The organism is Paenibacillus sp. NPDC093718, assembly GCF_050279985.1.
Classification (GTDB): Bacteria; Bacillota; Bacilli; order Paenibacillales; family Paenibacillaceae; genus Paenibacillus_AQ.
In genome coordinates, this window is record NZ_JBNNUS010000001.1 from 288,358 (window position 1) to 346,028 (window position 57,671).

The following is a 57,671-nucleotide window of genomic DNA, read 5'->3' on the forward strand; positions in this document are numbered from 1 at the left end:
CAATCCATAAAAAAGAAATCGCTCCCTGACTCATCATGGTAAACAGCTTACCACTCGAGCCCTAAGAACGATCTCTGATCTTTTGCTATCGATTACTTGTTCTTCCGCTATAGCTGGAATACCGCCGGTTTTACACATACCGGTTTGGATTGCGAGACTGTATATCCCGTAAAGGCAAGCTTGCCGTCTTCCGGATTCACATCAAACAATACAAGATTATTCCCGTCTCTATTGGCAACAACCATGAACTTGCCCCCAGGCATCAGCGTAAAATGACGCGGGTGCCCGCCTTCCGTCGAAATATATTGAACCGGACTTAAACGACCGGTATCTTCATGCACGGAGAATACAACAATGCTGTCATGTCCGCGGTTGGACCCGTATACCGTTTTGCCATCCGCAGACACGGCAATCTCGGCGCAGTAACTCTCCCCGTCAAAATCCGCAGGCAGTGTCGATATCGTTTCCAGTATTTCTAAACGGCCCTCGTTCAGGATGTAGCGAAGCACCGTGACACTGGAATTCAACTCGTTGATGACATAAGTGTATGCACCGCTTGGGTGGAACGCTAAATGACGGGGGCCTACGCCTGCTTCCAGATGGGTTTCGCCATGAAAGCTTAATTCCTGGGTATTCTCATTTACCGTGTAAGCGAGAATTTTGTCCAGTCCCAAGTCCTGTACGAACACATATTGACCATCCGGACTGTAGAACGCCGAATGCGCTCTGGATTGCTGATCATCCCGCACAGTTACGAGATCGGCATGTTTCTTCTCATCCAGCAGTTCACCGGCTTGTCCATCCTTACCGATCGGATGAAGACCTACCAAGCCTCCATGATAACTCGAAACAATCAGATACTTACTCGCTTCATCTCGCTGGATATGGCAAGTAGAGCTGCTCACACTGCGAACACGGTTCCGTTCGGTCAGCTTGCCGGCAATAGGGTCCACCTCAAAGCTGATAACCTCGCCAGCCTTACCGCCTTCCTCTGTAATTTCGCCAATAGCATATAAACGTCTTGCTTCCGGGTCTACGTTCAGAAAGGTTGGATTCTTAATGCCGGATACCTCATCAAGCAGCTTCATTTCGCCGCTATCCCCGTTAAATTCATATACGCATACTCCGCTTTGGTTGTTTTCCGCATACGCCCCTGTAAACAGCAGCGTACGTTGTGATGGATTCGCCATTATGCCTATCTCTCCTCTCGTTTATCTATAATGATCATGATTTATGTAATGGACTATCAGTTACCATGTTAACTTCAACCCCAATGAAAATCAAATGACTTGACATCGTATGCCTGTTTGTCTTTTGTCATACCGGGTATGTATGTATTATATCGACTGAAGGAGGTATTCCCATGAAACAACCGAACAGCGAGGAAGTACGCAATCAGCAGGATACGGAGAATGACTCTCAGGAACAAAGGGACAAGGTGAAGAAACATCAGGATGTGGAGCCTCAGGCTGAGAATTGGAACCCTCGGGATCTCCCCGATCCGAACGATAACCATAAATCAAAATCATAATCGCTTATATAAGAAGGCCGCATGGCAATGTCCATGCGGCCTTCTTATTATGAATATGTCGCAAAGCTTGGAAGATTAACCTTCCAAAAGCAGCGACTCTGGATCTTCAAGGAGCTCTTTAACCGTTACCAGGAAGCGAACCGCTTCGGAACCATCAACGATCCGATGATCATAAGACAATGCGATGTACATCATAGGACGATTCTCCATACGCTCAGCATCAATCGCTACCGGGCGAAGCTGGATTTTGTGCATGCCGAGGATACCCACCTGAGGCGTATTCAAGATCGGCGTAGACAACAGCGAGCCGAAGACGCCGCCATTCGTAATCGTAAATGTACCGCCTTGCAGCTCAGACAAGGACAGGGCATTATTACGAGCTTTCGCAGCCAGATTTCCGATTTCCTTCTCAATCTCTGCAAAGCCTAGACGATCTGCATCGCGCACGACCGGAACAACAAGTCCTTCTTTCGCGGACACCGCGATACCGATATCATAGAATTTCTTCACAACTATATCATCGCCATCGATCTCGGCATTCAGATGCGGGAACCTCTTCAACGCACCTACAACCGCTTTGGTGAAGAAGGACATGAAACCGAGGCCTACGTCATGCTTCTCTTGGAAAGCTTGCTTACGACGCTTGCGCACATCCAGGATCGCTGTCATATCCACTTCATTGAAGGTAGTCAGCATGGCAGCCGTATGCTGCGCTTCGACCAAACGATTCGCAATCGTTTGACGACGACGGGACATGCGAGTGCGTTCTACCGGCTTGCCATACTCAGCGGCCGGAGCTTGTGCTGCCGGTGCAGCTGTGGAAGCCGCGGGCTTGCTTGGTGCAGCAGGCTGCTTGGCTTCATTATGATTCTTCACATCATCATGGTAAATCCGACCGATTGGGTCGCGGCCCTGTACCTGGTCCAGATCAATCCCGCGTTCACGAGCCAGTTTGCGTGCGGATGGCGATGCAGTCAGACCCGCTCCTTCCTCGTTCTGAGCCGGTACCGGAGCTTGCGGCTTCGGTGCTTCTGCTGTTGGTGCCGGAGCAGCCTCCGTTTGCGCGGATGCAGGAGCTTCAGCCGCCTTCGCTGCCGGCGCGCTTGCAACGCCTTCCTGTGGAGAAATTTGACCGATGACTTCACCGATCGTTACATTCTCCCCTTCTTGACGAAGGATTTTTTCCACAACGCCTTCAGACTCTGCGCTAATCTCAAGATTAACCTTATCCGTTTCTAACTCGAGCAGGACATCACCGATGTTAACGCTATCCCCTTCTTTAACGTGCCATTTGAATATCGTTCCTTCGGTGATGGATTCGCCCATAGCTGGTACAGTAATTTCGCTCACAGCCGCTACCTCCCCAATGAGATCTCTTGATTTATAGTTTTACGATTAAGGGCAAAAGAAATGATGGTCTGTTGCTCATAAGCATGAACATCCTGATAGCCGCTAGCAGGGCTCGAACGCTCAGGACGTCCGCTGTAACGGACCTCTGTGCCTTTAGGTGCAATTTCACGAATTCTTGGTTCCATGAAGCTCCAGCTGCCCATGTTCTGAGGTTCTTCCTGAACCCACAGAATCTCTTTCAGGTTCGGATACTTCTGCAACACACGGGAAATTTCTTCTTTAGGGAATGGATACAGCTGTTCCACACGAAGAATATGAATCCAGGACTGATCCTGATCCTTCTGCTTATCCAGCGCGTCCTCCAAATCGATTGCAACTTTCCCCGAGCACAGAACAAGGCGCTCCACCTTCTTCGGTGATTGGCCAAGACCCGGCTGTTCCATCACTTTCTGGAAACCGCCCTCACTGAACGCGTTCACAGGCGATGCCACGCGCGGATTACGAATCAAGCTCTTCGGAGCCATAATCACCAGCGGTCTGGCATCTTCCGTTTCGGTCAAGGAAGCCTGTTTGCGCAGCAGATGGAAATACTGAGCAGCGGAAGTCAGATTCGCAACCGTCCAGTTGTCTTCTCCACTCAGCTGGAGGAAGCGTTCCAATCTTGCACTGGAGTGCTCAGGACCATTCCCTTCATACCCGTGAGGAAGCAGCATCACCAAGCTGGACTTCTGTCTCCACTTCGAGCGGCCGGCTGTGATGAACTGGTCAATGATTACCTGGGCACAGTTAACGAAATCGCCATACTGCGCTTCCCAGATAACCAAGGTCTCAGGAGAATACACATTGTAGCCATATTCAAATCCAACAACGGCTGCTTCGGTCAACGGGCTGTTATGGATCGCGAACGAAGCCTTAGCTTGCGGCAACCGGTGCAGCGGGCAGAAGGTCTCTCCATTAACCGCATCGTGAAGCACGAGGTTACGATGGGCAAACGTTGCACGTTCGGCATCCTGTCCCGTAATCCGGATCGGCTTGCCGTCTGCAAGAATCGTAGCGAAAGCCAGCGTTTCGGCATGGCCCCAGTCCACCTTCTCGCCCTCGTCGAGCGAGTTGCTGCGGCGCTCGAGAATACGTTGAAGCTTCGGATATACCGTAAAGCCTTCCGGCCACTGCAGGAGCTCGCGATTAATCCCGCGCAGCACTTCTGCAGATACATTCGTAGCTGCTTCCGTCTTGGATTTACCGTCCGTAGCGTTCAGTCCAAGCAGGATCTGATCAACAGGATCCTTCGACTTCACGCTCTCGTAAGAATTCTTCAGGACCTCCAGAACGCTATTCTTAATACCGTCCACTTGTTCTTGGGTCAGAATGTTTCCATCCACCAGTTTCTTCATATAAATCGTGCTGACGGTTGGATGGTTCTTTACCTTTTGATAGATCAGCGGCTGGGTTGTTTCCGGATCATCGGTTTCGTTATGGCCATATTTCCGGTAACCGACAAGATCAATCAGAATGCTCTTCTTGAACTTGTTGCGGTAATCGCTGGCTAGACGGGCAACCGCGATGCATGCTTCCGGATCATCCGCGTTCACGTGGATAATCGGAATCTCATATCCTTTCGCCAAATCACTTGCATAATGAGTGGATCTGGAATCCCTGCCTTCTGTCGTAAATCCAATACGGTTATTCACGATAATATGAATCGATCCGCCCGTACGGAATGCCGGCAGTTTATTAAAGTTCAAGGTTTCCGGCACGATCCCTTCGCCAGGGAACGCGGAATCACCATGAATCTGAATACTCAGCGCTTTGTTTACATCCTGTTTCGGATAACCCGCTTCACTGCGATCCTCCTGAGCAGCACGAGCAAAGCCCTCTACCACCGGATTGACATACTCCAGGTGACTCGGGTTGTTTGCAAGGGTAATACGAACCTGACGTGCTTCATCCTTCTTCAGATAACGGTCCGCGCCCAAATGATACTTCACGTCACCTGTCCAGCCATAGTTAATGCCCATGGAGCCTTCGGATGGAACGAGATGTTTATTCGGAGAGTGCATGAACTCCGAGAAAATCTTGCTGTAGTCCTTGCCCAGTACATGAGCGAGGACGTTCAAGCGACCGCGGTGTGCCATCCCCACGAGAATGGAATTGACATCCACTTCGGCCATTTGGCGAACAATCTCGTCAAGCAGCGGTACAAGTGCTTCGTTGCCCTCAACCGAGAAGCGTTTCGCACCTACGAACGTGCGGTGCAGGAATTCCTCGAATTGCTCGGCCTCAAGCAGCTTTTTCAAAAGCCCCTTGCGCTCTTCTACGCTCATGGCGGACAAATAACGTCCCGATTCGGCCTGCTGGTTGAGCCATTTGCGTTCTTCTTCATCGTGAACATGGCTAAATTCATAGGCAATGGAGCCTGTATATAGTTGTAACAGCCGCTGGATTGCCTCTAAGCCATTCTTGATATCGCTAGGAGCCTCCTCCCAGACGATCTCTGCAGGCAGGGCTGCCAAATCCGCTTGGCTGAGTTGGTAGCTTTCTGGTTGAAGCAGACGCGTGTCAGCTTCGTTTCCAATTCCAATCGGATCAATGTCGGCGGCTAGATGACCGTAGGTTCTAATGTTCCATACCAGTTTGCCGGCAGCTACCCCTTTTTTCAGTAATTGCGGGTCGTAGCTAACACCTTGTCCCTGCGAATCCGCTTTCTTTTCATTGTTTTCCAAAGATGGAGGCGGTCCCCAGCTGGCGAACAGCTCACGGTATCCTGGCTCCACAGATTGCGGGTCTTGCAAAAACTTCTCATACTGATCTTGAATGTACCCCAAGTTCGGACCGTGATATTTCTGCCAAGGTCCATCTGTCATTCTGTCAAGGGTCTTCATCGCTGACTCCCTCCGTCAGATTATTTTGATTGCTCAAGGACGGAATTTCTAATTTTACATTTTTACATACTGCATTTTACATTAAATAAACGTTTTCTTACGATTACATTATAATACATTTGGCCTCAATACCGAAAATACCCTTTATATATAATAATGATCTCAGAAACAGATGAATTTGCGTCAATTTATTGACGATTTGTCCATGAACCACCCAATTCTCTGTATAGTGTTCCAATTAAAGTCATTTATCTGAAAAAATATCCACTTCCAGCCAGTCCATCTGCCGCAGAGGTTCAGGTCCGGTATCCATCCCCATCAGCTGGAGAAGCTGTTTGGCATTATCGGAAGCATCGCCACCCGAATTGTTATTGAATATGATCCAGCACTGCTTCGACTTCTCAAGCAATTGCTCTATCCATGCCTTCCACTGCTCCAATTCCTCTAAGCTGTAACGGTATAAATATCGCACCTCCCGCCAGTTGGGCTGACCGCTGGAGTGCCACCCTTCGGCGTTACGTCCATGCATCCGGATCATCACAGCCTCTGTGCTCGTTGTCTCAAGCACGACCGGTACGGATCCTATGCCTGCTTGCGGCTCGTCGGCTATGCTGTGAATCCAGCCCTCGCTTCGCATAAACTCAAGCGTCTTCTCCCGAAACTCCGGCGCATACCAGCTCTGATGCCGAAATTCCAGGGCTATAGGCACATCCTTCATCCACTCCCGCGTACGCTTCAGAATGTCCACGTGTTTGCGTTCGCACCCGAACCAGGGCGGGTATTGAAAAAGAACGGTCCTTAATTTGTGCGCAGCCCGCAATTCCTCAACTGACGTGAGCAAATAATCAAACATACTTTTGACGCTAGGATATCTGTCCTTGCCCTGGTCGCGTGCATGACCTGTCATGCCTTGATATGCTTTTACAATAAAACCGAAGTGGTCTGGGACGGCAGCTGCCCACTTATTCATTTGTTCCGGTGACGGTATGGCATAGAACGAATTGTCCATCTCCACGATGGGAAAATGCCGGCTGTACATTTCCAGCCTGTCCGAAGGCCTCGCTCCTTCATCATACAACTTGTCATGATCTCCCCATCCGGACAGGCCCACCTGAATCACATGCTCATGCTTTTCTTCCTTTAACATAACAATCCTCTCATCCACATGATTTACCACATCGGGGACTTCTATTAATTAACCTCAAGCGGGATATTTCAAAAGCAGGCAACCCCTTACTGATTTTACCAATGCCTTCATATACGCTTACTTCTGATCGTAAAAAACATGGTGTGCCTCCAGCATTCCGTTCTGGATGAGCATCCTTCCATAGGAGTACCGGGGCTGCCGCCTTTTATCCGTGGCGGAACCGGGATTGAAGAGCAGCACCCCTTGCACATGTTCTTTAAACGGGATATGGGAGTGACCGAACAAGATACAATCCACCTCCGTGTCCGCAAAAGCCTTCCTTGCTCGGGAGGGCGTTGTTCCTCCTTGTCCGTGCCCATGTACAATACCGATGCGTTTGCCTTCGATTTCGACCAGCTTCTTGTAACCTAAACGTTCTATGATCCGCTCATCGTCCACATTTCCGGCTACACCTTCAACCGCGGCATATTGACTAAGCTGTTCATAGAGCTCCCAATTGGACCAGTCACCAGCATGAAGGATAAGATCCGAATGCCTTATATCTTCAAGCAGCGAGGCTGGGAGCTCTTTCGCTTTTCTTGGCATATGAGTGTCTGACAATACCGTAATCCGAAATGGATGACTCATCTTGATGGCCCCTTCTTCATGATATGAAATGCTGAGAAATCTGCTTTCTAACACTAATCTATATCCTACCAAATAATCGAATCCAAACAAAACCGCGCAGGGTGAGCTGCGCGGTTTGTTAGTCGGTTACCTGACAGAAAAAAATTCCAATCATAAGTTTTAGTTTGTCCATGTGCTGAATACAATGTATGAGCACGAAGGTACAAGCATTCTTACTTATCCATGTTCATGACGAGAGGTGGAAGTCAATGAGTATTTTTATTAGCTACATGATTCTGGGACTTTCTCTATCAGCCCCCGTAGGCCCGGTCAATGCAGCGCAGCTCGACAAGGGGATCAAGAAAGGTTTTTGGCATGCATGGTTGTTTGGAATCGGCGCGGTCCTGGCGGATATCCTTTATATGATTTTGGTCTACCTGGGCGTTGTTCACTTTCTGAGTACGCCGTTCATGCAGACCTTCCTGTGGCTGTTTGGTGCCTTTGTTCTTATTTACTCCGGGCTGGAAAGCATCCTGAATGCCCATAAAGTGACGATCAGCCAAGAGAGTAGTGAAGATTCATTATGGAGAAGCATGCTCTCCGGATTTCTCATGTCCGTATCCAATCCGATGACGATTCTATTCTGGCTCGGCATCTACGGCTCCATTCTTGTCAAAACTGCGGCGGATGAGGGATCCGGAAATCTGTTCCTCTACAGCGTGGCCGTTATCGCCGGAGTCGTGATATGGGATTTGTTCATGGCTGCGCTTGGCAGCGTATTCCGCCGATATTTGAGCAATAGAGCCCTTTCCCTGGTCTCTATTCTATCCGGAATCTCGTTGATCATCTTCGGCGTTTATTTTGGAATCCGAGCTCTTGCCCTGCTATATCCGCTCATATTCTAACGGGCCGGCTTTGGACGAAGCTTGGGCTTGTCCGCCTCTCTGGCATGGCCTTGCCCGGATTTCTTCCACACGGAGCGCATGCATAGTACCACCAGACCGATTACCAGAATAAACCCAAGACTGATCCAGAGCCCCGGCCGACTCGTGGGGTGCAGTGCGGTTCCACTGACGGCAGCCGCAATCAAGAGCATCCCGATATATCGTTTGATTTTGCCCCAAACTGTAAGGTCTATGAGCCGGCCCGCCGAAATGAGAATGAAGAACCAATTATACAGCAGCATAAGTCCTGCACCGGTAGTTAAATATTCATAAATCTTGCCTGGCATGAGCAAAGACAACACAATGGATACAATCAATCCGATAGCTGTAAGGGAAAGTGCATATATGGGCGTATCCCGCTTAAACTTTTTCCTGGAAAAAAGCTTGGGGGCGTCCTTATCTTCGGATAACGTAACGAGCATCGTGGTTACTGCATACAGCGAGGCAACCATGGTCGAGAAACCGGCTATAATCAATACAGCATTAAATATATGCGGGATAAAAGGAAGCTGGTAAGAACTCAGCGCGACAACGAAGGGACTTTTCGTCGTGGAGAATTGATTCCAGGCCACCATGACCACCGCCATGCCAATAGAAAGAACGTATACAATGGATAGCAGCAGTATCATCACTCTACCCGCTTTGGGCGCTTCCTTCGGATTCTTCAAGCGAATCGCCATGACCCCCATGACTTCAATTCCGCCAAAGGCATAAAACGCAAAAATCAGGGACGACCACATACCCATGCCGCCTGCCGGAAAAACCGCGTTCATGCTGCCAGGAACGTGCAGCTTTGATCCTCCTTTTAACCACCCCATCAAGGCGGCGGCAGCAATGACGAGAAACATGACTATCGCGGCGACCTTAATCACAGCCAATACATTCTCCAGCCGGTCGAAGCCTTTGTTCCCGATCCATATGACAAACAATCCCAATACGGCATAACCTGACGCAAATATCCACATTGGAACGCCAGGAAACCAAAAACGCGAGAAAATCGCAAGCGCCGTCATCTGGCTCCCCATGATCAACACTTCGGAGCACCAGTACATCCACCCTGTTGAGAAGCCTGCCCATCGGCCGTAGGCTTTTTTGGCATAGGTTCGGAATGAGCCCTTCTGCGGGTCCTCGGCCGTCATCCGCGACAGAACATCAAATACGAAGAAGGTGGCTGTCGCCGCCAATATAATCGATAGAAGAAACGCTGGTCCTCCCAGCCGGATACCTAATGCGGATCCGAGAAAATACCCTGTGCCGATCGTCGATGCAACCCCCAGCAGCGATAGCTGCCACCATCTCAAGTTACCTGCCTCCGTCTTCGCCCCTTTGTTCACGGTTCAATCCTCCAGATTATTGTTATGGGTTCGTTCAAAACTTTCCTTATTATGAAGGGAACGTCCGTGCTTTATGTACAGGGCGGCTGACCTAAAAATACCTTTTTTAAAAAACCGAAGGCTGATGTCCTAACCTCTTGCTGGGTTCTCTCGCATATTTTGGTTGTTCTCCGTGAACCATAAACGGAAGAAAGCTGAATTGGGGGATCACACATGTCAGGAACTCGCGGTATTCCAACAAATCAGGCGTTTATGATTATGATGCTTACGGCCGGCTTGACCAATCATGTCATGATCATCCCTGTGCTTTTGGAGAAATCCGGACGGGATGCCTGGATCACCATTATCGTGTCGGCTGTATTATTCATGCCTTGGGTTCTGCTTATTTACCGGATCATCCAAAAGATCGGCAATCGTTCCATCACGCAGGCGAAGGACGAAAGCAGCGGCAGAGGGTTCCGTATACTGGTGATGAGTATGTCAGGCTTGTATTTTTTCGCCTTTGCCTTCTATACCTTGAAGGAAGTTATCGATTGGACAAAGTCCTCCTATATGATCCAAACTCCTGTTATTGCCACGGCATTGGTGCTCATGGTGTTATGTCTGGTCAGCGTCAATCACGGCATAAAGACCATCGGCGTATCCGCCGGCATATTGCTTCCGTTTGTTGTATTGCTTGGGATCTTCGTATCCTTGTCCAACTTCAAAGTAAAAAACTATAGCTATCTGCTGCCCGTGCTAGAGGACGGCTTCCTGCCGGTGATAAGCGGGATCCCCGTTATGTTCGGAGGGCTATCCCAGTTTATATTGATATTATTCTTGCGTCCCCATCTTCAGAAAAAGCCTAGTTTTCTTACGATCCTACTCATCCATGTCGTCCTCATATTCCTGACGTTCGGACCCACCGTCGGAGGCCTTGCCGAATTTGGGCCGGAAGAAATGAAGCTTCAGCGTTATCCTGCCTATGAACAGTGGCGTCTCGTAAAGTTAGGCAAATTCGTGGAGCATGTTGATTTTTTATCCATTTTTCAGTGGCTTAGCGGTGCTTACATCTCGATATCGATTTCGATTTTTATGCTCTGCGAAACTCTGCTTCCCAAGTCCAAGCAAAGTGTCGGCGTATTAGCCATCTCTACGTTACTTATTATTTTGTGTGCCTCCCCGATCAGCAATCTCAAAATGTATTATGCAATGGCTGACTATTTTTTGCCGGCATCAGCCATCTATATCACCGTCTTAAGCCTCCTGATGTTCTTCCTGATCCGTAAGCCGCCACAACAACAGCAACAACAGATTTCCAGTTCAGCGAAAGGAGAAATTCGGCCGTGAACTTGACAGAACAACAGCTCAAAGAGCGCTATGCCGATTCCGATGACATTTATATTACGTCTTATCCCGGTCCAGAAGGTGATGCGCTGCCATGGGCGATCATGGTTTACAGCCCGATGATGTGCGATTCACAGCTGATGTCCGAAATCTTTTTGCCTGTCATCAGTAAAGAATGGAACATTTCAGTAGCCCAAAAGCACCCATTCGATCCATCCCATCTGGAATACTATCTTACCCTTGACACATCCGAGGCAAAAGTGGAATCCGTCGATGACATTGTTTATTCAGGGTATGTTGCGTTGTATTTTCCAAAGGACAAGAAACTATATTCCTATAGCGCTTGCAAAAGCATTGGACGTCCTCCGGAGGAAAGTGCCACGGAGACCTCTGTCAAAGGACCCCGTGACGGTTTTGTCGAGGATCTGGATATCAATGTATCGCTTATTCGCAAACGGCTGAAATCTCCCGGGCTTGTCTATTCCTCCTTTAAGCTGGGCGACAAGAGCAAAACCTCCGTCGGCATCATGTATTTAAAAGACAAGGTGATACCGGAGACCGTCAAGGCAGTCGTAGATAAACTAAATAATTTCTCTGGAGACCCTCCCGTGGGCATCGGCGAGCTTGCCGAGCATTTATCACCGTATCGCTTCACGGTGCTCCCGATGTTCGATTATACGGGCAGGACGGATCTAGCTTACGACTCTTTAACGCGTGGCCGATTGATCATTATTATGCAGGGAAGCCCCGTGATATTGATTGCGCCTGCCAGCTTCATGCAGCTGCTGTTTGCCGCAGAGGATCCCCAAATGCCGTTTTATTTCGTCATACCTTGGAGAATTCTGAGATTGGTTGGATTCTTGATTTCTATTTTTCTTCCAGGTTTCTATATAACGCTGTTGTCCTTTCATCAGGATCAAATCCCCTTTCCGCTGCTGGCCACGGTTGCGAATACCAGGCTCGGACTTCCTATTCCGACCGGATTTGAGATGCTGATTATCTTGTTTCTGCTCAGTTTGCTGCGGGAAGCCGGTATGCAGATGCCTTCTCCAATCTCGTCAACCGTAACGGTCGTTTCCGGTATCATCATCGGTGACGCCGCGATACGTGGCGGTTTTTTCTCCCCGACGATGACCGTGATCGGCGCACTGGCCTTTGTTGCGGGCTCAACCCACTCCAATCAGGATTTTGTTGTTACTCAGACGATTTTCCGTTTCTTTGTCCTTACCCTTTCCTCGATCTTGGGGTTATTCGGTTTTTTCATATCGGTATTCATGATCGTACAGTATGCAGCCAACCACAATCCATTCGGGCAGCCATACCTTGCCCCCTTCTCCCCCTTCTCTATATCCAAAATCTTGGGCAATCTCATGCGAGTTCCGGGGAAACGAAAAAAAGGCGGCGCGCTATGAAACGGGCATGGATTCTCGTATGTATAGTATCTTTGCTGCTCTCAGGCTGCTGGGACAACAAAGAAGTTCAGGATATCAACTATATTACGGCTATGGGCGTCGATTATAAAGACAACAAGTATATTATCTATGTGCAGATGCTGGACTTCGCAACGATTGCCAAACAAGAAAGCAGTAAGCCAACTGAGAAAGCGCCGATTTGGGTCGGCCGAGGAACCGGCACCACGTTGACGAAGCCCTGATCGACCTGTATACAACGAGTCAGCAGCGGGTCTCTTGGGGCCACGTCACGGCTTTGGTGCTTACGGAAGCGGTGCTAAAACCCAAACAATTGTCACAAGTGTTCGACCTGACCAATCGTTCCCAGGAAATCCGATATACGAAATGGATTTATGGCACCCAGGACAATATGGAGGATCTGTTTACGGTGTCGCCGTTCTTCCAGCTCTCTCCTCTCCATTCGCTGCTTCATGAACCTAGAGAAAGCTATGTTCAGTTCTCGTTTATACGCCCGATCCAATTCGTGAACTTTATTCGGCTTTACCGGGAAAAAGCCGCGACCGTTGTCCTGCCCTCCCTTCATATTTCGAATCAGAACTGGTCTGAAAATCTGAAGCAGCATCCGATTTTAGAAGTGAACGGCGGCTTTCTGATCAAGAACAAGGAATTGATGGGTTGGCTCAAACGAACTGATCTGCTGGGCATCCGCTGGTTAGCATCGCCTCAAACCCACGCTGCCATCGTTGTTCAGGCGAACGGCGAAGCCGTCGGGAGCATACGGCTGGAGAAGCCCCAATCCTCGATTGAAGTTATCCGCAAACCAAACGATGCGTCGTATCGAGTCAAGCTGAATGTAATTGGGACGGTACAAAATATGTACAAAAAGGTGGGAATTAAGGAGATGAAGCGCCTAACGGAAGATACCCTGCGAAAAGAGATGCATAATACCTTCCATAAAGCAGCATTGATCCACGCGGATCCCTACGAGCTATGTCTTCAATTGTACCGAACCGATCCGAGGCTCTGGAAGAAATTAGCGGAAGAGAAAAAGGATATCTACGATGAAACGCCTCTTGAGCTTGAAGTTGACGTCAACCTCCGATATTGGGGACAGCGCAAAAGCTTAAACCGATAAACGCGCGTCCTTGACTGGCTGCTTTTGCCCGAAATGTGATAACAACAAAAAGAAGCAGACCTTTATCGGCCTGCTTCTTTTGTTGTTACTTTATTTCTTCATTATTTCCTTGATGTCGTCCTTAATGGATTCCGCCTGCGGTCCGAATACGATCTGAACCGCACCTTGACCCAGACGCATGACACCGGATGCTCCTAACTTTTTCAACTCCGAATCCTTCACGGCCTTCTCGTCCTTAACAACCAGACGAAGGCGTGTGATACAAGCATCGACGCTGACAATGTTATCTTCTCCACCGATGTTTTGCAGAACTTTGGCCGCCTTGGACTCATTGGATGCTGAGCCGGATGGGGACGGGGCATCTGTATCAGCATCGTTAGAAATCGTATCCACGTCGTCGTCATCCTCGCGTCCAGGCGTTTTCAAGTTCAGTTTGACGATCAGGATTCTGAACAGAAGATAGTATACGACGCCGAAAGCCAAGCCTACCGGCAGGAGCAGCCAAGCGTTGGTAGACAGCTTCAGATTCACCAGATAGTCGATCAGGCCCGCCGAGAACGAGAAGCCCAAATGTACATCCAGGACATACATGATCAGTCCGGAAAGCCCTGTTAAAATCGCATGCACCACATACAATACAGGAGCAATAAACATAAACGCGAATTCAAGCGGTTCGGTGATACCGGTCAGGAACGATGCTACTGCCGAACCGATAAAGATGGAGCCGACGAGCTTGCGTTTGGACGGCTTGGCGGTATGCATAAAGGCCAGCGCCGCAGCCGGCATCGCAAACATCATGATCGGGAAGAAACCGGACATGAACATACCAGCCGTCGGGTCTCCCGCAAAGAAACGCCACAGGTCGCCGTGAACGACTTCGCCCGCGGCATTCGTGTAATCGCCGATCTGGAACCAGGCGATGGAGTTTAATACGTGATGAAGACCAAGAGGGATCAGCAAGCGGTTGGCCGTACCGAAAATGAACGATCCGATGCCTCCAAGGCCGACAACCCAGTTGCCGAAGACGGAAATGCCATCCTGGATTGGGCTCCAAATCATACCGATCAGAACCGCAAGCACCATCGTGGAGGCTGCTGTGATAATCGGAACGAAGCGTTTACCGGCAAAGAAGCCCAGCCAATCCGGCATTTTAATCTTGTGGAATTTATTATACAGGTAGGCAGACCACATACCGACAAAGAGACCGCCAAGAACACCCATATTCAGCTTCACGTCATCCGGTATAAACGGCATTTGCAGCGGTACTTGTTCCAGCACTCTTGTAAGCACCATGTACCCAATAAGAGCAGATAGAGCCGCAACGGCGTCTCCGGCGAACCCGATTGCAACGCCGATCGCAAAGATAAACGGCAGATTATCCAGAATCGCAAGGGCACCAGAGGTCATGAACGGAGTTACATATTGATTTAGAAAAGCGCCTAGGGCACCCAAAGGTATATCTTTTTGATAGTCGATCATTCCAAGCCCCTGCAAGATACCTGCCGCAGGCAAGGTGGCTACCGGCAGCATAAGGGACTTGCCCAGCTTTTGCAATTTAGCCAGCATGTCAATCATCCTTTCAACTTCAATAATTTAGCTTTTTACTGAAACCGTTTACATAATGCGTCGAATGAATAACCATTTATTCCCTTCCATTCAAGGAACAAAAAGAATCAGAAAATCCTCCTCCTTGGCAGTACATATATTCATCATTTTAAGGCGGCATGGATGTCATCATGATTACATACCAACGAAAAAAGCCAAGAAGAACGATGACTACTTAAAGTAGTCATACTATCTTCTTGGCTCATGCCCATGTTTATGGTAACACGCCTTAAAACGTATTCATTTGATGTTGTTATCTTAATTCACGGCTTCCTGTTTTGTCAATAACCAATATTTAAATCAATCGACTATAGAATTGAACTATTTCAATTCAATGGTCATGACAGGATCCTGGCCGATCACGACATTGCCGGTCTGGCCGTCAACCTTGGAAGCCACCTCATCCGCATTGGTCACGATAATCGGAGTAATCGTCGGATAACCTGCGGCTTGGATTACAGCCATGTCGAATTCGATGAGCGTCTGACCCGACTTCACCTGATCGCCTGCTTGAACATGGCTTGTGAAACCTTCGCCTTTCAAACCGACTGTATTAATCCCGATATGGAACAAATACTGCAGACCGGTCGCCGGATCCTCCAGCATCACGGCATGCTTGGATTTAATGACATGCGCAACCGTCCCGTCAAAAGGCGCAATTAATTTGCCTTCGGAAGGCTCGATGGCTATGCCTTGGCCCATATGACCAGCAGCAAATGCCTCATCCGGTACTTGCGATAAAGGCACAGCTTTACCCGACAATGGCGCTGTAAGTTGAATGGCAGTAGCTGTTTTTTTCTTTTTCCAACGATCAAACATATTAAGATTCCTCCCTGGGTTGATTCTTTTGCTGTAGCCGGCCTGTGAAGAGCCGATATAGATGCATCGCTAGAAAGCAAACCTCCGCTTCAGGTACTTTCTTGCCGAGTTCTTTCTCCATCATGCCTGCGAGACGTGTAGCGAGACCATATTCATTCGTGAACTTGGAGCGGATCTGGTCCGCGAACGGATTATCCACATGGATTTCTTGATTCAACATACGGTCTACCGAGAACCTCAAATGCATCAGAAGACGGACATAGTCCATGCCTCCCCGGTCAAAAGTGATCTGCCGCTCCTCCTCAATATACCTTACCAGGTTTCCCACCACATTCGATGCCTTCACCAGATGGCCTACGGGCACATGGCTGACGGCGGAATACACATGGTAGGTCAAGAAGCCGATTTCATCCTCCGGAACTTCGATATCGAAGGTCTGGCCGATCAATTCCGCTGCTTTGGCTGCAATATCATATTCTTTTGGGAAGCTGATCCGGGTTTCTTCAAGGAAAGGATTAATAATATCCATGCCTTTGCGGATTCTGTATATCGTAAACTGGATATGGCTTGGAAGCGCCAGGTACACCTTGTCATTTAATGTGCCCGGAAATTCTTGTCCAATGAGATTGAGTATCTGATCCGTGATCTCCATCACCAGCGGATCAAATTCTTCCAGCAGATGGTGAGCTTGACTCCACTGCTCCCGATCCTCGAGCCTGAAGAGCTTCTCAATCCGCTTATCGTCCGAAGCGATCGTTCCGCCTGCCTTGGCGCCAAAGCCAATCCCTTTGCCCAGGATGACGTATTCCGATTCTTTCTTGCCGCCTGTGACCATCACGACATTGTTACCAATAACACGTACGACTGTAAACAACTCGATCCCGCTCATAAACTTCCCCCTTTCCTTTAAGTTTAATCAGTGAAACGGCGAAGGATTCATGTTCGAAGAAATGCTGCATACCGATTCCCCAAAACATTAAAAAAGCCAAGAAAAGACCCCATGTGAAAGCTGTCTCTTCTTGGCTCATGCCCTGTTAAGGTAACACGCCGTTTTATGTTCCTGCTATGAATCCATCATAAAACAATTAGCTTGCATTCGTCAACTTACGACATCACCACATCATCCTAAGCTACCACCACAGGAAAAACAAATTCGATTGATTCCCTTAATCCCCAATCCATTGTTGAAGTGTATGGATCACTTCTTGGATATGAATGGGCTTGTGCAGATATCCATCCGCGCCGTCTGCAATAAACTGATCCGTATCCCTCATTGTGTTGGAGCTCATCACGATTATGGGGAGCTCCGCCCATTCCGGGTTCTCGCGAATCCGCTTCATCGTTTCGATTCCGTCCATTTCCGGCATGACCATATCCAGCAGCACCGCATCGATCGTTTGATGTTTGTATAACAGCTCCAAGCATTCGAATCCGTTCTGGGCAGTATGCACGGTCATTTGGAGTTTCTCCAGCACATTGGTCAAACCGTATACGTTCCGAATATCATCATCCACGATCAATACGGTTTTGTGTTCCAATCGGCTAGTTACTTCCATGTCGAATGCCTCCATTGGGAGATCACTCCAACTGGCGTTGTTCGAGGTGGCAGCCACTTCAGGCAGCATAAACAAACTTTCATTGGTGCCATATTCCGTTAGCAGCGGTAAATATAAAACAAACGTGCTCCCGATTCCTTCCTCGCTCTCCACGGTAATATACCCGCCAAGCAGCTTCGCCAAATGCAGCGATATGGATAAGCCGAGACCAGTCCCCCCGAATCTTCTGGCTGTAGTCTCTTCGCCTTGCTGGAACGCTTCGAAGATCGGTTGAAGATGCTCTGCAGCAATCCCGATGCCCGTATCCTCAACGGAAAAAGCTATGACGTCGCCACTGATCACGAATTCCGAGGTTACAATGGAATGCATCTTCCTCACCCGTAGTTTAACACTGCCGCTCTCCGTAAACTTAATTGCATTCGACAGCAGATTACGCAGAATTTGGTGAAGCCGCATTCCATCGCTGTATATCATGTCAGGCAAGTCGTCGGCCATCTTAATTTCAAATTCCAGATTTTTGGATTCCGCGCTTTTAGAGAAATAGCCTTCCATCAGTTCTGGAAGCTCCGTCAAATTTACCAAGTCCATTTCGATTTGCATCTTACCGGCCTCAACCTTGGACAGATCGAGAATATCATTGATTAAATTCAGCAATTCACTGCCTGAATTATGAATGACTGAAGCGTAATGCTGCTCTTCCTCCGTCAGGTTCCCTTGTTTGTTCTCAGCTAAAATTTGGGAAAGAATTAACATACTGTTGAGTGGTGTCCGCAGCTCATGGGACATATTGGCCAGAAATTGTGACTTGTACTTCGAGCTCTTCTCCAGCTCTTTCGCGTATTTTTCCAATTCGCTGGCCGCGATTAATGCGGCTTCCTTCTGGGCCCCTAATCGTTCGTTCAGCATATGCATCTCCACGGAATGGGTTTGCAGCTCCTCGGTCTGCGCCTGCAGTTCTTCGGTCTGACTCTGAAGCTCCTCATTCAGCGTTTGGGATTCATGATACAATTGCTGGATTTCCATCTTGCTTTGAATCGAGTTCAATGTTACCCCAAGCTGAAAATTCAATTGTTCGATCAGCTGAATTTCCAGCTCATCGAAGGGCTTAAACTTGGCCAATTCAATCACACCCAGAACTTGTCCTTCAAACATAACGGGGGCCAGCAGCAGCGTGGTAGGCTCAGCATCACCCAGCCCCGATTCAATCCGCACATAGTTAGGTGGTATATCGTCCAGAATAATCATGCGCTGCTCCAGCATGCATTGTCCCACCAAACCTTCTCCTGGCAAGAAACGATCTCTGACCTTATTCCAAGGCTCGCCGTCCGGATCGGCAAAAGCAGCTGCCTTTACCAGTTCCGATCCGCCCCGGTTTATAAAAACAGCACCGTACGGCAGCTTCATGATCAAAGCCAGCTTATGAATGAAAAACTGTACGGCCGTCTCCACGCGATCGGATGATTGGAGAAGGGTCGACATAACCGAAATATGATCCTTGGCCCAGTTCTGTCTGCCGACCTGTGCAAGAAGTTCGTTGGTTGTGTCCGCCAACTGGCGGACCTCATCATTGGATCGCACGTGAATCCGCTGGGAGAGGTTCCCGCCTTTGACAATATCGGAGATGATATGCGTTACCTGTGTGATCGGCCGTACGATGCTCTTCGATATCACCAAAGCTGCACATATGGTAATCAGCGCTGCTCCCGCCCACAGGAGATACATCGTATACAATAAATGGGTATTGCTATCCTTCATCTCTTCGATCCTGCTGGTTGTCAGTTCTCGTTCCTTGCTTCGAAACGAGAGGAACAGCTCATGAATCGAGTTCATGGCTTGCTGGCCGGGATCGTTAATAAAGAAATGAAGAGCCTCCTCATCCTGTCCGAGCTGCTTCAATTGGACAGCAGGCTGGCCGGCGTTGGTAATCCACTCCTTGATATTCTCCTTAATATTTTCAAGGTGATTGGCTTGCTCCGAATTATCGCTAACAAGCTTGTACAGCTTGTTATAGTTAATCTGCCAAGACGACAGCGCTTGATTGAAAGGCTCCAGGTAGGTATCATCCCCTGTTATGACGTACCCCCTCTGACCGGTTTCCATTTCAAGTAAATTCTTCTCGATTTCGTGCGTGAGATTATGTACTTCGATATCGTGCTTCTCTATAAAATCCGCCTCTTGCTGCAGGGAAGAGATGCGGTCTGATACAATCCAGAGAAAAGCTCCAAGACATAATAATATCATTAAATATCCGACTACGATCTTGCTGCGGATGTTGAATTTCAGGTTGTTAGACAAATGGCTAACCTCCCTTGTCATCTATCAGTCTAAGTCTGCTCCTATCCTCATAGTAATTGTTATGAAAATGGTTTACAAGCAAAACCATTTTTGAAGACATCAATGATTCTTTAGTCGTAGGCAGTCAGATTTATAAACGCTTGGGCATATATTATAGAGGGACACGCTTGTACATCTCACTAAATTCTCATTTTTAAAAAAGGAGAGTACCTCAAATGATGACCTTAAGAGCGCTTACGGGGATACTGCATTGACAAGGCATGTTTATCATTCCAGGAAACAGGCGGAGCGTTTAGCCGGCCTCGGAGCTGCGAATGTGTCGTCACTGGAGCTGCCCCTTCTGCAAGGCATGATGATGACAGAAATCCATCTTGAACGCGGCAAGGGTCTCTCTCCCCATAGCCACCCGGACACGGACGAATTGTGTTATGTCATTCACGGAGAAATCAGTTATTCCTTAATTGATCCGGACACTCATCAGAATCTTGTATATCAGGCAGTACCCGGTCAGGTGGTTCACGCCCCCATTGGTTGGTGTCACTGGGTAACTGCGCTAACCCCTGGAACGATCTTGCTGTTGATCTATAACACCGAGCGCCCGCATCAAATGGACATTGCGCCAGTCTGGGCTAATACGCTCATGGAAGCAGATTCGTTGCAATGCAATGGCATGAACATGAAACCTCATTCGAAGGCACTTATAACACCTGTCCCGTTACACAAAAAGACGGAGAGCGACGTTTCAGGCGGACCTCTGCCGGCCCCACCCTTACTCATAACCGGGCATCCAAACAACAAAACCACACGCAGCCGGTGATCGGCCAAGTGTGGTTATTGTTATAGGGACGCTTTTTTATGTAATGATTTCGCTCACAACGTATAACATCAATCAATATAAAATCTTTGTTCAGGGCGGATCTGCTTCTTAAGGGTACGCAGGTCGGCTTCCAGTTTCGCCACCGTTTCTTCAATCTCTTCCGGGTTCAGCGCCGGACGTTCTGCCTCTGGCTTAACGCCAGCCCTGAGATCGCGAATGGTGATCTGCTGCTCCTGCCATTTATCCATAAGATCGGAGATGGTGGCATAAAACCGCTCATAATCTTGAATCACTTCGTCCAGAAAGGAATCCACTTCCTCCTGATCATAACCCCTCAGTTTATTCGAAAAATTCTTTTCATGGATAGACAAAGCGTCCAGTTGAATGCCTAGTTGCCGAAATAGCTTTTTCTGTTTATCCAATCGGCGTTTCATGTGTTCATCCATAATGATTTACCTCCAAATATTGGTGCAGCCCTACTTTTTTAGCCTTCTCTCTCTATCTTTGTTTATATCATATTAAGCACCGGGATTAAAACACTCCGGGGCTTTTTTGGAGAATGTTCCAAAAACGAGAGGCTGCCGTTCCCATGGTTCATGTGATTGTTACCAATCCATTTCGGGTATTGATTGTACATAAGAAGCTATATTACGTACTCAACCCAGAGAGGAGCGACTTTTCTATGACAACGATGACGAAACAACAATACAACGAACTTAAACAGCGGTTGCTCAGTGATAAAAAACGATTGGAAGAGCAATTGGAGTCCCGCGATGAAACCAACAAGGATTACTCTCTCCGGGAATCTACTGGTGAGCTGAGTGCAGCCGATAACCATCCTGCAGATGTAGGGACTGAAGTTTTCGAACGCGAGCGTGATCTGGCCATCCAGGGAACGCTAGAGCATGAATTGGAGCAAATCCATTCTGCCTTGCAGCGAATGGACCAGGGCGAATACGGAACCTGTGCCGTGTGCGGCCTGGAAATTCCGTATGAGCGGCTGGAAGCTTTGCCTTATACGGCCTATTGTCTCGAACATACGCCGCGGAAAGAGATCAACGACAACCGGCCGGTTGAAGAGGATGTCATGACCCCGCCCCCTTCCGGAGCTGGCGTCAACCGCCAAGCGGCCGACGGCAAATTTGATGACGCAGGCGCGTGGGATGCCGTTGAAGATTATGGAACATCGACTTCGCCCGGCATGTCCATTAAACCAGGACAAGACGACTATAAGAAGAATGTATGAATTGGTCCAGCAAAATAGAAGGGAAAGCTGGTACCTGCACGTTAGGTACCAGCTTGTTTTTTCCGTGATCAAGATTCTTTACGAGTCCGAACATTGGAAGCAAAAAACTCATATTCGTCGTAACCTTCCCCGCGTTTCTTTTTAAAAGGGGTCAGCATTTTATCCAGCTCAACAAAAAACTCGCGCGCTTCATCTTCGCTCATATACAAGGTTGTATTGGTCAACATGGAGGTCGTTTCGCCCTCTTGACTCATATTTTTGAAGAACCGGTCTCTATTCTGGTCAAACAACTCGGATAATAATTTGTTCGTTTCCGATCGAATTAATTCCTTGATGACCGGCTCGTCAGAATCTGCCCCGCGTTTGATCTTTACCGTGCCGACAAAAGGTTCATAATATTTAGCAATGATACCGTTGATCTCTTTCGTGGACACGATCTTAACCAGTCCGATTCGCTCCAGCTTTTTCATATGATAATGAACTTTAGCAGGAACATCCCCGATCTTGTCCGCGACTTCTTTTACCGTTGCCGGACGATCCATCTTATTTAATACATTCAATATCTGGAGCCGATATGGATCTGAATATATTTTGATCTCTTCCAGTGTAGTCAGTTCCTTCGTTTCCACACCGTACACCTCAGCTTCATGGTTATTTTTCATTTCTTTTCATTATAGGCCGAGAATGTCGAAATTACAAAACGCGAAGGATTTAAATGGCACGAAAACTCTTCTTCCGAATGAGGAATATCACGGGCAGCATCATGATGAATCCCATGATCGAAAACAGAATGGGAGGGGAGTAATGCTCCGCTACAAATCCAGTAATCAAGCTCCCCACAGGAATGGCAGCCGTGCAAGCTACCGTCATAAGGGCACCGATTCTGCCGAGCATATGCCTGGGCGTTACTTCCATCAGATACGTCGAGATAGGGGCAGTAAGCATAGAGACGGCAAAACCGGTAATGAACATGCAGAACGCTGCAGACTCCACCCGCCATGCCGGCAGATGTCCTGGAATCCCTAGTGCAAAATAACCGATTCCAAGCAGGATAGAACCTGACATGATCAATGTGCTCTTTTTGAAGCTCTTCCCGTAGCGTCCAATCCATAGACCGCTGCAAATCATGCCGATCAGAAGGGCTGTTCCCAGTACGCTCAGACCTCCGGCTCCGGCACCCAAGGTCTCTTTAACGTAGACCGGCTGCAGTACATTCAGGGGGGCCAAACAGAAATTATTGATCATGGCGAGCACAGTTGTTATGAGGAGCAGCGTATGCTGCTTCACAAAAAGGAGTGCCTCTTTAATATCGCCGAACACCGTTTTCGTCATCTCTGTCGTAGGCCGTGCGGAGGCTTCCTTGGCTTCAGCCTGTTCGGCAGCCTCCGGATTCGGCATGAAAGCGATAATCGTGGCGGCAATGAGAAACGTTACGGCATCGATCAGGATCGTCCCTGAAATTCCGACCAAAGCGATGAGGGCTCCAGCGATGGATAAACCGATTAGTTCAGCGCTCCGACTTACGGAAGTTGAGAAAGAATTGCCTGCAAGCAGTTTATCCTTGGGGAGCAACCGAGGGACGATGGAGGTCTCGGCGGGTCTTGAGAAGCATTCCAGGGTTGAATTTAGAAACGTGAACAGGAACAAATGCCAGACTTCAAGAGAACCCACAGCATACAGAAAGGCCGTTAGCGAAACCACAATGCCGCGGCTGAGATAGGTTAAGGCAAGCACCAGTTTCTTCGGCCAGCGATCTACATAGGTCCCGGTAAACAAACTGAACAGCAATCCAGGCAGAAAGTTAAAGGCGAACAATGTACCCATTAATAGTTCAGAACCAGTGAGCATATAGACCATCCAGCTGTAAGCGATGGAATCCAGGGAATCCCCGAATCGGGTAACGACCTGGGCAGATAAATAAATCAGGTAGGGGCGGATTTTCAAAAGCTGACCAAAGCCTTGCTTTTCCAAAACAGCGGCATTTTGCATGGTTTCCTTCTCCTCTTCGTTAAATGGATAACAACATTAAACTTTTTCAATTCGTTAAAATAACATTTACGTTAAAATTATTTTATCGTTAAGTTTATTTTAATGATTTCGAAGAGGAATGCAATAGGCAAAAAAAATAAATCGCCAACATGGCGATTTATTCGATCCAACGGATATTTTGACAGCGTTGCTTCTTTATTTAATGATCACTCGCGATGAGGATCTGGCTGCCTGGAGACATGCTTCAATGGCCCTGATGTTGCTGATGGCATCTTCCGGACCATAGGGCAGCGGCGTGCCGTCCATTACGGCCGCTGCCATAGCATCCGCTTGCAGTGCAAAGTGGTTGTAAATCCCTACCTTCTCCTCACGGGAGCCCTTGGCCGTATGAACGCAGATCTGGGCCATGTCCTCCATCCTCTCCCATCCAAAAGCTGAAGGAAGCTCAATCCTACCATCGGTACCTGCAATCTCTAAAGAGCATTTGGAATAGGTCCACATCCCGCACTCAAACGTAAGCCCCAATCCATCCTCAAATTCCACCATCCCGTGGACCATCATGTCCACGCCATCATGCTCCTCAGAGAAAAAAGCATGGGCCGTTACTGCCTTGGGCTCCTGCCCATAAATCATTCGCGCCGCCGAGATGGGATAGCATCCCACGTCATAGATTGAGCCTCCGCCCATATCCTTGCTGTAACGGACATTGCTTTTATCCTCCGCATTGTTGAAGGTGAACGATCCGTGAATTCCGCGAAGCTGCCCGATTTCGCCGCTTTCGATGATTTCGCGTACACGCGCGTGTTTCGGATGATATCGGTACATAAAGGCTTCCGCAAAAAGCACGTTGTGTGCTTTAGCTGCCTCAGCCATTTCACGGACATCCGCTTCGGTCAGGGCTGCCGGTTTCTCGCATAAGATATGCTTGCCGGCCTGTGCAGCTTTGATGGTCCAAGGTTTATGAAGGTGATTCGGCAAAGGAATATATACCGCATCAATGTCGGGATCCTCCAGAAGCTCGTCATAAGAACCATAGTATTTCCCGATATGATATCGCTCGGCGAGCTCACTTGCTTTTTCTGCGTTGCGGCTAGCAACCGCCCCGACCTCACAGCGTTCCGATTTGAATATGCCTGGTATCATTGAATTTCTTGCAATCCGAGCAGTACTCATAATTCCAAAGCGCAGTTTCTTGCTCACGAGGTCATTCCTCCTTTGGCTGCATTCCATTCAGATTATTTTTTAATAATTATCGTTTACCGCTTTATGAAGGATCCCTAAACACCGATCCAAATCTGTTTTAACCTGTTTTTTGTAGAGTTTAGCTTTCTCCGCACCGTCATCGGTAAAATGGTAAAGAACGATTTCTTGAAAATCGACCCGCGGATCATTCCCTTTCAGCTGTTTGGTACGGTATAATACACCCTCCTGAACCAACTCATGCAGAGCCCGGTAAATTTCGCTTTGCGGCGGTGAATACCCATGGCTCTTGAATTCTTGCCGCAGTTCTTCCAGCATCTGATATCCATATCCGCGCTGCTGCTCCACCATGGTAATGAGATATACTTTGATAAAAGCACGCTGGGCGATCATAAATGCCATCTGGACGCCTCCTCCTTCACGAGCTGCTTGTCCCATAATATACCTAATTATAACCCACAGTTTCCCAGTTTGCACAATAGGAAGCATTCCCCTCTTTTTAAACCAAGAAGGCGTAGATTGAAACGTGGTCGGGTGTTGGTTGAATAAATGTGATGCAATAACGTCAACTTTTACGCTATTGTGAATTTTTCATATGTTGAAATTATATAGTATATGATTTTTCATCTGCTGCATTTTGGGTTGTTGGCGTGGTCTTTCGGTTGGTTTCAAAAACAAAAAACCCACCTTCAAGGGTGGGTTTAATACTTCACATTCCGGCGGATGTATCGGTGCTTGGACGCGATTTGCCGTATGGGCGAACCCCGCGGCTTTTTCTTGCTCCCGCGATTCCGACAAGCCACTTCCCGAACGGCAGCTTGGCGAGCATGCGAGTGGCACCATAAGCCACGCCCACGCTGATGATCCACGATGAGAGTATCCGAACCAGAGGGTGCATGCTGATCAGCAAAGATTCATCGACGGCATAGCTTATACGCAGTGTCAATAGATGCATCAGGTAAGCACCATACGAATAGAGCCCGATGGAGGTCAGAAGCGCATTCGCCCCCGCTCCGGCATGACGACATATCCAGCCAGCCACATCGTACATGACCAATATAGAGCTAATCAGGAAAAGAGCCATCATCGGGCGAAGCAGCGATAAGGAATAGAATGTAATCGCGCCGTTCGCAGCGGAACGGATTTCATGGACGGCTTGCACGAGCATCCAACCGAACAAAAAAGCGAAGACCAGCCATATGACCGGCCGTGCCTTTTGGAGCCATTTTTTCCAAGAGTCATGGTATAAACCGGCTGCCGCCCCCAGCGCAAAATAAAAGAAATAATAAAGTGCGTTCCGATCTGCGTAGGTTGTGAACAGCTCACTCCATACCGGGATATTCAAGCTTCCCATCCATTGGCCAATATCGTTAATCATTCCTGTTAAACCCACGTACAATAGTCCGGATAAGACCAATATCGTAAGCTGCGTCTTCCAGCCCCATCTTTCTTTGATTCCTAGTATAGCGGAGCGGAACAGCGGGTACAGCAGATAGAATTGAAACAGCATAATGATGTACCAAAAATGCGAGCTCGATTTCCCGGTTAGCCATACTTCTCCAAGATACTTCCAGTCCTCAATGACAGCAGGATTAAACCTATGATTGATCAATAAAGTAATCAAGGTCCATACTGCAAACGGAACGTAGATGTCACCAAAACGCCTCGTGATGAACCTTCCGTAATGCAGCTGACCTTTATCGTTATAAAACAGCACCATGCCTGTAATAAAAATAAAGACGGGTACAGCAAATTTCGTCGCCATCAGAAGAACTGCCATCATCAAACCATCACCTGTCGTCATTCCCGGCGCGACCGAATAATGTGCGATGGAGTGCTGTAAGACCACGGCTAGAAAAGCAATTCCCCGTAAGCGCTCGATTTCCGGTATTCTTTCTTTGGGCATACTGCTCCCCCCTTCGTCTGACTTCGTGCGCACACCTCATTGTAAGGGACACTGTCCCTGATCGGGTAATCCAATTATTTACTGATTCTGATGTTATAAGCAATATTAAGTACTAACTATTGGGCTATGTATCAAGAAAAACACCTGTGATCGTACCTTACCGAAGACAGAATGCGGTTGATCTCTATAAAAAAACCCGGTTCCCATCGGAACCGGGTTTTGTATTCCTTACAGCAGCGTAGTGCCACGCGGTGGAAGCGTGTCGTCCCGTTCCAGATCAACCGCTCCGGCACGGCCCTCGTTTCTGAAATCATAATCACGGAATATATCGTAGATGCCTGTATTTTCTTGATCAGCATCAACCAGTACCAGAATCCTTCCTTGCTCAATATAGGATTCGTATTCTTTTGCCTCATCTTCCGGGATGCCAAGGCCGATAAAACCACCGACCAGCCCCCCGGCTCCCGCACCGACTGCTGCTCCGGTGAGCGTCGCCGCTATAGGTCCTGCGGCAAGAATCGGGCCGATGCCGGGAATAGCCAAAGCCCCGAGTCCTGCCAGCAAACCTGCCGTACCACCAAGAATACCGCCTGTTGCAGCGCCCGCAGCTACCCCTTCAGGCGCCATCGTCCCCGTCTGCTCGGCAATCATATCTGCTTCGCGTTGATCCTTCGCTATAATGGAAATGGCCTCGTTCGGAATCCCATGCCGCTGAAGCTGCTCGATGGCTTGAGCTGCTTCCTGTTCCGAACGGAATACTCCAACAATTTTCTTCTCCATGATAAACCCTCCTCATCGGTGGTTGTTCATAATTAACATTACCCGACGGAGGGGGAAATTAAACGTGACGTTGCTGTGTTAAGCCTTGGGGCGAGTCCGATGGGTTGCAGTCGCCTCCATCGGATCATCAGGCCAATAATGTTTAGGATATCTTCCCTTTAAGTCTTTTTTTACCTCGAAATAGCCGCTGCGCCAGAAACTGGATAGATCCGAGGTAACCTGAACGGGCCTTTGGGCGGGTGACAGCAAATGCAAGGTCAATGCAACCCGTCCGCCAGCAATTCGCGGCGTATCCTGAAGTCCGAACATCTCCTGCAGTCGAACGGCCAGGAACGGTTGTTCAGGGTCATTGTAGTTAACTGGGATCAAGGACCCGCTCGGGACCCTGATATGAGTCGGCGCTTCCTTCTGAAGCTGCTGCTTTTGCTCCCAGCTCAGCATATGCTCCAAGAGCGTTCCCGGAGCAAGACGTCTCATATCATTTCGATTCCGCAGCCCTTCCAAGTAAGGGAGCAGCCACTCCTCCGCCTGATTCAGCAAGCCTTCATCCGAAACATCAGGCCAATTTCCCTCGGAATCATGCCGGAACATGAAGGCCAGACGTTCTCTCAGCTGCAATGCCGCCTTGCTCCACTGCAACAATCCAAGACCCTCCAGCCTGATCCCTTGCAGCATGGCTTCCGCTATTTCCTCTCCTGTCGGATTCGAGTAGGCTTGTTCCTTGATAACGAGGGCTCCAAGCATCAGCTTCTGTCTCGCCCTGATGCTGCCGGAAGCAGTATCCCATACGACCTCTTTATGCTGTTCCATCTCGCCATGGTAATACTTATCGAGGTATAATTCATCCATTTCAGAAGCAAGCTGAATATTCCCGTCCGCGCCTTGATCATCAACGGCAGCGACCACAATATACGGGGCGCGGCTCATTGGCTGAACCGACACCAATTTCACGCCTCTGCCACTGCGCATCAAAAAACCGGTTCCTCCCCTGTTCTTCGCGATCCGATCGGGATAGGCAAACGACAGCAAAAGGCCGCAGAGATTCAAGTCCCCGCTTGTCGTATATGCGATATTCAGCTGTGTATGCAGTTTCCTAATCTCTTGTTTCATCCGCTGCAGCACGGCTTCACTTGTCATGTCTTGTTCAGCCGTCAGCTGACCATGTCGTTCAAACAAGAGAAGCCGCTCCACGCGTGAGCGCAAATCCTGATCCCTAATGGCTTCACCTCTGCTCATGATGTCACGCTCTTGAAGCAGTACAGCAATTCGGATAGCCAGCGATGTTTCACCTATTTCTTGTGCTTTCAGCAGCATGTGAGCGAGCCTCGGATGAAGCCCAAGAAGCGCCATCGCTCGGCCATGCTGTGTGATACTGCCTGAATCGTCCAGAGCCGCCAGCTGCTTTAATAACGCTTGTCCTTGCGCAAGAGCTAGTCGAGGTGGGGCATCAAGCCAGGCTAGCTCCTCCGGGTCACGCGCCCCCCATACCGCCAATTCCAAGGCCAGCGGCGTTAAATCGGATTCACGGATCGCCGGAATGGTGCTTTCCGACAGATGACGATGCTCTTCCTCACTCCATAAGCGATAACATACACCAGCCGATACGCGTCCGGCCCTTCCCCTTCTCTGATCCGCGGATGCCCTGGATAACCGTCTCGTAATCAATTGCGGCAGTCCCGTTCTGGGTGAGAACACCTCCGTGCGCAGATAACCGCTGTCAACAACCGTCTTGATCCCCTCAATGGTAATACTGCTCTCGGCAATGCTTGTGGAGAGTACAATTTTACGCCTGCCGTTCGAATCGCGTCTGATCGCTTCGTCCTGCTTGTCTGCCGGAAGCGCGCTGTACAACTCCCGAATGACAACATCTTGGCTTAAACCTATTCTTAATAATTCATTAGCGGTTCTCCTGATTTCGCGGGCACCTGGCAAGAATACAAGGATATCGCCTTCCTGTTCGGAGAGAGCTCTCATAATGGCATTCGCCGCACCTTTATGCAGCTCGTCGAGAGAGAATGAGCGCAAATAGTGAGTAGACACTGGAAAAGCACGACCTTCGCTAACGATGACCGGTGCGTCGCCAAGAAGCTTCGCGACTGGCTCAGCCTCAAGGGTAGCAGACATGACGAGCAGCCTTAAATCTTCCCGCAGCACCGACTGGGATTCCATCGCAAAAGCCAGGCCGGTATCAGCCTGCAAATTTCGTTCATGAAATTCGTCGAATATAATCATACCGATGCCGGTTAATTCCGGATCATCCTGCAGCATACGCGTCATGATGCCTTCTGTCACAACTTCGATCCGAGTGTTCTGACCGATCTTGCTGTCCATTCGGACGCGATATCCAATCGTCTCACCAACGGCCTCTCCCAAAGAGGATGCCATATAACTCGCAGCTGAGCGAGTTGCAATTCTTCTAGGTTCAAGCATGATGATTCGCTTGTCTTCCAGCCACGGTTCATTCAGAAATGCCAAGGGCACCTGGGTCGTCTTGCCCGCACCCGGTTCAGCGATCAAAACCGCATGGGTTCCAGCAGATAAAGCCATTTTCAATTGTGGAAGTATTCGGTGAATCGGTAATTCAGTCATGGATACATCTCCGTTATCCTATCAAATATCAATATAATCCCTTAATTATATAAAACAGCCGATGTACGTCAAGGGGAGCTGCTTGTTCGCAACGGCTGGAAAGTCTCGATATAATTGCGATACAATATAAATATCATTCCATGTTAACATCAAGATTCATGTAGTCGGAAGGTGAATTGTATGGAGTTGCATGCCACTTTTCGCGGCCGCTTTGCCCCTACGCCGTCAGGAAAGATGCACATCGGCAATGCGTTGACCGCTTTACTTGGATGGCTGCAAATCAGGAGTATGAACGGACAATATATACTCCGTATAGAAGATATCGATGTCCAGCGTTCCCGCCAGGAGCTTGCCGTCGAGATTATGAGAGATCTGGAATGGCTCGGCTTGGATTGGGATGAAGGTCCCGGTGTTTCCGGGGCCTACGGACCCTATCATCAGGCGGCGCGCCAAGCGCTATATGAGCGGGAAATCACCAAGCTGCAGGAATCCAATAAACTGTACCCTTGCTATTGCAGTCGGGCCGATATTACGGCCGCAGCCAGCGCACCGCACGGCATTGCATCGGAAGGCCTCCGTTATCCGGGAACTTGTAGAGACTTAACTCGAGAGGAAGCGGCGCTTCGAGAGCTTCATAAGAAGCCTTCGCTGCGGATGAAGGTACCGCAAAACATCGTTTCCTTTGTCGACGGCATCGCCGGGGAGCAGTCCCATCGACTATCTGACGGAGGTGACTTTGTGGTTCGAAGGGCGGACGATATCATCTCCTATCAACTCGCGGTGGTTGTGGATGATGCGTTAATGGGCATAACCCATGTACTCCGAGGAGCCGATCTACTGGACTCCACGCCACGTCAGCTGCTCTTATACCATGCGTTAGGCTACCAGCCGCCACAGTTTGCACATACCCCGCTAATGGTCGATGCGGAAGGCAGAAGACTCGCCAAGAGGACCCGCGGGCTTAGCCTCTCATTTCTTCGCGGCCAGGGCATCATGCCCGAGCGCATCATCGGCTGGCTGGCTTGGACCGCCGGTCTCCTGGATCATCCGGAATCCGTTCGACCTGCGGATCTAATTCCTGTGTTTGACTTATCGAAAGTATCTTCTGCCCCGATCAAAATAACGGATCATGTCAAAAATCAGCTGTTTGAATCCTAGATGCGACTCATCGAAATAAGGGGTTCATAAGCGTTATTAAATTACATTTCTTCGTATCCTGAATAAACAAGCAGCGCCAGCACTTTCACCCTCGCAATTGAGAAGAAAGGCTGGCGCTGTTATGTTATTCCTCATGAGTTAATCGTTCCCTGACCTTGGACTCATACTGCGTAAACGCGCTATTGCCGCTAAGCCCGCGCTGTTCCATCAGCAATTGCAGTCTCAGACGCTTTTCATTGAGCTTCCGTTGAAGCTGCTCTTGCTCACCGTCGCTGCAGGCAGCACCGAGCAAGTCATACAGCCGAACGCATTCCTTGCGAAGCGTAACTTCTTCAGGGACATAACCCGCATTTTTCATGATGCGATAAGACATTCTCAGATCCTCCGGAATGTGCGAAAGATCGTCGATCGGAAGTTTCTTACCGGCAAATGGCAGATGATCAAGCTCCCCGTTGCGGATCGCTTCTTCGATCTTCTGCTCAGCCAATCTGGAAAAGATGCTCATGATTACACAGCCTCCTCCTTTTTTTCCTTTGTCCTCTTCATCATATAGCAGTGCGGTTTATATTCCAAGTTCTGAATGCAGGGAACCCTCAAGATGTCCCCTGATCTCATTTACAACAGTGATTCGGCTCCATCTATGAAGATTTGTGCCCCTGTAATATGTCTTGATTGATCGGAAGCGAGAAACGCCACCAAATCCGCGACCTCTTCAGGCGTACCCGGTCCATCAGACAGCGGCTGGCTCCCTTCCGGATATTCAACCGGAATCACGATCTCTTCCAGATCTCCCTGCTTCTTCGTGCTCTGATCAATGTTGGTGGATATCGCGCCGGGGCAGATTACATTAACTCTAATCTTGAATTTCGCCAGCTCCAGCGCAGCCATCTTCGCAAAAGCCACCTGTCCCGCTTTGGTTGTGCTGTATGCGCTCATCCCAAAGTTGGAGAAGGTTCGGGTACCATTGACGGAGCTGGTAATGATAATGCTGCCCTGCCCCCTTTTCTTAAGGTGCGGAATTGCATATTTGACCGTCAGAAACGTCCCGTTCAAATTTACGTTCAGCGTCTTGGTCCATTCCTCCAGCTTCATTTCATCAATTGGCGTCATCACGCCATTAATCCCTGCATTGGCGAATACAATATCAACGCCGCCAAAAATCTCCACCGTTTCGAGAACTGCCTTCTCCACCCGGTCAGGATCTGTAGTATCTACGTCAAAGGCTCTGGCGGAACCCTCGCGAATCAAGTTGATCTCCGATTCCGCTTTATTCGTTCGGTCATCCAACAGATCGAATAAAGCAACATTTGCGCCTTCCTTCGCCAGCTGAATGGCGGTTGCCTTCCCTATGCCTGATCCGGCTCCGGTAATGATCGCTGTTCTTCCATGAAAACGTCCGTGTCCTTCATTCATCATCAACACGCTCCTTGTTATCGTAATCCGTTATGCATTCATCTGTCACAAGATTACCCAAAAGGAGTTGTTTTATAATCATGATTTCTAATTTTTTGCACAAAAAAGCCGGACCCCTTGGGTCCGACCATTGTTTATCATAACCTAACATTCTTAGAAAACTACCATACAATCTCCAAAAACGAAGCGTCATCTTCCAGACCGTCTGTATGGCGAGCATTCATTAATACTTGCACTTGCTCATCAGGAATCGGCTCCTTCATCGGATCCAGATCGTTGAGCCCATCGCTGTATAACTGAAGCCGATATTCGGTCTCCGGGTCTAATTTGCACGAAAACACATGAGGACTGCCTCCGATCGGTCCACTACGGGAAGACCATCGTTCCGACGTCCGGAAACGATCTCCGAATACCGAGGTAATCTCGTCTTCCTTGCGCCACAAACGTACCCTGGAGTCACCCTGCCAGGCGAGCCACAACCTTCCTTTGCGGCGAAAACCCGAAGAAAGCTCGATGCGGCCGCAAATATACATAGCTTCGCTTCCTTTGCGCTGCTTCTCTTCCAGTACTTCGCGAAGCAGCTTGGGCGTTTCGGAACTCAGGGAATGAGTCCGCATTTCCCGATCAGCATCCTGCGTAAGCTCGTTCAGTTTGCGTTCAAGCGATGCGGTCGTGAGTTCCTCAACCGTCTCCAGCCAATTCATTAACCCCTGGCCAAGCAGACGCGAGGCCACGTCGCCCCGATAACTCAATCCGACACCATCGCACAATACAAAATGGCACACATCTTCATTCATCTTCAAAGCAATGAAATCCTGACCCATCTCGGAGAGCATGACAGATTCTGCCGCTCTGCCATACGCATAACGACATGTGAACAAATCTTTAATCTTCGTAATCGGTTCTTCCGCGGTCTGCTTGCTCTCGTAATAAAACGATGCTGCTTGAGCCTTCCGTTTACGAATTCCCAACGATTCCATGCTTCTTGCGTATGATCGCTTCATCTTTGTGACCTCTTACCTTACCGGCGTGGCAGCTGACATCTGAAACCCGATGGACACCAGCTCAGAGCAAGTGCCTGGAAGCATCATCAATGCTCCCGGGCTCAGTTGATAATCCGCCTCAACCAGCATTTCTCGATAACTTTCGGGAAGAACGGAAGACATCATTTTAAGTTTGCGCGCATGTTCATCCTCAAGCGAAGTATCAGCCAAAATCCCTTTCCAGCGGCGCGGTTCGGATATCGGCTGGTTCATCAGATGATCGGATATGAATATGTTCTCCACGAGCACGTTGCCGTCCGGAACGCTCATGTTCATGATGCGGCGGGCAATCGGTTCCGGATCCTCTCCCGTAGCCACGCCATCCGTCATATGGCACACAAGCGGGGCAGGGCAATCCTGCATATTCGGAATCTCCGACTGCAGGATTTTCTCGGCCTGCAGGAACGCTTTCGCCGAGTCGGAGAAACGCTTCGGCGTTAAATCCGGAAGCGATCCGATCGCCGCTATTTCGTCAATGCCCTTAATCCCGTTTAACAAATCATAGACATCATCGCTGTATGCAAGGATGGCAATCCGGTATCTAGGCGTCAGCCGATTGCCCTTCGTGGACCGAAATACCATTTGCCGAATGGCCAGAGACAAGGCCTCATAAACGACATCGATCCGCCTCCGGTCCTCCATCAGCATGTTCATGGACGCGCTGATATCAATCAGATATATAATGAGCGCTGGCGTGCGCTGTGATGCTTGAATGGTATAGTTCATCGTGAATAACATTCACCCCTGCATTTTCGTCATGTTTACTTCCTTACAGTTTTGGTATCCAGTGGCTGTCGTCACTTATGAATTGCTGCAGATTGCTAAGGCGGCTGCTCATTTTACCAACCGTTTTATAATAGGCCTTATCCTTGTTATACAGCTCTATGAACTCACGTGCGGCATTCTTGGCACGGTCTTTGTTGCCGGCTACCTGCGCATTATACGCCTTATTATATAGGGCAACCAGTTCTACAACGTTTTGGGAACGCTGTTTCTGAAGCGCTGCGGCTTGGGCTTGTTGGGCAGCCCTGGCTCGCGCCTGGCGCTCCGCCTCCGCCTTGGCAGCTTCCCTAGCCGCAGCCTCTTCCTGTGCCTGCCTTTTCTTCTTCTCTTCCAGCTGAGCTAAATACGCCTCATACTTGGCCTGATTATCATATTTCTCTTGCAATGCCTGCTTCTTTTTCTTCTCTTCAAGTGAAGCCAAATAAGCTTCATACTTCGCCTGCTTCTCGTACTTGGCCTGAAGCTCGGCTTTCTCCTGTTCCTTCAGTGCCTGCTCAGCTTCTTCAGCCTTCTTGGCCTCCTCAGCCTTCTTACGCTCCTCTTCCGCTTTCTTTGCCTCTGCCTCTTTCTGGGCAGCCTCTTCCTGCTGCCTTCGTGCTTCTTCCTCTTGCTTACGCGCAGCTTCTTCTTTCTCCTGCGCTTGCTGCTCGGCTAATCGCTGAGCATCCAACTGACGGCTCTCTGCCTTCTCCGCCAGAATTTGATTGACCGTAATCGCAGAACCTGCCAATATGACGATAGCCGCAGCGGTTGAGAGCATGAATTTACGGGATAATAACAGTGCTTTAATGCCTTTGTTGGATGATTCTTCAGCCGGACGCAGCTGCTCTTCGAGCCCCTGTATAGCGGCGGCAAGCTCCACTTCAAGCGGACTGTCCTTCTTTACGAAATGATACGCGGAGCGGAATATTTCCAACGCGCCGGAAAGATTACCCGCATCCTCCAGATCACGCGCTTGATGGAACAAGCGTCCAACCACATTGTCGTTGACCTCTCGGGTGCCTGGCTCAATGCCAAGCGATGCCATAATTTCAGCCGGCACCTCTTGGGCAGTTTCAGAACGGGCTTCATCCGTATTGTCGTCATGGGCAGCAGCAGCGGCTACAGGAGCTTGCGCTTCCTCGACTACTTCTTCCTCACTCAAGGAGGATAAAGCAATTAGCCACTCACCAAAGGTAGGGCAGCTGCTCAAATCCTGACTGTCCCAGGTTCTGCCGAACAGATCCGCAATCCGGGTACCCCAACGCTGACCCAGCGATTTTTTCAGTAAAAAATAACGCTCGCACGGGGTTTGCATTTCATGCTGATCAAAATAGCTTTCGCCCCATGCCCGATTCACGATAGCCGGATCGCTCCATCCCAGCATTTCCGCAATGATAACAGCACCAGCGAAACGATCGGCATATGAACTCCATAACCCGCTATGCACCGTACGATGAGCCGCATATCCAGGAGAGCCAGCAAGCAAAACATCAGGTCGATCCATTTTGGGGCTGTACATCTGCTCCACATCGACAAGCTCAACGGCGGCAGCGCCTTCCGGCAGCTTCACTTCCGAAAAAAACGGAAGCATGACATTAGGCGCAGACAGGTCACAGTGGGCTAATCCCCGCTGCTCCATGCTTGAGCCGATGGCTGCCAATGCCTTGGCAAGCATCAGACTATCAGAACGTCCCAGATTACGCTGATCGCTTATAACGTCAAACCAAGTACATCCATGAATCCATGGCATGATGACCGCGTAGAGCAAATCCGGATATTCCGCTATCAAATCTCCGTTTCTTTCGGGAGTGAGCACCTCTCGACTGCTTACCTGCAAACCCGGTATCTCGCGATAATTCCCCATATGTTCGGATTGATAAACCATAGCCGGAATTCTGAACTTAGGAAAAAATACCTTTAGTGCTTTGGCTTCATGCAGCTCCCCATCCACAGGAATCAACTGGTAGACGATACCCTGCCGCCCAGCTTGGGCATAGGCTACGCCTGGCGCTGCGGGATGCTGCCCTACTGTATAAGCCGTTCCATTTACAACAATCCCATCGCCCGGGTTTGGCTGAAATGTCATGAACGTCATCCTCTCTTAACTCCGTTACCTAACTATATAACTCTATTAACCACATTGTTATATTCTAAACATCCAAAATTGCAAGAAAACCGGGTTATCTACCACCCGGTTTATTCTGCCTATTAAACTATTATAAAGCAAAAGTCTCCGAATGGATATTAACGGGATTCGTCAGCCATACGGAATTTCTGAGCGATCGCTTTCAGCTCATTGCTGATGCTGTCAAGCGTTTGAACGAAGGAGTTCATCAAGCGGCTTGCTTCCTGGAATTCCTGGAAAAAGCGCTGCTTCGTCATACCATCCCATTGACCTTCCATGCCGTTGATCGATTGAGTCAGGCTGTTAACGATTTGCTGACTTTGATCACCGCTCTGTTTAAATTGGTTTGCTACTTGCTCAACTTGTTCTGGCGTAATTAAAATACGTCCTGCCATTTATGTAACCTCCTAGAAATTCGTTTTCTGGTGACACTTGACATCTTAGCCCATGAGCCTCAGTTTATCAAAGCGTCCTCAGACCTAATTTCCAGTTACCCTATACGTCCCAATTTGAAACATTTACCATCCCGATTTTCCCGAAAGGAATAGGGATTTAGTTGGCAATGCCAAACGAAGACGGATCGGTAAAGGTCCAGCTTTGCCCGGCTAACGCGGCTTGTTTAGCCGAATCCCCGTTGTCTCCACTGGTCATGCCCACGGCAGCGGCTACCGAACTCGGGTTCGATATAACCGTCGATGAATTTCCATATTCCGGTAATATGGATGAGCGCCCCTCCATGCCGGAAGCCGCAAACAGAGCTGTCGGTGATACTGTACTTACGATGGCATGCTCCAAAATCGTATGGTACTGATGATCCGTTTCTTGAAATTGATCGGCTTTGCTTTGAAGATGCTTGCCCAGCTGAGCAAGAAGAGCTCCAAGATGCTCTCCAAGACTCCGGGCAGACTGCCACTCATCAATAACCGCCGCTTTGAGAGACGTCTCCCAAACGAGTGATTCCATAGCTTGGTTGAGCGTTCTCGTAATCGCTAAATATTCATCGCCACTATGCTGCAGCTGACGGCTTAACGTCCGGAGAGACTCCGGCTCGACAGAAATACGCATTGGTCCTCACCTTTCATACAGGCTCTGTTACTGTTTCAGCCACATGAGTAGCATATGACGAAACTGCTCTTTGGTCGCTGGTGCTGCGGTTAACCAGTCCTGGTCTCCCTCCAGGCTCATACGCAGCAGCCAATTCATGGACTCGTTCACGATAAATGCTGCATTTTGACTTTCCCAGCTGTTTCCGTTCCAAATCGACAGCTGGAGTTCCCCCGAAGACACCTTGTTCTTCATACATTTTGCTAAAGCGATGGAACCTTCCGCATCATCCGTCAACCTGGCCAAGCGATCGCCGATATCATCGCTGTTCTGTTCGGAAACGGAGGTGTAAATATCTCCGAATTCCTTCCGGCTAAGGAGTAGTGCCGGAATATCCCCCCAGTTTTGGTCGCTTAGGGCCAGATCCTGCACCAGTTGATCGCAGGTTTGTTCGATAGTGCCAAGTTCGCTAAGCAGGTAACATCGGTTGTCTTCGTCGCTTCTGCATACTTGTATTACCCGTTCGTCAGTAACATGCAGATATCCTTCAAACGCCGAATCCTGATTTTCATATTTCAACCAGCACGCACGTTCCGCAAGTCCGGCAATAGCCACTCTTGAGAAGACCTCGGGTGGAATCGACAATTCCCCGCCTTCCTCTTGAATCAAATATTGCTTGCTTAGGAGCGATTGTTTGGTTTTCTCCCACTCAACCGCGATTTCTTCCGTTAAGTATCCTACAAAAGGATCTTCAACACCAAGTAATCGGTCCGATCCGATAATTCCAGCCAAGAAGAAAAATTCCTTGTCATTCAGCGTGATCGTTTCTTGTTTGGAAGCATGAATTGTCAACATTATGAGCCACCTCCCCTCAAACTACAACATGCCATCGGTCGCGAATTTCTGTGACCCATCGTTGGGCGTTCCATTCGTCATCAAACGGAACTGCGCCTTTTATTCTGGAAAATTTGCGTTTTACGTAGTACCCCTGTCCTGGCGGGAGTATTTTTAGTCCTCCAGGACTATTAGCAGATTCGGAAAAAGGAATTCTGAAGAACGATAAATCGTTGGAATCCAATGTTCCGAATAAAAATCCGTTTTGTGCAGCCTTGATATCGGTAAACCAATCGACGCCATACGTCGGGAAATCGGCCGGCACACCGGCAACGACAACATGTACCCGGCGGTCCCTCCCCTGTCTGACGATGGCTGACAGCTGGTCTTTTAAAGTGAAATCGGAAAGCTGCTTGCTGAGCACGTCAGCGTCATCAATCATAAGCAGGATCGTCGGGTCTTCACTGTCTTTCGACCGGGTTTGTACCCGTTCATAAAGACCTGAAATGAGCGGAGCCAGGTCTTCCTCATTCTCCGCATGTCCACGGACATGCGGAAGATGATTCATCCGACTCAGACCACTGCTTCCATAGCGCGTATCTACCGTATAGATTTCCAGCTCATCCGGCGATGTATGATATGCGAGTGATAACATCCAGCTAAGGAGGAATGACGTTTTACCGCCTTCCATCGGACTCGCCACAATAAAATGCGGCCCATCCTCCAGATTGATAGCAAAAGGAGTTAAATCATCCGTAGCCACACCGACAGGAACCCGGTATTTCACCATACCTGCTGATTCGTAAGGCTTTTGTACCTTAAGCAGTTGATGAAGCGGAATCTTGTCCGGCAGTGACTCAATCCGCGGCGCTTCCTCCCCGTGCCACGCTGCCCGGTAAGTGCGAATCATATCGCGGAGCGCTGCGGAGCGGTCCCCCTCTTCCTGACCAGAAGCCGGCAAGGCCGTCTGGAATTCAAGCGGAGGCACCTGGCCTTTGACCAGTCCTCTTCCTGGCGGAAGCTGGCTCGGGGCTCTTGTCGGACGACCCACCGCGTAATAATAGTCGGCCGGATCGGCAAGCTCGTACGATACCGCTTGCGAGATATTGCTCCGGACCTTCTCGAACATATCCGAAATCCGGTTCGCCGTGATAATAAACGTGATGCCCAGACTGCCGCCTTCACGCAGCAGGTATTCCAGCATATCATTCTCGTCCGGATAAGAATTCCTAAAGTTGAGATAACCGTCAATAACCACGACCAGCTGCGGAACCGTCTCCGTGCTGCCACGGCGGTAGGATGCAACGGTCTTCACACCCGCTTCGGCAATCATGTCCTTGCGAGCCGCCGCCGTTTTCGTCAGAAAACGGAACAGGCGCTTGATGCGATCCTCTTCCTCCGCCGTCATGACTCCTCCGATATGAGGAAGCCCTGCAAAGTCCCGTATCATTCGGCCCATATCCACGATATACCCATGCCAAAAGTCCGGGGTGTACCGACTGGCTAACGACATCAGCATCGTTTGAATAAAGGTGGTCTTTCCAAGTCCGGGCATACCGTAAACGGCCCAGTGGCCTTGCTCCAGGTTGAGCACTAGCGGCTTCTGGCATTGGTTAGGCAAATCGTCAACCATTCCGACATAGGACACGAGTGCCGAATCGCTGAACGTAACAGGCTGCTCGATGCCGGATTGTACTGTCTCCAAATCCAGGCTCTCCGGAAGCGGTGGAAGCCAAGGACCCTGCAGCCGTTCGATCCCTTGCGCCTCGGCCACTTCCGCTACATGGTCAATAAACACCTGCAGCTGTTTGGGCACTTCCAGATGCGCTCCCAGGGATGGAGTAAACGCAAGCAGCGGTTCCGTCTTCCCGTTGATCCGGACCTCGCGGATCGAGACAGCGCCAGGTGTATCCTTCTCTTCAACGTAAGGAGCGCCGCTCCAGGCAAACTGCATTTCTTCAAACACTTCATCGCTGCCCACCTGGAAGTAGCCTCGTCCGGGCTTGTTAATCCAGGCTGCATTCGGAATCTTCAGCATATCACGGCTGTCGCCCTCGCTTTGTACCCGAAGACAGATCCGAAAGCGCGAGTTACTCCAAATTTTATCGTCCACGACGCCTGCCGGTTTCTGAGTCGCAAGAATCAGATGGACCCCGAGTGTTCGTCCAATAGCGGCAATGCTGATCAATTCATCCATGAATTCCGGTTGGTCTTTTTTCAGCTGTGCAAATTCATCAATGATAATAACAAGATGCGGAAGCGGTTCGCCATGCCGATTGCGCAGCAGCTTGTAGTACTCGTCGATATGCTGCAGATTTCCCGCATCATTCAATATTTTCTGGCGGCGGACCAGCTCGGCTTTCAGCGACACCTTCGCCCGCTCGATCAGATTGTTATCCAGGTTCGTTATAGTTCCTACAACGTGCGGCAAGTTGACAAACGTGTTGGACATGCCGCCGCCCTTGTAATCAATAAGCATAAATGCCAGGTCATGAGGATGGAACTCGGATGCCAGGGAGGCAACAATGGATTGAATAACCTCACTTTTCCCGGAACCGGTCGTTCCCGCAATCAGACCGTGAGGTCCATGACCTTGACGCTCTATTTTATCATGAAGATTCAAATTAATCTTCTTTCCGCCTGCCCGGACCCCCATCGGAACGGGTAATGAATCCGGATATCGGTTCTGCTGCCAGCGTCTGTGTACATCCAAATCGTTGATTTTTTGAATATCCATCATCTCGAAGAGTGCCAAAACGCTTGGGATATCCGATGCAGAGGATCGCTTCAGCCGGATCGGCGCCATGTACCGGGCCAAGGCTTCAGTTTGCTCCCTGCTGATATGATGGGATTGGAAGGATTGCTTGGAGACCGTGCCGTCTGCCTTCTTAATCGTATACGCCGCCTGCTCCCGGTCAACCTCAACAATAAGCTGGCAGTGCATCGGCAAGCTTTCCTTGCGGTCGGACAAGATGATGGTAACCGCATCGGTCACTTCGGCATCTTCCATCAACAGAGGCAGCAGCGGTTCTTCCTCGATTAATTGGGTAGCGGATAAAATCACCACGTATGCCGGTGTCTCAATCGATTTCTTCCCATGCTCGGCGCGATTATTTTTACGCCGGTATAAGTGAGTAAATATTTCATCGGCAAGCTGATGCGCATTGCTCCGTCGATCCGCAAGATAGCGGCTGGAACGGTCATCATCCCACGTATGTGGGAGCCAGCGCAGCCATTGCCACTCGCTCGCTTCTTTCTCTTCGTAGAACGCGGCGATCTTTACTTCATCGGGTGAGTGCCGGACAGCCGTCTGGGCCATCATTACGCGCAGCATATTTAATACGCGCTCTCTTCCACCTACGATCCCTATGACCTTGGATTCGAATAACGGCAGCGCGATCGATGCTTCGTCGACGGACTGAAATTCGGTAGACAGCAATTCGGCTGCTTCGATCAACGGGTCCTTGTCATACCCATCCGCACGGGGAGGCTTTACATTAATGTAAAACGGAACCTCTCCCTTGCCCACGCAAATCTCCAGAAAGTCCTTATCTTCCGGGGAACGTTCCCACAAGCTGCTGCTCCGGTTCTTCACGACGTTATAACACACGTCCGGATCGCCATGGATTTCAAACAGAATGTGTACCTGATCCTCCTGTCGCTCCTTCAGTTCTTCCCGATGCAGATCAAGCTGTGCCCGGTACTTCTGATTACGTTCGGCCAGATTCTTCTGATAAGTCTTCTTGTTGCTTAAATACATGAAGAACGGCAGCGTGTAGGATGTCAGCATCATAAAGACGGAAAGCATCTGGAACATCATGTAATTGGGATTCCCCATTTTTCCGCTCACGTTCATATAAACATAGAAACCAACCGTCGCAGCCGTCATAATAATCGGGATAATGATGGCAATCATCGAAAACGACGGTTTGCTCGGCTCGGACGGCGGTCTCAGAATCTCCAAGTCTTCATTCGGTAAAGCCGGTCTAATACGCGGCGAACGTTGGTACAACACGTTCATATGTCACTTCCTCCTAATCCAGAGCATCTGAAATGTACAATTATGTATTTGGCTGTTTCAATCAAAACCAATGGGTTACTTACCCAATCTCAGCTTTCTTGAAACAACGATCTTCTGCCATAGACAGGAGCTTCCTCGGTGGTTGTGGAGAATGCCCGTTGCAAACGAATATAAGAGCCTTCCCTAAGTCCCGCTTCAACCAGGTTAGAATGGCCGCCTACCGTAAACCACAAGCCTTCCGGGAACTTTGCTTCTAATATATATTGAATCCCTTCACCCGAGGGTTCACGAAAAAGACGTAGCCCCAGCAGCTCATTCAACCGTTCAATGGAGCACTCATCGGGTACGTCGATATCAAACCAATCATCTTCATTTCGACCGCTGATCACGGTGAGTATCATCTGGTCAACCTGCCTTCCCAAAAATGGTAATGCTTATGTTTATTCCATATGCAAAGTCCAATCACCTATTTCAATAGTTACAAAAAATAGTTACATTATTGTAATAATATCATCCCAGGGTCAGTTCTGTCAATTTGTGTCATATTTCCTATTTCCTATTTTTCATGCGGGTTTGTTAGTCCTGAGGGACTATTTATATATTGATTATAGGGTAAATCCGGGTTTTTCGTCGGTAAAATAACGTCGTTCACAAAAATGTCACGCTCTGAAAAATGATGCTGATTAATTCTATGAATTTAAGGTTATTTTAAGATTGGCAATTTATAATGCAAATATCATGAAAAATCTTTCGTGAGGTGATTAATATGAAAACACTTATCATGTTCCAAAATAAGCCGGTTCCCGTATACTTTACAACGGATAGCAAGCAGCCGGTACAAAAAGTATTAAAACTGCTAACCAGCGCGCTTGACCATAAAATTCAAACCGGCAAAAAGGCGCTGCAAAAATGCCTCAACTCCCTGATCAGCATTGAAATCGAGGGATCCGAGGCAATTCTTCACAGCAAAAGCGAAAACGACTCTCTTGCGCTATCTCTCTTTTAAAAAGAGGGATAGCCCTTTTTTTGTTTAACTCCATTATAACCCGTAATGACGATCCTCGGCTATCTGCGCTCTCTGAATTCGGATTTGAAACAATTTCACGAGATTTCTCCGCGTTGTGATCTCCTGGCAACTGTCCAATTTTTTTAATATAAACCGATCGATGGACATACTGTTCATCCCTCCATTCTTATCTTGGAAAAACGACCCTATGTTCTGATAACTTCTATTAACCGTGCCTTTTCAAGATTAAACGAGACTTTCTTACGTTCAACAAAGCTTCTTATGATTCGACGATGTTCTGGAAACAACCCATTTTATAATCAGTACCTTGCATTAATCAGTACTTAGTGATATCTTATTGTAGACCACTACTGAATATTAATCACTACCTCATGTTTACAGCATGAACATGGACTTATGAAAGGAGGTATCTGCCGTATGAATGTCAGTATTCAATTCAAAAAAGGCGTTCTTGAACTCTGCGTGCTTGTGTTAATCCATCGCAAGGACCAGTATGGCTACGAGTTGGCTCAAGCGGTATCGAGGCATATTGAGGTAGCCGAAGGGGCGTTGTACCCCCTCCTTCGCCGACTTGTTAATGAAGGCTATTGTACGACGTACCTCCAGGAATCGACCGAGGGTCCGCCCCGTAAGTATTATAAGCTGACTCCTAGCGGAGTGATTTATATGAGAGCCTTGGTAAAGGAATGGCAAGCTTTTGTGGGCAATGTGACCAATCTGATAGAGGAAGGAAATTTGTATGACTAAAAAACAGTTTATTTCAATTTTGGAATCGCGTCTTGCCGCGCTTCCTCCCGACGAACGGCGGGAATTCATTCATGATGTGGCGTCCCATTTTGTCATTGGCATGCAGAATGGACGAACCGAAGAGGAAATCGCCCGTGAACTGGGAGATCCTTTTGAAATGGCAAAGGAAGCGTTAGGCGACCGGTATGTGGATATGGATATGCCTGCTCCGGCAGCGATCCGAAGACCGTCTTCTTTTGGAAAATATGCGGCAGGAGTCGGTTTGTTCTTCTGTGCATTGGTGGCAGTCCCCTTCCTTGCGGCATTATGGTCCGGAGGCGTCGCTATTGCTCTCGGAGCCTTGGCAACCTTGCTGAGCCCGGTGCTCGTTCTGCTTGACTATATCGTAAACGGAACGTTTTATCCGGCCAAATTATTCTTATCCATCTCTTTGATCGGAATCGGCATCTTCCTCGGATATGCCACACGCTCAGCCATGGTTGGATTGTTATCGTTAACCTTGAGGTACTCCAGATGGAATACGCGTTTGTTGAAGGGACGTGACGCACAGTGAACAGAAAATGGTTGTTCAGTTTAGCAATCGCACTTATATTGGTAGGAATCGTCGGCATGGCTGCGAACAAGTTTAAATTCGGTGAAGAGCTTGTCAGCTATCAGAATCGATGGGATCTGCAGGATGCCGTAAATTTGAAGAAATTAACTATTGCCAGCAATATTAATATCAGCTTCGCGTTTGAGGACAGCAGCGATTCGAACGGATATATCGCGTTTGACGGCAAATTAAAACCGGAGCATGTCGATATTCTTAAAAACTTTAATCCAGCAGGCCCTTATGTGAAATTAGATCTGACTACACCTTCCACTTTCCAGTTGATGAGTGTGGACTTTCGTTCACCGAAAGGAAAACTGACCATCGTGCTTCCATCAAGCACGCAACTGGACGAACTCGATTTGTCGACGCTTTCCGATAACATCCAGGTAAGCGGAGCTTCCTCCAAGGTGGTTGACATCTCCGTGAAGTCAGGCAACATCAACATGAGCGGAATACAAGCCGAGCAGTTAAGCGTTGAGAACATTTCGGGAAATATTCGCGGTTCTGACATTCGGGCATCCACCCGGCTCGTCCATCATTCGGGAAATGTCGTACTGAAAAATATGGAAGGTCCCTTGGACATCGAGGTCACCTCCGGTAACGTAAACGCAGGATTGATTGGCGTTTCATCGGTTAATATTCTGTGCAGGTCCGGAAACGTGAAAGTGCAGCCTGACCCGTCATTTCGCGGTTTCTATGACCTTAAGGCACTGTCGGGATCCGTCTCGGCGCCGGAGTCACTGAAAGAAACAACCGATATCATCCAAGTGGAAACGTACTCCGGTAATATCGATATCGTACATTAAGACGTTGTTGACAAACAATAAAAATGAAATATACTATACTTTATAAAGTAAACCTAACAACAAGGAGAGTTTTCATACATGTCTAATGTACTATTCATCAAAGCAAACAACAGAGCCATCGAACAATCGGTAAGCGTAAAAATGTACCATGCGTTTTTGGAGTCCTTCAAAGCAAGCCATCCGGAAGACCAAATCACGGAGCTTGACCTTTTTGCAGAGAATCTCCCTTATTACGATAGCACTGCCATCAACGGTATGTTTAAAGCTGCCCAAGGATTGGAAGCTACACCGGAAGAGCAGGCGGCTGCTTCGAATGTGAGCAAATATCTTGACCAGTTTCTTGCTGCAGACAAAATCGTGCTTGCTTTCCCATTGTGGAACATGACCGTACCTGCCGTTCTTCATACCTATATCGACTACCTGAACCAAGCAGGAAAAACGTTCAAATATACCCCTCAAGGCGTTGTAGGTCTCGTGACTGGCAAAAAAGTCGTCATCCTGAATGCGCGCGGCGGTAACTATTCCGAAGGACCTATGGCTGCGGCTGAGATGGCTGTTAACTTCGTGATGGGCAATCTTCGTCAATGGGGCGTACAGGATATCGAAACCCTGATCATCGAAGGCCACAACCAATTCCCTAATGAAGCAGAAATGATCGTTCAGAACGGTCTTGAGCTCGTTAAGAAGGCTGCTGCCGGTTTCTAATCGAACTTATACGTAATAATAACACTAATCTTATTTACAAAAGCCACCTTCAACTGTCTTAGGCAGTGAAAGGTGGCTTTTTGTGATAATCCCATTTAAACCTTTTCCCATTGGGTCCATAACTCTCGCGGGTTACGTATATAGATTTCATGATCACGGCTCATATATTGATGAATGATAAATTCGCGCCGAATGGTCGCATAATCGGCATGGTAACGCTTGATAAACGCATTGATATCCTTTTCCGGATATTCCTTCCCTGCTTCAAGCTGCTCTACCAGGTATTCCAATATGACGAGTTTCTTTTTGTACTGGGCCGGAATGGAACGCAGCGTTCCGTCTTTCGCTATAAAATTCCGGAGAACGGATGTTTTATAGGCTTCGCTAGCAGTCGTTTCCATCTTTTTTCTCCCTCCCTTCTAACCACAAGTTTAGTTTTACAACCATCTAATTTAATATATGTCTAATTAGATGATAATCAAATCAGTGATATTTGTCAAATCCTTTCTACGTGAAGTCCATTCAGCCAGGCTCCATACCGCCCAATCTGGATTTATCCTCTTATTTGCTGTAGGATTATAATGCTGATCTAAACGTAAGGTTAATACATAAGGAGGTTCACCATGCTCGACGTCTTAATTATCGGCGCAGGCCCATGCGGTCTCTCAGCTGCCATTGAATGCCGCAACCAGGGCCTCAGCTGCGAGATCATCGATAAACACAATGTAGTTCATTCCATTTATCTCTATCCAACACATATGCAGTTTTTCAGTACGGCTGAAATGCTTGAAATCGGAGATGTTCCGTTCGCCATATCGAATGATAAACCGTTTCGGCACGAGGCGCTGGCCTATTACCGCAGAGTTGCCAGACACTTTAATCTGATAATCTCCCCATACGAAGAAGCGCTCACCATAACCAAGCAGCCCGGCGGGAGCTTTCAGGTGAAGACCCAGCGCCGCGGTGGTGTAGAGTCTATACGAGAAGCTAAACACGTAGTCATTGCTACGGGTTATTTTGATCATCCGAATTATATTGGCATTCCTGGAGAAGACTTGGAGAAAGTAAGCCATTATTTCCGGGAAGCCCATCCATACGCAGGAATGAAAACCGCGATCATCGGCGGCAGTAATTCCGCCGTCGATGCTGCCATGGAGCTTATCCGTGTCGGAGCCGAGGTGACGATGGTATACCGGGGTGAGGAAGTTTCACAAAACATCAAACCTTGGGTACGTCCTCTGTTTGACAGCATGGTGCAAAAAGGACATATCCAGCTTCACCTGAACGCGCGAGTTGTACAAATCGCGGAGTCTTCCATTACCGTTCTTGCAAATCAAGGCCAGGAAACGATCATTGAGAATGATTTTGTACTGGCATTGACCGGATTCCGTCCTGACCGCAAGCTGCTTGCTTCCTCCGGCGTTCAACTGAATGAAGACATGGAGAAGCCGCTTTATAATCCGGATACGATGGAGACCAACGTTCCAGGACTCTATGTTGCAGGCGTCATTGCATCCGGCCGCAACGCCAATGAGGTGTTCATTGAGACAGGCAGACTACACGGTCGTCTGATTGCCGAGCATCTAGTCTCGAACGCTTAAACGATTAACGTCGTGCATTCCCAGAGGACAGACCGTTCTATGATGTTTTTCTTACGATATCAGGAAGGTATACGTTTCGAAGTCTAAACTTTCTGATATCTTAAACATAAGGAGTGATTCCCCATGGACGTAACTTCACTCATCCTGCTGGCTATGGCGGGACTTGGTATTATCAGCAGCAATTCTGCCGTGACCATCGCGATGCTGGCGTTGCTTCTCATCCGCGTTACCGGCTTTCAGCAAGCATTCCCATGGCTGGAGAAATACGGACTGACACTCGGCATTATCATTCTCACCATAGGTGTCATGTCACCGCTGGCGAGCGGAAAGATGAGTCTGCAAACGATCGGCGAGTCATTCCTGAACTGGAAATCGCTGTTGGCCATCGCCGTCGGCATGCTTGTCGCCTATCTGGGCGGCCGGGGTGCCACGCTGATGGGAACCAATCCCACCGTGGTTGCGGGTCTTCTCGTTGGCACGGTGCTTGGGGTAGCCTTGTTCCGAGGCGTACCCGTCGGGCCGCTCATTGCAGCCGGTCTGCTGTCCCTGCTGATCGGCAAATCATGAGGAACAGAAGCAGCCTTCTTTTTTACAACTAATAAGTAGAACAATAACCTCCCTGCCGGCTCGTGAACGTTTGGGGAGGTTTATTTGTTCTATATGTAAGCTTCGCAACAAACGGATCATTACCATATATAGTCTATTTTATGGTATGATAGCTATCGTGTTTTAGCGCTATTTCCCGTAATCCCTTAAGAAATATGATGTCTCAGGAGGTAACACATTTGTCTTCAACGAATACCGAATCGGTCGCTGCTCCGCTTAAACAGCTTCCCTTGCTGCTCTTCAGGCAGCTGAGGCCAAAGCAATGGACCAAAAACCTGCTCATATTTGCAGCCCCCCTCTTCTCCTTTGAAGGGGTGAATCCCGGCGTGCTCTTCGACACCCTGATCGGTTTTTTTCTGTTGTCCTTCGTTTCCGGCTGCGTCTACATTGTGAACGATTATGCCGATCGCGAAGCGGATCGCAACCATCCGGTGAAAAAGTACCGACCGATGGCCTCGGGAGCTCTTCCTCCTAAGCTGGCTATTGGATTCGGCGCACTGCTGCTGATAGCTTCGCTGGTCATATCTTATTTGCTCAATCCGCTGTTTACCGTATTATTGGTGCTCTATTTTGCCATGAACGTAGCTTATTCCTTCCGGCTGAAGCATGTTGTCATCATTGACATTATGATTATCGCGGCCGGGTTTGTGCTGCGCGCCATCGCAGGCGGACTGGTCATCCACGTCCCGTTCACGCCATGGTTTCTTCTCTGTACGATGCTGTTATCGCTCTTCCTGGCGATCGGCAAGAGACGACATGAGCTTCATCTGCTGCAGCATGACAAGGGCTCTCACCGCAAGGTGCTCGATCAATATTCGTTTGATCTGCTGGACCAGATGAGCAGCATTGTCACCACAGCAACCATCATCAGTTATTCGCTGTTTACCTTTACGTCCGGCAGAACCGTTCATCTCATGTGGACCATACCGCTCGTTATTTACGGGATGTTCCGCTATCTTTATCTGATTCACATCGAGAAAAAAGGCGGGGCTCCGGACCGGGTGCTCCTGGAGGACGCTCACATCCTGGTCACCGTGATCCTTTATGTCATCAGCGTCATCGGAATTTTGGTATACTTTGAATAATACAGAATCGGTAAATTGAGGGAAATGATATGAATCAGAAATTCGCAATCTTTGACATCGACAAAACGGTCATCCATACAGACTCCATGTTTCAATTTTTAAAGTATGGCATACAAAAAAAACCGTCCACGGCCCCCGTCATTCTGAAAGTCGTGCTTTACTCCGTGCTGTACAAGCTCCGTCTTCTGGGAGCTGAAAAAGCAAAGAGCGCTTATTTTCATGCGATGCGCCATATGGATGAAACCGACCTGAAGCATTTTTACGAAACGGAATTGAAACCTGCGATCTTCCCGGCTGCGCTGAAGGAAATGCAGCGAAAAAAAAGCGAGGGCTATCATGTGCTTCTTGTAACGGCGTCCCCCGATGCTTACATGAGATACTTTGCAGAACTTCCTTGTGTCGACACGGTGATCGCTACCAAGCTTTCCGTACGGGACGGACGCTTTACATCGATGATCGAAGGGAACAATTGTAAGGGGGAGGAAAAAGTGAACCGGATTCAGCAGTACTTGAACGAGCGGCAGCTGACCATTGACTATGCAGCTTCCTGCGCTTATTCCGACTCCTTGTCCGACCTCCCGATGTTCGGGCTCGTCAAACACAAGTATTTGATCAATCACAAATCCGCTCAGGGATGCGAGGGATTAACATGGAACAGATAAAAGCGCAGAGCGCCCCGCGCCACTTGGGCAAGCTGTTCATGGTCTTATCGGCTTTTTTGACGGCTACCGGCCAGCTGTTCTGGAAATGGGGACACGCCAACTTGCTGTACATGGGAATCGGCTTTATCTGTTACGGCCTCGGAGCCATACTCATGATCAAATCGTTTTCATTGGAGAAGCTGTCCGTTGCCTATCCCCTAATGTGCATCAGCTATATTGTGGCTCTGTTTTATGGTGATTTTTTTCTGGATGAACCGTTAACCCTGCAAAAACTGGCAGCTGTTGCCCTGCTTGGAATCGGGGTGACATTAACTTCCTATGAAAAATGACGGGTTTCTATACTTGCTCCTGCTTCTGATGACTTTGCTGGGCTCGCTGGGCAGCGTATTCTTCAAGGGGTATACCGCAAACAAACAAATCAAGCTGCTGCTGATCGGTTTTCTTAGTTACGGATTGGGAGCCTTGTTAAACATATACCTTCTGGTTGAGCTTCCCTATACGCTGGTTATGCCTGCCAATGCACTGACGTTCCTGTGGGCCTTGTTGTTTGCCAAATGGGTATTCAAGGAAACCATCGGGATCCGCAAGATCGCCGGCGTCGCTTTTATTATTTCCGGATTGCTTCTGCTGATCTGGTAAGCGAACGCAGCTTAAGCCTCTTCACAGTACATATATAATGGAAAGATTGGTGGAGCGTAAAACATGACTTTTTTCAGTTATTTATTCCGACATAAAAAAGATAATTACACGGCGATCGGCCTAAGTATCTGTCTTGTCCTATGGTATGTTTTCATGAACCTTCCGTTCGTGACCTACATCAAGGATCATGCAGCCGAGTTGATGCCGCACAGCCCGTTCTATGGTGCGCCTTTCACATTGAATCTGTTCAACTTCGATCCTTCCATGGAATATGGACCGGAGAATATCTCGATCATCCATCCATTCATTAATTTCCTGACCAGCCCGTTAACGACGATGATCGGGAGTGCGAACCTCCCTTATCTTCTGATTCAATCGGTCTTGAATGCCTTAAGCGCTGCGCTGGTCTACTATATCGTCCGAAGAAGCGGAGCCGGCTGGTTGTTGTCCTTCGTAACGGCGGCTTTCTTCGGTATCAGCTCGTATACGCTGTTCACGGCGTTCATACCGGATTCCTATGCTTATGCGCAGTTCATGATCATCTTATCAGCGGCTTACTTGCACTATTGCCGGCTTACGAATCAATATGGCGTCATGCCGAATGCCTCCCTGGCCCTGATTAATTTCGGCATCACGTCTACGAATGTGGCAACGTTCGCAGGTGCGCTCCTGATCAGTCTGTTCGATCGACGCTGGAAGGATGCCTTTAAACGCTTCATTCTCATTATGCTGGCTTTTCTGGGAATGGTGATTATCGTAACCCTGCTTCAACACTTGCTGTTCTCAGGTAAGTCCTGGATCGCCAACGTGTTTTCAAGCGTACAAAACGGTGCGCTCAGCTATGTTTCTCCTTTTTCATTCGAGCACCATTCCCGGGTCTTCTACATGCTGTTTGTAAGCCCAATCCTGTCGCCGGAGCTTGCCATGATTGATCCGGGGATCGCGGCATTCGTGACGAATTTGGCCAAGCCGTATCCGATTCATGTCCATATCGTCGGGATCGGGATGCTTATTCTTGCAATACTGTCCTTCATTGAGGGCATCCGCTCCCGCGATACCTGGACATTTGCCATCTATATCCTGTTCGCGATTCTGCTGCACATCATCGTTGGGTTCGGTTTGGCCACTTACACTTACGATCTGTACTTGTACGCAGGACATTATCTGTTTGCCGTGTTTGTGCTTGCAGCGCTGTTTATTGCCAAAACCAAGAATCTCCGGATTCAACAAGCTCTGACCGGCATCATGATCCTGTTCCTGCTCATCACCTTAGTGAACAATATTGTATTACACGGGCAGACGCTAGAATATATTCAGATGACCTATGATACGGTGTTCAAGAATATCGAGAAATAAGCCTTTACCCTAAAATAAAGACCCGTTCCCTGAAGCATGGCCCAACACCATGCCTCAGAAGGACGGGTCTTTCGTATTAACTCTCTAGATGCTGCACGTTATACAGTCTGGCATAACTTCCATCCAGATTCATCAGCTCGCCGTGCGTTCCCTGCTCTGTAATTCTGCCATTCTCCAGCACAACGATTTGATCGGCGTGCGTGATCGTTGACAGGCGATGGGCCACGATCAATGTGGTGCGGTTGTTGGACAGGGATTGCAGCGCCTGCTGTATCAGATGCTCGGACTCCAAGTCCAGCGCCGACGTCGCTTCATCCAGCACCAGAATGTCCGGATCCTTGAGGAAGACACGCGCGATCGCCAATCTCTGCTTCTGTCCGCCTGAGAGCTTGACGCCGCGTTCACCCACTTCCGTCTCATAGCCTTGCGGCAGCTGGGTGATGAAATCATGCGCATTGGCGGCTTTGGCAGCGGCGACGATACTCTCTTCATCCGCCTCCGGATTGCCGAACAGAATATTCTCACGGACCGTGCCGCTGAATAGGAAGTTGTCCTGCAGGACCATGCCCACCGATCCGCGCAGGCTGTCCAGCGTCAAATCCCTGACGTCGTGACCGTTAATCTTCACCGCGCCCTGCTGTACATCGTAGAATCTCGGAATCAGTCCGATCAGGGACGATTTGCCCCCGCCGCTCATGCCGACAAACGCAACCGTCTGCCCCTGCCGAATGGTTAAGTTTATATCTTGAAGCACCCAACCGGCAGCGTCGTTGTACTTAAAGGAGACACGATCGAATTCGATCTGTCCCGCTGTTTTAAGCGTTTTGGCATCCGGACGGTCCACAATGTCATACGGCTCGTCCATGAGCTCCTTGACCCGCTCCAGCGACGCTGAAGCCTGCGTTAGCACCGTTGACGAGTTGATCAGACGGCGAAGGGGCGCATACAGCCTGTCGAGATAGCCAAAGAAGGCAACAAACGTACCTAATGTCAGATCTCCCTGGATCACCCGGTATCCCCCATAACCGATAACCAAAATAGGCGCAATATCGGTGAGCGTGTTGATAATAGAGAAGGTGAGCGCATTCCAGCGGGTCTGTGCCATCGCTTTTTTCAGGAAATTGCCGTTGATCCCTTCGAACTTCTTCTGGTCGTAACGCTCCAGAGTAAAACTGCGGATAACCGATATCCCCTGAATCCGTTCATGCAGATACGCTTGGATGCCGGCGAGAGCCTGCGACCGGTCCTTAGTCAGACGTTTAAGCCGCTTATACAACAAATTCACCGCTAGTCCATATAGAGGAAGAATCGAGATGGCAACGAGTGTCAATACGGGATTCATGAAGAACATGACAATTAACACGAACAGCAGTGTAAACATATCCAGCCAGATATTCATCATGCCGACTTCCACCAGGTTCTTGGATTGTTCTACGTCATTGATAAAGCGCGATATCGCCTCGCCTACCTTGGTGTTCTGATAGTAACGGAGGGATAACCGCTGCAGATGGGCATATAACCGGTTACGCATATCGAATAAAATACGGCTGGTAATGAATTGGGCAAAATACTGCCGCAAGTATTCCACCGGACCACGCACCACGACAAACAGCACCAGCGTCCCGGCAAGAATCCACATCAGATCCTGAATCTTCTGTTCGATCGTCATCTGCTGGTTGATCAGCAGATCATCCACGACATATTTCATGATCATGGGCAGCAATAACGGGATTGCAAATTTGATCATGCCGATAATAAGGGTCAGAATGATCCACTTCATGTATGGCTTAACAAACGGATAATAGATTTTCCATGATTTCAAAGGTGATCAAAGCCCCTTTCTTTAGATTATAGAATTTACGAGTTTTCTGCGAAGCTGAATCCATTCAATAATCGCAAGAAAAACACCTTTTACCCGCGGTCTGTCTTGTGTGAAAGTACGTCCATGGACGTTATTGTTAAGTAAGATCCACGCGGTTGTTAGTCGAAGAGCAGTTGACATTTATGAACTTCAGTGCTTTATTAGTTCTAAACTTATGAATTGTATCATGTCTTGCAGGAGGATTTAGTCATGACCAGAATTTTCGTGACGGAGGCCGTCATGCTGGCTATTTACGGTCAGCTGTTAGTACCGCCGAAACCCGTCGAGTACATCATTCCGTACACAACCATTTTGGAATTATATGAGCTTCATACCACCGAAGAACATCTCATGAATAGCAGTGCTGATGACCAGCACGTCAAGATAAAGATCGGCGAATTGATTTCCTATTTTGAAGAGCCGCTGAACAAAAAGAAAATTGAGCGTGCCCTGCAGGTTCCTTGGTCCAAGAGCCCTACCATTCCCGTTAGTGAAACTACTCGGGTCTCGGTCATGAACACCATGGACACCGCACCTTATGGGGAATCCTTTGATCCTGTTGAAACTGAGCTGCTCCTGGCATCCCAAAGAGCCGAGGCTCCCATACTGACTGATCAATACGAATTGATTCAACGTATCGTCGAAAGCGCTCTTCCCGTTCAGGTATATGATATCGACGATTTTGACTTTGCATTGGAGGTCCCGCTGTCCGGGCAGTCATAATGATCATATGTACACACCTTCGCATGGCAAAAGAAGTCCCTTTCCCCCGGTTTGAATGGGGCAGGGACTCCTCATGTTGACCGAAAAAAATTCCCCGTGCGGGGAATTTAAAGCGTATAAAACTGCCACCACTAACTAAGCCTCAGCTGTTCTTTTTAATCTTGTCCAGCAAGCGGACCGTGATCGCATCCATTGCGGGCAATGCTTGAAAATCAAAATATTTAAGAGATACTTCCGTATTAGGGGACAAATGAATGGCACTGTGCAGACCGGTTGCCTCATACACGCCTATCACATAATACACTTCATCTCCACCAATTTGCTTCTTCATATACTCCGGACCAGATACAAGATCCAAGAGTCGCATATCATCCGCTGTCAGGCCGCTCTCCTCCCACAGCTCTCTGGACGCTGTGTCTTCAAGAGCTTCGCCGGGCTTCAGGGTTCCGATTGGAAGTCCCCACTCGTCCTTGTTCTGCCGCTTCAGGAGCAGAATCTCTCCCACATCGTTCAGCACAAGCACCGCCGCTTTCACACGAACCACCGAACGTTTGCCGATGTATTGGCGAATATCACGGTGATATACGCTCATCTTGGGAACCTCCTTTCCCTAGATGGCGCTGCAGTCTCTCATCAGGTTAATTTACTGCGCCCTCTTCTTCATAAATATACGAAATGTCATCCAAGGATTCCTCATATTTCACGCGTAGCGTATATCCCTTCAAATACCACAGATCCTGTTCTTCCATAAAGAATGTTACCTCTTCAGAACGCTCCGTCAGTCCCGCTTCTCTTGGTTCTTCTACCGAAATACCGAGCGAAAAGCCGGGATGGAGGCCTCCGCCTGAGCTATATCGTGGAAAGAAGCGAACGAACGTGCCTGCCTGAAGGTCAAGTTCCTTCTTGTACCAACGTGCCGCCTGATCGCTGACTTGAATTTGCATGTGTCGTACACCCTCCTTAGACGTCATAATATGTTGACCCCTATCTTGTTAGCAGACCGGAGATCTTAGGGACGGTATCCATATTTAGTTGCAATATTATCATAACGCATACGTACGTTAGGATACAAATCATTTTGATAATAAAATAGTGACATAAGGTTCTAACCTACCTTCACTATCGAATATCTTCAGAATGATTCTGAAAATAAGTTTGACACATTCCAGTTCATGGTGATAAAATTCAGTCCATACGAGATCGATTTGAATAAAATGTAAATTACGAAGAAAGGGTGAGTGACATGTTGAAACTGTTTGCAATGGATCAAGATCATCTTGATCATCATTTCCTACAATTAAATATGGATCGACTCCCCAATGGTGCTGTCTCATCATCATCAAGCCTCGTTCATTCGTTGCCAGAATGATCTGAACGAAGCTGCTAACCGTTGCACGGAAGTCAGGATCACCGTGCGTATGATAAGTTCAAAATTAATGAAGCATATCGTCCGTCGTCGGATGATGTGCTTTTTTTGGTTTTTGCGGATGATATGATGCCAGAACGACCTACGAAAGGAAGGGATAATGTGTTTGCCGTACTTAAAAATTTAGGCTGGTTTTTCAAGCAAGAAAAAAAGCGTTACTTGATCGGCCTTGCGCTTCTCATCTTTTGCGGACTGGTTGAGCTACTGCCGCCGCTTCTGCTCGGAAACGCCATTGACGATATCGTCAGCAGTTCCATAACGTGGGCTTCCCTCGTTCAATATCTGCTCATGATTCTCGGCATCGTTGCTGTCGTATACTGCGCCACTTACATATGGATGCACCGTTTATTCGGAGGAGCGAACCTCGTGGAACGCCTGCTCCGTACCCGGTACATGAACCATTTGCTGCGGATGCTTCCGCCGTTTTTCGAACGCAACCGTACCGGAGACCTCATGGCAAAAGCCACGAATGATCTTCGCTCCGTGGCAGCAACTGCCGGCTTCGGGATGCTCGTCATGACCGACTCCACCATCTACTTGATTGTCGTCCTCTTCGCCATGGGCTTCATTGTCAGCTGGCAGCTGACGCTGGCGGCTATTCTGCCCATGCCGATCATTGCCATTGGCATGGTCATCTACGGAAGAGCCATTCATAAGCGCTACACACTGGCGCAGGATGCCTTCGGTGACATGAACGATCAGGTTCTGGAGTCGGTAGCCGGTGTGCGCGTCGTCCGCGCTTATGTACAAGAACGCGCCGATCAGCAGCGATTCCAGGACATTACGGATGACGTATATCGTAAAAATCTTGCGGTAGCAAAAGTAGACGCCTTATTCGAACCGACCATCAATTTCTCCATTGGTCTCAGTTACGTCATCGGTTTAGCCTACGGCGTGTACCTCGTGTTCCAGAATCAAATCACACTCGGAGATCTCGTATCGTTCAACATGTACCTCGGGATG

55 protein-coding genes (1 of these 55 running past the window's edge) are annotated in these 57,671 nt (G+C 48.7%); 23 read left to right on the plus strand and 32 right to left on the minus strand.

The genetic code is table 11. The features are described 5' to 3' along the window. Positions 1–107: 107 nt before the first annotated feature. On the minus strand, positions 108–1,190 hold the full coding sequence (locus ACQKPA_RS01405) for a lactonase family protein (RefSeq protein WP_427488785.1): 1,083 nt from the start codon (positions 1,188–1,190) through the stop codon (positions 108–110). A gap of 173 nt (positions 1,191–1,363) precedes the next feature. On the opposite strand from ACQKPA_RS01405, the gene ACQKPA_RS01410 reads away from it, so the two are divergent. Then, positions 1,364–1,531, plus strand: a complete 168-nt coding sequence (locus tag ACQKPA_RS01410) for a hypothetical protein (RefSeq protein WP_165789659.1) — start codon at positions 1,364–1,366, stop codon at positions 1,529–1,531. 75 nt (positions 1,532–1,606) lie between these two features. On the opposite strand, the gene odhB is transcribed toward ACQKPA_RS01410, so the two are convergent. The 4 genes from odhB to ACQKPA_RS01430 form a co-directional block, all read right to left on the minus strand. Then, on the minus strand, positions 1,607–2,881 hold the full coding sequence (gene odhB, locus ACQKPA_RS01415; protein WP_427488787.1) for a 2-oxoglutarate dehydrogenase complex dihydrolipoyllysine-residue succinyltransferase: 1,275 nt from the start codon (positions 2,879–2,881) through the stop codon (positions 1,607–1,609). A gap of 5 nt (positions 2,882–2,886) precedes the next feature. Further along, complete coding sequence (locus ACQKPA_RS01420) at positions 2,887–5,763, minus strand: 2-oxoglutarate dehydrogenase E1 component (RefSeq protein WP_427488789.1); 2,877 nt, start codon at positions 5,761–5,763, stop codon at positions 2,887–2,889. Positions 5,764–6,007: 244 nt separating this feature from the next. After that, entirely contained in the window at positions 6,008–6,910 is a 903-nt protein-coding gene (locus ACQKPA_RS01425; protein ID WP_427488791.1) for a DUF72 domain-containing protein, read from the minus strand. A 117-nt stretch (positions 6,911–7,027) separates the two neighbouring features. Further along, positions 7,028–7,537 (minus strand): metallophosphoesterase family protein, encoded by a 510-nt coding sequence (locus ACQKPA_RS01430; RefSeq protein ID WP_427488793.1) that lies wholly within the window; start codon positions 7,535–7,537, stop codon positions 7,028–7,030. 248 nt (positions 7,538–7,785) lie between these two features. On the opposite strand from ACQKPA_RS01430, the gene ACQKPA_RS01435 reads away from it, so the two are divergent. Next, positions 7,786–8,421 (plus strand): LysE family transporter, encoded by a 636-nt coding sequence (locus ACQKPA_RS01435; RefSeq protein WP_427488795.1) that lies wholly within the window; start codon positions 7,786–7,788, stop codon positions 8,419–8,421. Here ACQKPA_RS01435 and ACQKPA_RS01440 read toward each other — a convergent pair. Continuing rightward, a complete protein-coding gene (locus ACQKPA_RS01440; RefSeq protein WP_427488797.1) occupies positions 8,418–9,794 on the minus strand; it encodes an amino acid permease in 1,377 nt (458 codons plus the stop codon). The two genes, ACQKPA_RS01435 and ACQKPA_RS01440, sit on opposite strands and share 4 nt — an antisense overlap. A 213-nt stretch (positions 9,795–10,007) precedes the next feature. Here ACQKPA_RS01440 and ACQKPA_RS01445 point away from each other — a divergent pair, with 213 nt between their 5' ends. The 4 genes from ACQKPA_RS01445 to ACQKPA_RS01460 are packed head-to-tail and all read left to right on the plus strand — an operon-like array spanning position 10,008 to position 13,667. Further along, positions 10,008–11,123: a GerAB/ArcD/ProY family transporter gene (locus tag ACQKPA_RS01445; protein ID WP_427488799.1), complete on the plus strand. Its 1,116-nt coding sequence runs from the start codon at positions 10,008–10,010 to the stop codon at positions 11,121–11,123. Continuing rightward, positions 11,120–12,532 (plus strand): spore germination protein, encoded by a 1,413-nt coding sequence (locus ACQKPA_RS01450; protein ID WP_427488801.1) that lies wholly within the window; start codon positions 11,120–11,122, stop codon positions 12,530–12,532. Before ACQKPA_RS01445 ends, ACQKPA_RS01450 begins: the two co-directional genes overlap by 4 nt. Continuing rightward, positions 12,529–12,774 carry a hypothetical protein gene (locus tag ACQKPA_RS01455; RefSeq protein WP_427488803.1) on the plus strand — a complete coding sequence of 82 codons (246 nt, stop codon included), beginning with the start codon at positions 12,529–12,531 and terminating at the stop codon, positions 12,772–12,774. The genes ACQKPA_RS01450 and ACQKPA_RS01455 overlap by 4 nt, the downstream gene beginning before the upstream one ends. Next, positions 12,732–13,667: a Ger(x)C family spore germination C-terminal domain-containing protein gene (locus ACQKPA_RS01460; RefSeq protein WP_427488805.1), complete on the plus strand. Its 936-nt coding sequence runs from the start codon at positions 12,732–12,734 to the stop codon at positions 13,665–13,667. The genes ACQKPA_RS01455 and ACQKPA_RS01460 overlap by 43 nt, the downstream gene beginning before the upstream one ends. A 90-nt stretch (positions 13,668–13,757) precedes the next feature. Here ACQKPA_RS01460 and nagE read toward each other — a convergent pair whose 3' ends face one another. From nagE to ACQKPA_RS01480, 4 genes are all read right to left on the minus strand, one after another. Next, the gene (gene nagE / locus ACQKPA_RS01465; protein WP_427488807.1) at positions 13,758–15,233 is read right to left on the minus strand and encodes an N-acetylglucosamine-specific PTS transporter subunit IIBC; all 1,476 of its coding nucleotides are present in this window, start codon (positions 15,231–15,233) and stop codon (positions 13,758–13,760) included. 360 nt (positions 15,234–15,593) lie between these two features. After that, positions 15,594–16,091: a PTS sugar transporter subunit IIA gene (locus tag ACQKPA_RS01470; protein ID WP_427488809.1), complete on the minus strand. Its 498-nt coding sequence runs from the start codon at positions 16,089–16,091 to the stop codon at positions 15,594–15,596. Position 16,092: 1 nt separating this feature from the next. Next, positions 16,093–16,980 (minus strand): PRD domain-containing protein, encoded by an 888-nt coding sequence (locus tag ACQKPA_RS01475; protein ID WP_427488811.1) that lies wholly within the window; start codon positions 16,978–16,980, stop codon positions 16,093–16,095. A gap of 277 nt (positions 16,981–17,257) precedes the next feature. Continuing rightward, entirely contained in the window at positions 17,258–19,942 is a 2,685-nt protein-coding gene (locus ACQKPA_RS01480) for a CHASE3 domain-containing protein (protein WP_427488812.1), read from the minus strand. 250 nt (positions 19,943–20,192) lie between these two features. Here ACQKPA_RS01480 and ACQKPA_RS01485 point away from each other — a divergent pair, with 250 nt between their 5' ends. Next, positions 20,193–20,759 carry a cupin domain-containing protein gene (locus tag ACQKPA_RS01485; RefSeq protein WP_427488813.1) on the plus strand — a complete coding sequence of 189 codons (567 nt, stop codon included), beginning with the start codon at positions 20,193–20,195 and terminating at the stop codon, positions 20,757–20,759. 68 nt (positions 20,760–20,827) lie between these two features. Here the strand turns inward: ACQKPA_RS01485 and ACQKPA_RS01490 are convergent, their stop codons facing one another. Next, the gene (locus ACQKPA_RS01490; protein ID WP_071220219.1) at positions 20,828–21,205 is read right to left on the minus strand and encodes a DivIVA domain-containing protein; all 378 of its coding nucleotides are present in this window, start codon (positions 21,203–21,205) and stop codon (positions 20,828–20,830) included. Positions 21,206–21,441: 236 nt separating this feature from the next. Here ACQKPA_RS01490 and ACQKPA_RS01495 point away from each other — a divergent pair, with 236 nt between their 5' ends. Next, the gene (locus ACQKPA_RS01495) at positions 21,442–22,005 is read left to right on the plus strand and encodes a TraR/DksA C4-type zinc finger protein (protein WP_427488815.1); all 564 of its coding nucleotides are present in this window, start codon (positions 21,442–21,444) and stop codon (positions 22,003–22,005) included. A 68-nt stretch (positions 22,006–22,073) separates the two neighbouring features. Here ACQKPA_RS01495 and ACQKPA_RS01500 read toward each other — a convergent pair whose 3' ends face one another. The 7 genes from ACQKPA_RS01500 to hrpB form a co-directional block, all read right to left on the minus strand. Beyond that, positions 22,074–22,667: a helix-turn-helix domain-containing protein gene (locus ACQKPA_RS01500; protein ID WP_427488817.1), complete on the minus strand. Its 594-nt coding sequence runs from the start codon at positions 22,665–22,667 to the stop codon at positions 22,074–22,076. Between the two features lie 49 nt (positions 22,668–22,716). After that, the gene (locus ACQKPA_RS01505; protein ID WP_427488819.1) at positions 22,717–23,994 is read right to left on the minus strand and encodes an MFS transporter; all 1,278 of its coding nucleotides are present in this window, start codon (positions 23,992–23,994) and stop codon (positions 22,717–22,719) included. A 195-nt stretch (positions 23,995–24,189) separates the two neighbouring features. Further along, positions 24,190–25,194, minus strand: coding sequence for a Gfo/Idh/MocA family protein (locus tag ACQKPA_RS01510; RefSeq protein ID WP_427488821.1), 1,005 nt, complete (start codon positions 25,192–25,194; stop codon positions 24,190–24,192). Between the two features lie 42 nt (positions 25,195–25,236). After that, entirely contained in the window at positions 25,237–25,596 is a 360-nt protein-coding gene (locus tag ACQKPA_RS01515) for a helix-turn-helix transcriptional regulator (protein WP_427488823.1), read from the minus strand. Positions 25,597–25,903: 307 nt separating this feature from the next. After that, positions 25,904–27,100 (minus strand): acyltransferase, encoded by a 1,197-nt coding sequence (locus ACQKPA_RS01520; protein WP_427488825.1) that lies wholly within the window; start codon positions 27,098–27,100, stop codon positions 25,904–25,906. Positions 27,101–27,328: 228 nt separating this feature from the next. Next, positions 27,329–27,880, minus strand: a complete 552-nt coding sequence (locus ACQKPA_RS01525; RefSeq protein ID WP_427488827.1) for a general stress protein — start codon at positions 27,878–27,880, stop codon at positions 27,329–27,331. A 78-nt stretch (positions 27,881–27,958) separates the two neighbouring features. After that, positions 27,959–30,469 carry an ATP-dependent helicase HrpB gene (gene hrpB / locus ACQKPA_RS01530; RefSeq protein WP_427488829.1) on the minus strand — a complete coding sequence of 837 codons (2,511 nt, stop codon included), beginning with the start codon at positions 30,467–30,469 and terminating at the stop codon, positions 27,959–27,961. Positions 30,470–30,649: 180 nt separating this feature from the next. Here hrpB and gluQRS point away from each other — a divergent pair, with 180 nt between their 5' ends. Then, complete coding sequence (gene gluQRS, locus ACQKPA_RS01535; protein WP_427488831.1) at positions 30,650–31,627, plus strand: tRNA glutamyl-Q(34) synthetase GluQRS; 978 nt, start codon at positions 30,650–30,652, stop codon at positions 31,625–31,627. A 124-nt stretch (positions 31,628–31,751) separates the two neighbouring features. On the opposite strand, the gene ACQKPA_RS01540 is transcribed toward gluQRS, so the two are convergent. The 10 genes from ACQKPA_RS01540 to ACQKPA_RS01585 form a co-directional block, all read right to left on the minus strand. Continuing rightward, on the minus strand, positions 31,752–32,132 hold the full coding sequence (locus ACQKPA_RS01540) for a DnaJ family domain-containing protein (protein WP_427488833.1): 381 nt from the start codon (positions 32,130–32,132) through the stop codon (positions 31,752–31,754). A 110-nt stretch (positions 32,133–32,242) separates the two neighbouring features. Further along, positions 32,243–33,040, minus strand: a complete 798-nt coding sequence (locus ACQKPA_RS01545) for an SDR family oxidoreductase (protein WP_427490222.1) — start codon at positions 33,038–33,040, stop codon at positions 32,243–32,245. A gap of 161 nt (positions 33,041–33,201) precedes the next feature. Continuing rightward, positions 33,202–34,044, minus strand: a complete 843-nt coding sequence (locus ACQKPA_RS01550) for a hypothetical protein (protein WP_427488835.1) — start codon at positions 34,042–34,044, stop codon at positions 33,202–33,204. 12 nt (positions 34,045–34,056) lie between these two features. Then, positions 34,057–34,809 carry a vWA domain-containing protein gene (locus ACQKPA_RS01555; protein ID WP_071220489.1) on the minus strand — a complete coding sequence of 251 codons (753 nt, stop codon included), beginning with the start codon at positions 34,807–34,809 and terminating at the stop codon, positions 34,057–34,059. 43 nt (positions 34,810–34,852) lie between these two features. Continuing rightward, positions 34,853–36,934, minus strand: coding sequence for a hypothetical protein (locus ACQKPA_RS01560; RefSeq protein ID WP_427488838.1), 2,082 nt, complete (start codon positions 36,932–36,934; stop codon positions 34,853–34,855). 158 nt (positions 36,935–37,092) lie between these two features. Next, complete coding sequence (locus tag ACQKPA_RS01565) at positions 37,093–37,368, minus strand: WXG100 family type VII secretion target (RefSeq protein WP_006211202.1); 276 nt, start codon at positions 37,366–37,368, stop codon at positions 37,093–37,095. A gap of 157 nt (positions 37,369–37,525) precedes the next feature. After that, positions 37,526–38,038 (minus strand): WXG100 family type VII secretion target, encoded by a 513-nt coding sequence (locus ACQKPA_RS01570; protein ID WP_071220206.1) that lies wholly within the window; start codon positions 38,036–38,038, stop codon positions 37,526–37,528. Between the two features lie 27 nt (positions 38,039–38,065). Continuing rightward, entirely contained in the window at positions 38,066–38,872 is an 807-nt protein-coding gene (locus ACQKPA_RS01575; protein ID WP_427488840.1) for a hypothetical protein, read from the minus strand. A gap of 16 nt (positions 38,873–38,888) precedes the next feature. Further along, positions 38,889–42,872, minus strand: coding sequence for a type VII secretion protein EssC (gene essC, locus ACQKPA_RS01580; RefSeq protein WP_427488842.1), 3,984 nt, complete (start codon positions 42,870–42,872; stop codon positions 38,889–38,891). 89 nt (positions 42,873–42,961) lie between these two features. Beyond that, a complete protein-coding gene (locus ACQKPA_RS01585) occupies positions 42,962–43,273 on the minus strand; it encodes a hypothetical protein (protein ID WP_071220203.1) in 312 nt (103 codons plus the stop codon). A gap of 365 nt (positions 43,274–43,638) precedes the next feature. Here ACQKPA_RS01585 and ACQKPA_RS01590 point away from each other — a divergent pair, with 365 nt between their 5' ends. The 5 genes from ACQKPA_RS01590 (at position 43,639) to ACQKPA_RS01610 (ending at position 46,749) form a co-directional block, all read left to right on the plus strand. Beyond that, positions 43,639–43,878, plus strand: a complete 240-nt coding sequence (locus tag ACQKPA_RS01590) for a hypothetical protein (protein WP_006211206.1) — start codon at positions 43,639–43,641, stop codon at positions 43,876–43,878. A gap of 438 nt (positions 43,879–44,316) precedes the next feature. Next, a complete protein-coding gene (locus tag ACQKPA_RS01595; protein WP_071220202.1) occupies positions 44,317–44,646 on the plus strand; it encodes a PadR family transcriptional regulator in 330 nt (109 codons plus the stop codon). Further along, positions 44,639–45,199, plus strand: a complete 561-nt coding sequence (locus ACQKPA_RS01600; protein ID WP_427488845.1) for a DUF1700 domain-containing protein — start codon at positions 44,639–44,641, stop codon at positions 45,197–45,199. Before ACQKPA_RS01595 ends, ACQKPA_RS01600 begins: the two co-directional genes overlap by 8 nt. Then, complete coding sequence (locus ACQKPA_RS01605; RefSeq protein WP_427488847.1) at positions 45,196–46,044, plus strand: DUF4097 family beta strand repeat-containing protein; 849 nt, start codon at positions 45,196–45,198, stop codon at positions 46,042–46,044. Before ACQKPA_RS01600 ends, ACQKPA_RS01605 begins: the two co-directional genes overlap by 4 nt. 78 nt (positions 46,045–46,122) lie before the next feature. After that, positions 46,123–46,749 (plus strand): FMN-dependent NADH-azoreductase, encoded by a 627-nt coding sequence (locus tag ACQKPA_RS01610; RefSeq protein ID WP_113058713.1) that lies wholly within the window; start codon positions 46,123–46,125, stop codon positions 46,747–46,749. A gap of 95 nt (positions 46,750–46,844) precedes the next feature. Here the strand turns inward: ACQKPA_RS01610 and ACQKPA_RS01615 are convergent, their stop codons facing one another. Then, positions 46,845–47,150 (minus strand): DUF2087 domain-containing protein, encoded by a 306-nt coding sequence (locus ACQKPA_RS01615; protein WP_427488849.1) that lies wholly within the window; start codon positions 47,148–47,150, stop codon positions 46,845–46,847. Positions 47,151–47,372: 222 nt separating this feature from the next. Between ACQKPA_RS01615 and ACQKPA_RS01620 the strand changes: the two genes are divergently transcribed. From ACQKPA_RS01620 to ACQKPA_RS01650, 7 genes are all read left to right on the plus strand, one after another. Next, positions 47,373–48,350, plus strand: coding sequence for a YpdA family putative bacillithiol disulfide reductase (locus tag ACQKPA_RS01620; protein WP_427488851.1), 978 nt, complete (start codon positions 47,373–47,375; stop codon positions 48,348–48,350). 123 nt (positions 48,351–48,473) lie between these two features. Further along, complete coding sequence (locus ACQKPA_RS01625; RefSeq protein ID WP_071220196.1) at positions 48,474–48,917, plus strand: DUF441 domain-containing protein; 444 nt, start codon at positions 48,474–48,476, stop codon at positions 48,915–48,917. A gap of 197 nt (positions 48,918–49,114) precedes the next feature. Further along, positions 49,115–50,041: a decaprenyl-phosphate phosphoribosyltransferase gene (locus tag ACQKPA_RS01630; RefSeq protein ID WP_427490223.1), complete on the plus strand. Its 927-nt coding sequence runs from the start codon at positions 49,115–49,117 to the stop codon at positions 50,039–50,041. Positions 50,042–50,070: 29 nt separating this feature from the next. Beyond that, positions 50,071–50,703: an HAD family hydrolase gene (locus ACQKPA_RS01635; RefSeq protein WP_427488854.1), complete on the plus strand. Its 633-nt coding sequence runs from the start codon at positions 50,071–50,073 to the stop codon at positions 50,701–50,703. After that, positions 50,691–51,032: an EamA family transporter gene (locus ACQKPA_RS01640; protein ID WP_127592435.1), complete on the plus strand. Its 342-nt coding sequence runs from the start codon at positions 50,691–50,693 to the stop codon at positions 51,030–51,032. The genes ACQKPA_RS01635 and ACQKPA_RS01640 overlap by 13 nt, the downstream gene beginning before the upstream one ends. Then, the gene (locus ACQKPA_RS01645) at positions 51,022–51,342 is read left to right on the plus strand and encodes an EamA family transporter (RefSeq protein WP_427488856.1); all 321 of its coding nucleotides are present in this window, start codon (positions 51,022–51,024) and stop codon (positions 51,340–51,342) included. Before ACQKPA_RS01640 ends, ACQKPA_RS01645 begins: the two co-directional genes overlap by 11 nt. 63 nt (positions 51,343–51,405) lie before the next feature. After that, entirely contained in the window at positions 51,406–52,698 is a 1,293-nt protein-coding gene (locus ACQKPA_RS01650) for a DUF6080 domain-containing protein (RefSeq protein ID WP_427488858.1), read from the plus strand. Positions 52,699–52,774: 76 nt separating this feature from the next. Here the strand turns inward: ACQKPA_RS01650 and ACQKPA_RS01655 are convergent, their stop codons facing one another. Beyond that, positions 52,775–54,520, minus strand: coding sequence for an ABC transporter ATP-binding protein (locus tag ACQKPA_RS01655; RefSeq protein ID WP_427488860.1), 1,746 nt, complete (start codon positions 54,518–54,520; stop codon positions 52,775–52,777). Positions 54,521–54,769: 249 nt separating this feature from the next. Between ACQKPA_RS01655 and ACQKPA_RS01660 the strand changes: the two genes are divergently transcribed. After that, on the plus strand, positions 54,770–55,282 hold the full coding sequence (locus ACQKPA_RS01660; RefSeq protein WP_260065242.1) for an ADP-heptose synthase: 513 nt from the start codon (positions 54,770–54,772) through the stop codon (positions 55,280–55,282). 142 nt (positions 55,283–55,424) lie between these two features. On the opposite strand, the gene ACQKPA_RS01665 is transcribed toward ACQKPA_RS01660, so the two are convergent. After that, the gene (locus ACQKPA_RS01665; protein WP_427488863.1) at positions 55,425–55,874 is read right to left on the minus strand and encodes an NUDIX domain-containing protein; all 450 of its coding nucleotides are present in this window, start codon (positions 55,872–55,874) and stop codon (positions 55,425–55,427) included. A 46-nt stretch (positions 55,875–55,920) separates the two neighbouring features. Next, the gene (locus ACQKPA_RS01670; RefSeq protein WP_100537990.1) at positions 55,921–56,226 is read right to left on the minus strand and encodes a HesB/YadR/YfhF family protein; all 306 of its coding nucleotides are present in this window, start codon (positions 56,224–56,226) and stop codon (positions 55,921–55,923) included. Between the two features lie 584 nt (positions 56,227–56,810). Between ACQKPA_RS01670 and ACQKPA_RS01675 the strand changes: the two genes are divergently transcribed. Then, a protein-coding gene (locus tag ACQKPA_RS01675; protein WP_427488865.1) for an ABC transporter ATP-binding protein crosses the window boundary here: on the plus strand, positions 56,811–57,671 show its 5' end (the start). 897 nt of this gene lie beyond the right edge of the window; only the first 861 of its 1,758 coding nucleotides appear in the window; it begins with the start codon at positions 56,811–56,813; the stop codon falls past the right edge of the window.

Coding starts and splice junctions, on each gene's coding strand:
- ACQKPA_RS01520 (WP_427488825.1), bottom strand. CDS start 27,100: ATGCCCAAAGAAAGAATACCGGAAATCGAGCGCTTACGGGGAATTGCT.
- ACQKPA_RS01495 (WP_427488815.1), top strand. CDS start 21,442: ATGACAACGATGACGAAACAACAATACAACGAACTTAAACAGCGGTTG.
- ACQKPA_RS01475 (WP_427488811.1), bottom strand. CDS start 16,980: ATGAGCGGGATCGAGTTGTTTACAGTCGTACGTGTTATTGGTAACAAT.
- ACQKPA_RS01505 (WP_427488819.1), bottom strand. CDS start 23,994: ATGCAAAATGCCGCTGTTTTGGAAAAGCAAGGCTTTGGTCAGCTTTTG.
- ACQKPA_RS01500 (WP_427488817.1), bottom strand. CDS start 22,667: ATGAAAAATAACCATGAAGCTGAGGTGTACGGTGTGGAAACGAAGGAA.
- ACQKPA_RS01665 (WP_427488863.1), bottom strand. CDS start 55,874: ATGAGCGTATATCACCGTGATATTCGCCAATACATCGGCAAACGTTCG.
- ACQKPA_RS01615 (WP_427488849.1), bottom strand. CDS start 47,150: ATGGAAACGACTGCTAGCGAAGCCTATAAAACATCCGTTCTCCGGAAT.
- ACQKPA_RS01650 (WP_427488858.1), top strand. CDS start 51,406: ATGACTTTTTTCAGTTATTTATTCCGACATAAAAAAGATAATTACACG.
- ACQKPA_RS01575 (WP_427488840.1), bottom strand. CDS start 38,872: ATGTTGACAATTCATGCTTCCAAACAAGAAACGATCACGCTGAATGAC.
- ACQKPA_RS01445 (WP_427488799.1), top strand. CDS start 10,008: ATGTCAGGAACTCGCGGTATTCCAACAAATCAGGCGTTTATGATTATG.
- ACQKPA_RS01625 (WP_071220196.1), top strand. CDS start 48,474: ATGGACGTAACTTCACTCATCCTGCTGGCTATGGCGGGACTTGGTATT.
- ACQKPA_RS01585 (WP_071220203.1), bottom strand. CDS start 43,273: ATGATACTCACCGTGATCAGCGGTCGAAATGAAGATGATTGGTTTGAT.
- ACQKPA_RS01490 (WP_071220219.1), bottom strand. CDS start 21,205: ATGGATGAACACATGAAACGCCGATTGGATAAACAGAAAAAGCTATTT.
- ACQKPA_RS01630 (WP_427490223.1), top strand. CDS start 49,115: ATGTCTCAGGAGGTAACACATTTGTCTTCAACGAATACCGAATCGGTC.
- ACQKPA_RS01570 (WP_071220206.1), bottom strand. CDS start 38,038: ATGCGTATTTCTGTCGAGCCGGAGTCTCTCCGGACGTTAAGCCGTCAG.
- ACQKPA_RS01560 (WP_427488838.1), bottom strand. CDS start 36,934: ATGACATTTCAGCCAAACCCGGGCGATGGGATTGTTGTAAATGGAACG.
- ACQKPA_RS01470 (WP_427488809.1), bottom strand. CDS start 16,091: ATGTTTGATCGTTGGAAAAAGAAAAAAACAGCTACTGCCATTCAACTT.
- ACQKPA_RS01595 (WP_071220202.1), top strand. CDS start 44,317: ATGAATGTCAGTATTCAATTCAAAAAAGGCGTTCTTGAACTCTGCGTG.
- ACQKPA_RS01425 (WP_427488791.1), bottom strand. CDS start 6,910: ATGTTAAAGGAAGAAAAGCATGAGCATGTGATTCAGGTGGGCCTGTCC.
- ACQKPA_RS01410 (WP_165789659.1), top strand. CDS start 1,364: ATGAAACAACCGAACAGCGAGGAAGTACGCAATCAGCAGGATACGGAG.
- ACQKPA_RS01610 (WP_113058713.1), top strand. CDS start 46,123: ATGTCTAATGTACTATTCATCAAAGCAAACAACAGAGCCATCGAACAA.
- ACQKPA_RS01405 (WP_427488785.1), bottom strand. CDS start 1,190: ATGGCGAATCCATCACAACGTACGCTGCTGTTTACAGGGGCGTATGCG.
- ACQKPA_RS01555 (WP_071220489.1), bottom strand. CDS start 34,809: ATGAACTATACCATTCAAGCATCACAGCGCACGCCAGCGCTCATTATA.
- ACQKPA_RS01565 (WP_006211202.1), bottom strand. CDS start 37,368: ATGGCAGGACGTATTTTAATTACGCCAGAACAAGTTGAGCAAGTAGCA.
- ACQKPA_RS01640 (WP_127592435.1), top strand. CDS start 50,691: ATGGAACAGATAAAAGCGCAGAGCGCCCCGCGCCACTTGGGCAAGCTG.
- ACQKPA_RS01590 (WP_006211206.1), top strand. CDS start 43,639: ATGAAAACACTTATCATGTTCCAAAATAAGCCGGTTCCCGTATACTTT.
- ACQKPA_RS01545 (WP_427490222.1), bottom strand. CDS start 33,040: ATGAATGAAGGACACGGACGTTTTCATGGAAGAACAGCGATCATTACC.
- ACQKPA_RS01635 (WP_427488854.1), top strand. CDS start 50,071: ATGAATCAGAAATTCGCAATCTTTGACATCGACAAAACGGTCATCCAT.
- ACQKPA_RS01540 (WP_427488833.1), bottom strand. CDS start 32,132: ATGAGCATCTTTTCCAGATTGGCTGAGCAGAAGATCGAAGAAGCGATC.
- ACQKPA_RS01525 (WP_427488827.1), bottom strand. CDS start 27,880: ATGGAGAAGAAAATTGTTGGAGTATTCCGTTCGGAACAGGAAGCAGCT.
- ACQKPA_RS01600 (WP_427488845.1), top strand. CDS start 44,639: ATGACTAAAAAACAGTTTATTTCAATTTTGGAATCGCGTCTTGCCGCG.
- ACQKPA_RS01550 (WP_427488835.1), bottom strand. CDS start 34,044: ATGAAGCGATCATACGCAAGAAGCATGGAATCGTTGGGAATTCGTAAA.
- ACQKPA_RS01455 (WP_427488803.1), top strand. CDS start 12,529: ATGAAACGGGCATGGATTCTCGTATGTATAGTATCTTTGCTGCTCTCA.
- ACQKPA_RS01435 (WP_427488795.1), top strand. CDS start 7,786: ATGAGTATTTTTATTAGCTACATGATTCTGGGACTTTCTCTATCAGCC.
- ACQKPA_RS01645 (WP_427488856.1), top strand. CDS start 51,022: ATGAAAAATGACGGGTTTCTATACTTGCTCCTGCTTCTGATGACTTTG.
- ACQKPA_RS01515 (WP_427488823.1), bottom strand. CDS start 25,596: ATGGCATTTATGATCGCCCAGCGTGCTTTTATCAAAGTATATCTCATT.
- ACQKPA_RS01670 (WP_100537990.1), bottom strand. CDS start 56,226: ATGCAAATTCAAGTCAGCGATCAGGCGGCACGTTGGTACAAGAAGGAA.
- essC (WP_427488842.1), bottom strand. CDS start 42,872: ATGAACGTGTTGTACCAACGTTCGCCGCGTATTAGACCGGCTTTACCG.
- ACQKPA_RS01430 (WP_427488793.1), bottom strand. CDS start 7,537: ATGAGTCATCCATTTCGGATTACGGTATTGTCAGACACTCATATGCCA.
- ACQKPA_RS01420 (WP_427488789.1), bottom strand. CDS start 5,763: ATGAAGACCCTTGACAGAATGACAGATGGACCTTGGCAGAAATATCAC.
- nagE (WP_427488807.1), bottom strand. CDS start 15,233: ATGCTGGCTAAATTGCAAAAGCTGGGCAAGTCCCTTATGCTGCCGGTA.
- ACQKPA_RS01620 (WP_427488851.1), top strand. CDS start 47,373: ATGCTCGACGTCTTAATTATCGGCGCAGGCCCATGCGGTCTCTCAGCT.
- ACQKPA_RS01660 (WP_260065242.1), top strand. CDS start 54,770: ATGACCAGAATTTTCGTGACGGAGGCCGTCATGCTGGCTATTTACGGT.
- gluQRS (WP_427488831.1), top strand. CDS start 30,650: ATGGAGTTGCATGCCACTTTTCGCGGCCGCTTTGCCCCTACGCCGTCA.
- hrpB (WP_427488829.1), bottom strand. CDS start 30,469: ATGACTGAATTACCGATTCACCGAATACTTCCACAATTGAAAATGGCT.